The following is a 42,660-nucleotide window of genomic DNA, read 5'->3' on the forward strand; positions in this document are numbered from 1 at the left end:
GGCCTCCTCCACCAGCTTCTGGTGGCGGCGCTGGAGCGAGCAGTCCCGGGTGGAGACGACCACGACGTTGCCGTGGGAGTCGGCCAGGCACTGGGTCTCCACGTGCCGGGGTTCGTCCAGGTAACGCTCCACGAAGCACTCGCCGCGCCCGAACGCGGTGACGGCCTCGCGCACCGCCGACTCGTAGGCGTCGGCCACCTCCCCCAGGGTGTGGGCGACCTTCAGCCCGCGCCCGCCGCCGCCGAACGCGGCCTTGATCGCGATGGGCAGCCCGTGCTCCTCGGCGAACGCCACGACCTCCGCGGCCGAGTCCACCGGGTCCGGGGTGCCCGCCACCAGGGGGGCGCCGACCTTCTGGGCGATGTGGCGGGCCTGCACCTTGTCGCCCAGGGCGGTGATCGCGGCGGGGGGCGGCCCGATCCAGGTGAGCCCGGCGTCGATGACGGCCTGGGCGAAGTCGGCGTTCTCGGCGAGGAACCCGTAGCCGGGGTGGACGGCGTCGGCCCCGGACTCGGCGGCGATCCGTAGGAGCTTGCCGATGTCGAGGTAGGAGTCGGCCGGGGTGGATCCGCCCAGGGAGTGGGCCTCGTCGGCGAGTTTGACGTGCAGCGCGTCCAGGTCGGGTTCGGCGTAGACGGCGACGCTGGTCAGTCCGGCGTCGCGACAGGCGCGGGCGATGCGCACGGCGATCTCGCCGCGGTTGGCGATCAGAACTTTACGCACGGTGGAGATCCTTCTGCTGTGACGTGGGGCGGATGCGCCGACCGCCCCGAGTCCGGGTGGTGGTGTGGGGTCGGAACGCGAACGGACTCATCGGAGGCTCGTGCGCCAGGCGCCCGGGCCGGGGCGCAGCGGGGCGCGGACGCCCCGTGAGCGGTCGCGCCAGCCGGAGGGCCGTGTCGGCTCGGTCGGCGTCTCCGCCGCGGCGCGCGCGGCGGCGGCCCGGGCGGCGAGCACCGCGGTGAGGGCGGCGATCTCCTCGGCGGTGGGCTCGCCCCGGACGACGACCAGGTGCGGTGGCGTGTGACGGGCGCTCACAGCGGGATGTTCCCGTGCTTCTTGGGGGGCAGCTGCCTCCGCTTGTTCGCGAGCGCGCGCAGCGCCTTGGTGACCTGTACCCGGGTCTCCGACGGCAGGATGACCCCGTCGACGTAGCCGCGTTCGGCCGCCGAGTAGGGGTTGAGGAGCGTGTCCTCGTACTCGCCGATGAGCCGGGTCCGCTCGGTCTCGACGTCCTCGGCCGCCGCCAGGGTGCGCCGGTGCAGGATGTTCACCGCGCCCTGGGCGCCCATGACCGCGATCTGCGCGGTGGGCCAGGCCAGGTTGATGTCGGCGCCCAGGTGCTTGGATCCCATGACGTCGTAGGCGCCGCCGAACGCCTTGCGGGTGATCACGGTGAGCAGCGGGACGGTGGCCTCGGCGTAGGCGTACAGCAGCTTGGCGCCGTGGCGGATGATGCCGTCCCACTCCTGGTCGGTGCCGGGCAGGAACCCGGGCACGTCCACGAAGGTCAGCACCGGGATGTTGAAGGCGTCGCAGGTGCGCACGAACCGGGCGGCCTTGACGGACGCGTCGATGTCGAGGCAACCGGCCAGGCTCATGGGCTGGTTGGCGACGATGCCGACGGAATGTCCGTCCACGCGACCGAACCCCACCACCATGTTGGTGGCGAACAGGGAGTGGACCTCCAGGAAGTCCCCGTCGTCCACGACGGTCCCGATGACCGTCTTCATGTCGTAGGGCTGGTTGGCGGAGTCGGGGACGAAGGAGTCCAACGCCCGGTCGGCGTCGTTGACCTCCTCGCCGGGGTCCTCCTCGGGGGCCAGGACGGGGGCGTCCTCCAGGTTGTTGCCGGGCAGGTGCGCCAGCAGGGCCTTGACGTAGTCGAGGGCGTCCTGCTCGTCCGCACCCATGTAGTGGGCCACACCCGACCTGGTGTTGTGGGTGCGGGCGCCGCCCAGCTCCTCCATCGAGACGTCCTCGCCGGTGACGGTCTTGATGACGTCGGGGCCGGTGATGAACATCTGCGAGGTCTCGTCGACCATGACGATGAAGTCGGTGAGGGCGGGGGAGTAGACGTGCCCGCCGGCCGCGGCCCCCATGATGAGGGAGATCTGCGGGACGACCCCGGACAGATGGGTGTTGCGCTTGAAGATCTCGGCGTACAGGCCCAGGGAGACGACGCCCTCCTGGATGCGCGCGCCGCCGCCCTCGTTGATGCCGACGACGGGGCACCCGTTGGTGAGGGCGTGGTCGAGGACCTTGCAGATCTTCTCGCCGTAGACCTCACCGAGCGATCCACCGAAGACGGTGACGTCCTGGCTGAACACGGCGACGGGACGACCGTCGACGGTGCCGTGTCCGGTGACGACGCCGTCCCCGTAGGGCCGGTTGCCGCCCAGACCGAAGTTGGTGGACCGGTGCCGGGCCAGTGCGTCGAACTCGACGAACGACCCGGGGTCGAGCAGGGCGTCGATGCGCTCGCGCGCGGTCATCTTGCCCTTGGCGTGCTGTTTCTCGACGGCGCGCGCGGATCCCGCGTGGACCGCCTCGTAACGGCGTCGTTGCAGGTCGGCGAGCTTGCCCGCGGTGGTGTGGATGTCGATCTCGTCCGCGGACAGTGGTTCAGGGGCTTCGGTGGCCATAACTAGTGAGGTTAACTCCGAGGGACGGCGGGGCGCGTACGCGCCCTGGGGTTACCCGCCGGTAGGCGAGACTCGATGCACACGGCCTCCGAGCGGCCCCGGCACGGCGAATCGCACCCCCCGGGCCATCCGAAAACCGTGACCCGGTGTGAATTCCGCTCCTTTTCGGAACAATTGTTAACGCATCGGCAAAGGCTCGGAAATGAACCCCCGACGAGGCCTCCGAGCACCTGTTCTCTGTAGGGTCTGCCTTATGACAGCGGTAAGCGCAGAGCGCGCCAGCGCGCGCCAGGAAGTGCCCGAACAGCTCAGGAATGACGTCAAGCTGCTCGGCGAGATGCTCGGGACCGTTCTCGCGGAGAGCGGCGGCGAGGATCTGCTCGCCGATGTCGAGAAACTCCGCCACGCGGTGATCGGCGCCCGCGACGGTTCCGTCTCCGGTGAGGAGATCACCGCACTGGTGGCCGCGTGGCCGCTGGAACGCGCCAAGCAGGTCGCCCGAGCCTTCACCGTCTACTTCCACCTGGCCAACCTGGCCGAGGAACACCAGCGCATGCGCACCCTGCGCGAACGCGACGACGCCGACAACCCGCCCCGGGAGTCCCTGGCCGCGGCCGTGCGCGCCGTCCGCGAGGGCGCCGGTGACGCCGGGGGCCGGCACCTCGACGCACTGGTCGCGGGCATGGAGTTCCACCCCGTGCTCACCGCCCACCCCACCGAGGCCCGCCGCCGCGCCGTCTCCACCTCCATCCTGCGGATCAGCGCCCAGCTCGACGCCTGGCACGGCTCCCACGAGGGCAGCACCGAGGCGGCCGAGGCGCACCGCCGCCTGTTGGAGGAGATCGACCTGCTCTGGCGCACCTCCCAGCTGCGCTACACCCGGCTCGACCCGCTCGACGAGGTGCGCACCGCCCTGGCGGCCTTCGACGAGACCATCTTCTCCGTCATCCCGCACGTCTACCGGTCCCTGGACCGGGCCCTGGACCCCGAGGGCACCGGCGTCCGCCCGCCCCGCGCCGTCCCGTTCGTCCGCTACGGGACCTGGATCGGCGGCGACCGCGACGGCAACCCCTTCGTCACCCACGAGGTGACCCGCGAGGCGGTGCGCATCCAGTCCGAGCACGTGCTGCGCGGCCTGGAGACCGCCTGCGACCGGACCGCCCGCACCCTCACCGCCTACGGCAACCTCACCCCCGCCTCCCCGGCGCTGCTCGACGCACTCGCCTCCGCCCGCGCCGGACAGCCCTCGCTGCTGGCGGAGATCTCCGAGCGCTCGCCCAACGAGCCGCACCGCCGGTTCCTGCTGTACGCCACCGCCCGGCTGCGCGCCACCCGCGAACGCGACGCCGACCTGGCCTACCCGAACGCGGAGGCGTTCCTCGCCGACCTGCGCGTCGTCCAGGAGTCCCTGGCCGCCGCCGGGGCGAACCGGCAGGCCTACGGGGAGCTCCAGCACCTCATCTGGCAGGCCGAGACCTTCGGCTTCCACCTCGCCGAACTGGAGATCCGCCAGCACAGCGAGGTGCACGCCGCCGCCCTGGCCGAACTGCGCGAACACGGCCCCGACGGTGAGCTGTCCGACCGCACCCGGGAGGTGCTCGACACCATCCGGGTCATCTCCTGGGTCCAGGAGCGGTTCGGTGTGGAGGCCTGCCGGCGCTACATCGTCAGCTTCACCCGTTCCGCCGACGACATCGCGGCCGTGTACGCGCTCGCCGAGTACGCGCTGCCGGCCGACCGCCGCCCGGTCCTCGACGTCATCCCCCTGTTCGAGACCGGTGCCGACCTGGACGCCTCTCCCAAGGTGCTCGACGGCATGCTCGAACTGCCGCAGATGCAGGCACGACTGGAACAGAGCCGCCGCCGGGTCGAGGTGATGCTCGGCTACAGCGACTCCGCCAAGGACGTCGGCCCGGTCAGCGCCACCCTGCGGCTGTACGACGCCCAGGCCCGGCTGGCCGCCTGGGCCCGCCGCCACGACGTGCGCCTCACCCTGTTCCACGGCCGCGGCGGTTCGCTGGGTCGGGGCGGCGGACCGGCCAGCCGCGCCCTGCTCGCCCAGGCGCCCGGCTCGGTCGACGGCCGCTTCAAGGTCACCGAACAGGGCGAGGTCATCTTCGCCCGCTACGGTCAGGCCGACCTGGCCCGCCGCCACATCGAACAGGTCGGCCACGCCGTCCTCATGGCCTCCACCGATGACGTGCAGGAACGCGAGCGCTCCGCGGCCCTGAAGTACCGTGCGCACGCCGACACCATCGCCGCCGCCGCACAGGAGGCGTACCTGGAGCTCATCAACGGCGACGGGTTCGCCGCCTGGTTCTCCCGGGTCAGCCCCCTGGAGGAACTGGGAGAGCTGCGCCTGGGCTCGCGCCCCGCCCGCCGGGGCGCCGCGCGCGGCCTGGGCGACCTGCGCGCCATCCCGTGGGTGTTCGCCTGGACCCAGACCCGGGTCAACCTGCCCGGCTGGTACGGACTCGGCACCGGCCTGGCGGCCGTGACCGACGTGTCCCTGCTCCAGGCCGCCTACCGCGAGTGGCCCATGTTCGCGTCCCTGCTGGACAACGCGGAGATGAGCCTGGCCAAGACCGACCGCACCATCGCCGAGCGTTACCTGGCCCTGGGTGATCGACCGGAACTGAGCGAGCGGGTCCTGGCCGAGTACGACCTCACCCGGACCCTGGTCCTGCGGGTGACCGGGCACACCAGGCTGTTGGAGAGCCGCAAGGTGCTCTCGCGCGCCGTGGACCTGCGCAACCCGTACGTGGACGCGCTGTCCCACCTCCAGCTGCGCGCCTTGGAGGCGTTGCGCTCGGAGGACGCCGGCACCCTGTCGTCCGAGGACCAGCAGCACCTGGAGCGGCTCCTGCTGCTGTCGGTCAACGGCGTCGCCGCCGGTCTCCAGAACACCGGCTGACCGTCCCCGCACGCGACGGCGTCCACGAGGACCGTCACGGCATCGCCTTCGACGTGACCGCACCGGCGCACCGTCCCCGACATCCGGGTACGGTGCGCCGGTGTTCGCGCCCCCCGGGTCGGCGCTGCTGTAATGGGGGCATGACCAGCGCTCCCGAGTCCTTCCCGCGCCCGCCGCTCGACGCGGCGGCGCTCAACGCCGTCCTCGCCCGCCCCGACGGCATGTGGGAGCGGATCGAGGTGGTGCCCGAGGCCGGGTCCACCAACACCGAACTGGCGGCCCGGGCCCGTGACGGCGCACCGCACGGGAGCGTGCTGGTCGCCGAACACCAGAGCGCGGGCCGGGGCAGGCTCGGCCGCGGATTCAGCACACCGCCGCGCGCCGCGCTCACCGTCTCCCTGCTGCTGCGCCCCACGGTGCCGGTCGGCCGGCTGGGCTGGCTCTCGGCGCTCATGGGCGTGGCCGCCGTCGGCGCGGTGCGCGGCACCACCGGTGTCGAGGCCGCCCTCAAGTGGCCCAACGACCTCATGGTCCCGAAGGCCTCCACCACCCGGCCCGAACGGGCCGACGGCAAGCTCGCCGGCATCCTCGCCGAGATCGACTTCTCCTCCGGGGCCCCGGCCGTGGTGGTCGGGATCGGGATCAACGTCTCCCAGAGCCGGGAGGAACTGCCCGTGGCCACCGCCGTCTCCCTGCGGGGCGAGGGCGCGACCGACCTCGACCGGGGCGTGCTGCTGGCCTCCCTGCTCGGGGAGTTCGAGGAGCTGTACACGATGTGGGCGGCGGCCGAGGGCGACGCCGAGGCCGCCGGGCTGGCCGCCGTCTACCGCGACACCTGTGTCACCGTCGGTCATCGGGTGCGTGTCCACCTGCCCGACGGTCGGGTCCTGAAGGGGACGGCCACCGGTATCGACGCGGACGGGCGGTTGGTCGTCGACGGTCCCGAGGGGGAACGGGCCCTCAGCGCGGGCGATGTCGTGCACGTGCGCCCCGACCGCTGAGGAGCGAGGAGGAGGGGACAGGGGGTTCGGAGAACGTCTCCGGAACGTTGTCCACAAGCCGGCAACACGACCTTTCTGGACGGTACCGGCCTATGCCATGATCCGGATATGCCTATCGCGGACCGCTATCTCTCCGACGACGAGGAACTCGTCCACGTCGTGCGCCAACACTGGACCGTCCTCATCGAGGAGTTCACGGCGCTGCTGCTCATCGTCGCCGCCGTCGGCGCGGCGCTGTGGTTCATGCCGTGGGAGGAGACCTGGGCGCTCATCGCCGCCGGAGTGGTCGGCGTGCTCGCCCTGATCGCCGCGCTGGCCTTCTGCGTCATCCCCCTGCTGCGCTGGTCCACCACCGTCTACATCCTCACCAACCGACGGCTGATGACCCGCGACGGCCTCATCTCCCGCCAGGGGCGGGACATGCCGCTCACCCGGGTCAACGACGTCTCCTTCAGCATGTCGATCTGGGAACGCATCATGCGGTACGGAACGTTGTCCGTGCAGTCGGCATCCGAACAGGAGGCCATCGTCCTCAAGAAGGTGCCCCGGCCGGAGTGGTTCCAGGCCGAGATCTACAAGAGGGTCAACGACGCCCACCGACCGGAGACCCCCGCCGGTCCCCAAGGGTGACCGTCCCCCCGACGGGCGGTGACCAGGGGCGTAAGCTGGAGGTGGCCCCGCGCGTCGCGACCTCGCCGCGCAGGTCCATAGTGCTCGCTCCCCGCACTGGCGGGGACGGTTCCGTGAAAGAGAACGTATGTCGTCGCGTCCTGACCCGAAAGTGATCGAGACCGCTCTCCTGGGCGGTGAGACGGTCTACACCAGGGAGCAGGCGATCGAGCTCGCCGCGGCCGACCCCGAGTTGGCCGGGCGCATCTGGCGTGCCCTGGGCTTTCCCACCCAGAGCGACGACACCGTCATCTTCACCGAGAGCGACGTGGAGGCCCTGAGGCTGGCGACCGGCCTGTTGGACGACGGCGTTCTCGACGAGGAGGCCGTGGTCCGCTTCGCCCGCGCCATGGGACAGACCATGGCGCGACTGGCCGACTGGCAGACCAGCATCCTCAGCACCCTGCTCTTCCGCGAGGGCGAGGGCGCGGACGGGGCGGGCCCGTTGATGAACCAGGTCAAGGAGCTGCTGCCGGACGTCGAGCGGCTGCTGCTGCACATCTGGCGCCGCCAACTCGCCGCCTCCACCGCCCGCACCCTGGCGGTGATGTCCAACGGTGGCGACGGTGTGCCCAACTACTACCCGCTGATCGTCGGATTCGCCGATCTGGTCTCCTTCACCACGCTCAGCCGCGAACTCGACGAGGTCGAACTCGCCGAGGTGGTCGAGGGCTTCGAGGCCACCGCCGCCGACATCGTCGCCTCCGGTGGCGGTCGGGTCGTCAAGACGCTCGGCGACGAGGTGCTCTACGTCGCCGACGATCCGGTCAAGGCCGCCGACATCGCCCTGCGCCTGGCCTCGGGGGTCAAGACCCACGTGGAGGTGCCCGACGTGCGGGTCGGCCTGTCCGCCGGTCCGGTGCTCACCCTGCACGGCGACGTGTTCGGCACCACCGTCAACCGGTCCAGTCGACTCACCTCCTTCGCCCGGCCCGGCACCGTCCTCATCGACGAGGACCTGGCCCGCAGCCTGGAGGACACCGAGGGACTCCAGGTGGTCAAGGTACGGGCGCGGCACGCCCACGGGCTCGGCCTCATCCAGCCCTACACGCTGCGTCGCAACTTCGAGCCCGGCGGCCTCGCCTGACCGGCGACCCCCACCCGGCACTCGCCCGAGCGGGGTGTGAGCGAGGCCCGCTCGGGATAGGCTTTGAACCGCCGAGCCAGTGATCCGCGACGTCAGGCGGTGGAGCCTTCGATGAGCGACCCTTACTCCGTCGTGCGTCTGCGCACCTTCGGACTCCTCAGCCTGGAGGGGGTCGAGTCCGCGGTCGAGAACAACGTGTGGATCGTCGGTGACGAGGAGAGCGCGATCGTCATCGACGCGGCCCATGACCACCGCGCCATCGCCCGCGGGCTGGGCGACCGCGAACTCATGGCGATCGTGTGCACCCACGGACACGGCGACCACATCAACGCCGCCGTGGCACTGGCCGAACTCACCGACAGTCCGATCCTCCTGCACCCCGACGACGCCGACCTCTGGCATCGGGTCTACCCCGACCAGGAGCCGGACGCCCCCCTGCTGCACGGTGAGGTCCTCCAGGTGGGCGGCCTCGAACTGCGGATCCTGCACACCCCGGGGCACACCCCGGGCGGGGTGTGCCTCTACGCGCCCGCCATCAACGCGGTGTTCAGCGGTGACACGCTCTTCCCGGACGGTCCCGGTGCCACCGGTCAGCCGCTCTCGGACTTCCCGACCATCATCGCCTCGATCCGCGGCCACCTCACGGTCCTGCCGGAGGAGACGGTCGTGCACCCCGGTCACGGCGACTCGACCTCCATCGGCGAGGCCGCCGCGCACCTGGACGACTGGACGTCACGCGGATTCTGAGCCCGGCCCGGGAAACCCGTGGCGCGCCCGCGACGGAGGCCCCTACCGTGGTGCCCGTTCCATCCCCGAGAGAACGAGGCCCTCGATGACCATGCCGGGGAAGGGCACCCGCGGGATCGTCGTCGACGGGGTCGCCTACCGCCGGCGGCACCGCTCCCGTCGAACGGCGGGCGGACCGCTCACCTTCGCGGTCGAACGCGAGAGCGCGCCCGGCCGCCTCATCTCGGTCACCCTGGCGGACCGGGGGCCGACGGCGCCCTGCTGCCCGTCCTGCGAGATCGTGGACGCGGAGCCCATCACCCCCGCCCGGGTCGCCGAGGCGGTCCGGGCCGCACTCGCCGACGGCCGGGACCCCGAGGGGCCCGCCGGGGTGCACCGACCGGACATGCGCCCCTGGGCCGACGCGGGTACCCGACCGGCCGGGGTGCGGCGGTGAACCGCGATCAGGGTCGCTCACCGGCGGGCCGGACCCGCAGCTCGAACGGGGCCGCGCCCTTGATGACACCGTTGACCTGTACCTCCACCAGGTGCTCCCCGGGGTGATGCGCACGGGTGCTGATCGGCCGCACCCGGTGGCGCTTCTCCAGCGTCCGCCGCTCGCCCGCGCACAGCTCCACGGTCGTCCATTTGAACACCTTGGGGCGGCGGGTGCCGTCGGCCCGCACGTAGTGGACCCGGTAGTCCACGATGACCGTGTGCGGGCGGTCGTCGGCGTTGACCAGGTCCACCCGCACGGTCAGGGTCCCCCCGAGATCGAGCCCGGCGGGGGAGACCCCCATCGCCTCGGCCCGCACGTGTTCGCCACCGGTCGCGCCCAGCAACGCCAAGGCCCTCTGGTCGCCCTTCTTGACCAGGGTGCGCAGCGCGTGCCGGACGGTCCACGCGGTCTCCGGGGTGGGGCTCTCCCGCAGCCACCGCTCGGCCAGGTCCAGGACCCGGTCGGGATGATCGCGCGAGACGTCGTTGAGGTTGTTGGCGACCGAGGTGCGCACGTAGGCCGACGGGTCGTTGCGCAGGGACTCCAGGACCTCCAGCACGGGTCCGGGGTCGGTGACGAAGTCCGTCATCCGCCGCGCCCACGGCAGCCGGGGACGCATCCCCTCGCCTGCGAACCGGCGCACGTTCGGATCCGGGTCCAGGGCGCAGTCCCGCATGAGCGCCAGGGTCGCCTCCCGGTGGTGCACGAGGAAGGGGCGCACCGCGAACTCGGAGGTGTGCCGCCGGGTGATCTCCACCAGGGCGGGCAGTGACGCCTCGGGGTGGGCGACCCCGTACTCCTCCACGAAGCGGGCCACGGCCATCAGGTGGAACCCCTGGCCGTACATCCCGCCGCCCTCCACCAGTCCTTCGCCCAGCGAGGCCACGAGCACGGCGACCGCGTCGGGGTAGGACGCGGGCAACCGGGCGCGCAGGCTCTCGGCCATCACCATCACCCGGTCCTTGAGCTCCAGGGGGCCGACCCGGGCGTCCACCTCGGCGGCGTAGCCCTCCACGTCGAAGTCGGGGTACCGCTCCCGGATCGCCTTGCCCAACAGCCGCGCGGCCTCACCGTCGATGTGCCGTTTGAGGCTGTGGTCGTCCGTCATCGTTGCCCGCCCTCACCCGCCGTTCGAGGGAGCACAGTGTGCCGCTCCGCCCGGGAAAAGTCGAGATTCGCCATCAAGAGGATGAAAGGGCATCTCCTTCGCTTCAGGGTCGTCCGGGCGCATCGCTCCTCATCCGCCCCGTCCTCCGGTGAACGGTGGGCGCACGGCCTCCGCGTCGGCCCTCCGCATCCGTCCCGCGCGTCCGGCTTCCGTGTCCGTCCCGGGTTCGGCTTCCGCGTCCCCGGGCGCGGCCGGTCCGGGCGGGCCTCTCACCGACGCGCGCCCGTGCCGCCCGGTGCGGATCCGGGGGCACGGGCGCGGTGAGCCGGCCGAGGGGAGGGGATCGCACGCTCCCCCGGCCCGTGATCACTCCCGGGGGCGGCGGACGTTGGGGACGATCGGGGTGTCCTTCGGCCGGACGCCGATCTTGGACCCCAGCCACACCAACGGGTCGTACTTGCGGTCGGCGACGCGCTCCTTCATGGGGATGAGCGCGTTGTCGGTGATGCGGATGCCCTCCGGGCACACCTCCGTGCAGCATTTGGTGATGTTGCAGTAGCCCAGCCCGAACTCGTCCTGGGCGATCACACGCCGGTCGGCGGTGTCCTCCGGATGCATCTCCAGCTCGGCGACCCGCATCAGGAAGCGCGGACCCGAGAAGTGCTCCTTGTTCTCCTCGTGATCGCGGATCACATGGCACACGTTGTTGCACAGGAAGCATTCGATGCATTTGCGGAACTCCTGCGACCGCTCCACATCGACCTGCGCCATGCGGAAGTCGCCCGGCGACGTCGCCGGGTCCGGTGTGAACGACGGGATCTCCCGTGCCTTGTCGTAGTTGAACGACACGTCGCACACCAGGTCCCGGATCACCGGGAACGTGCGCAGCGGCGTCACCGTGACGACCTCGTCCTCGGCGAACACGCTCATCCGCGTCATGCACGACAAGCGGGGCACGCCGTTGATCTCCACCGAGCACGACCCGCACTTGCCCGCCTTGCAGTTCCACCGCACCGCCAGGTCCGGGGTCTGCGTGGCCTGGAGCCGGTGCAGCACGTCCAGCACCACCTCGCCCTCGTTGACCTCGACCCGGTACTCGGTCAGATCCCCCTCGTCCGCGCCGCGCCAGACCCGGAACACCCGCTCGCTCATGCCCGCTCCTCCTCGTCCGCGTCGGCCGCCGTCTCGGGCAGCTCCTCCTTGGTCAGGTACTTCGCCAACTCGTCGGGATCGAACAGCGCCAACAGTTCCGGGGGGATCTCGGGGACCGGCCGCCGGCCCACCGTCACACCGCCGGGACCGTCGACCCGCACCTCCAGGTTGAGCCGACGCCACCGCGCCGACATCTCGGGGAAGTCGTCGCGGGTGTGCCCGCCGCGCGACTCCTCGCGCTCCAGCGCCGCCGCCGCGATGGCCCGGGACACCACGAGCATGTTGGGCAGGGACATCGCCAGGTGCCAGCCCGGGTTGTACACCCGGTCCCCGGGCGCGCTCAGCCCGGTGGACCGCTCCTCCAGACGGGACAGCCGCTCCAGCGCCTCCGTGAGTTCCGGACCCCGCCGGATGATCCCGACCAGGTCGTTCATGGTGTCCTGGAGATCGGAGTGGAGCGTGTACGGGTTCTCGCCGGTGCCCTGCTTGAGGGAGGCCAACGCGTGCTCGGCGGCCTCGCTAGCCTTCGGCTCCACGGCCTCGTAGGGGATCCGGTGGCCGTTCGTGCCCGCCGTGTACTCCGCCGCGCCCAGTCCGGCCCGACGGCCGAACACCAACAGGTCCGACAGCGAGTTGCCGCCCAACCGGTTGGACCCGTGCATGCCGCCGGCCACCTCGCCGGCCGCGAACAGACCGGGCACGTCGGTGGCGGCGGTCTCGGCGTCCACCCGCACCCCGCCCATCACGTAGTGGCAGGTGGGGCCCACCTCCATGGCCTCGGCGGTGATGTCGACGTCCGCCAGCTCCTTGAACTGGTGGTGCATCGAGGGCAGTCGTCGGCGGATCTCCTCGGCGGGCAACCGCGTCGACACGTCCAGGAACACACCGCCGTGCGGTGACCCCCGACCGGCCTTGACCTCGCTGTTGATCGCCCGTGCCACCTCGTCGCGGGGGAGCAGTTCGGGGGGCCTGCGGTGGTGCGCCGGGTCGTCGTACCAGCCGTCGGCCTCCGCCTCGGTCTCCGCGTACTGGGCGCGGAACACGTCCGGCACGTAGTCGAACATGAACCGCTTCCCGTCGGCGTTGCGCAGCACTCCGCCGTCGCCGCGCACCGACTCGGTGACGAGGATGCCCCGCACCGACGGCGGCCAGACCATGCCGGTGGGGTGGAACTGCACGAACTCCATGTTGATGAGCGACGCCCCCGCCCGGAGCGCCAGCGCGTGGCCGTCGCCGGTGTACTCCCAGGAGTTGGAGGTGGTGCGGAACATCTTCCCGATACCGCCGGTGGCCAGTACGACCGCGGGCGCCTCGAACACCACGAAGCCGCCGTCCTCGCGGCGGTAGCCGAACGCCCCGGTCACCCTGCCCTCGTGCACGAGCAGCTCGGTGATCGCGGTCTCGGGGAACACCCGCAGCCTCGCGTCGGGATCGCCCAGTTCGGCGGCGTCGGCCTGCTGGAGCGCCACGATCCGCTGCTGAAGGGTCCGGATCATCTCCAGACCGGTCCGGTCGCCCACGTGCGCGAGCCGGGGGTACTCGTGCCCGCCGAAGTTGCGCTGGCTGATCCGGCCGTCGGGGGTCCGGTCGAACAGCGCGCCCCAGTACTCCAGCTCCAGGATGCGCTCGGGGGCCTCGCGCGCGTGCAGCTCGGCCATGCGGGGATCGTTGAGGAACTTTCCGCCGCGCACGGTGTCACGGAAGTGCACCCGCCACTCGTCGGCGGGGTTGGCGTTACCGAGCGCGGCCGCGGCGCCGCCCTCGGCCATCACCGTGTGCGCCTTGCCGAACAGCGACTTGGAGATGACGGCGGTGCGCATGCCCTGTTCGCGGGCGGCGATGGCGGCGCGCAGCCCGGCGCCGCCCGCACCGATCACCACCACGTCGTAGGTGTGCCGGGTGAAGTCGGGTGCTCTCGAAGGAGCCATCGTGTGCCTTTCCGGGTCGGCCTCGTGCCCAGAGGTCAGTTGAAGAAGCGCGGATCGGTGATGACACCGCTCGACACGAGCGCGATGTAGGCGTCGGTGGCGATGAGGGTCGCGATGCTGGCCCAGCCGAAGTGCATGTGCCGGTCGTTGAGCCGGGAGACGCCGGTCCACAGCCGATAGCGGACCGGGTGGCGGCCGAAGGCGCGCAGACGGCCGCCCATGATGTGCCGGCAGGAATGGCAGCTGAGCGTGTAGCCCCACAGCATGAGCACGTTGAGGAGCATGATGACGTTGCCCAGGCCGACGCCGAAGCCGCCGTTCGTGCCGTGGAGGAAGGGCACGAACATGTCCCACGTGTTGATCAGGGTGATGACGAAGGCGACGTAGAAGAAATAGCGGTGCCCGTTCTGGGGGAGCATCAGCGGCCGGGTCTCACCGGTGTACGACCGGTGCGGCTCCCGGACGGCGCAGGCGGTGGGCGCCTGCCAGATCGAGCGGTAGTAGGCCTTGCGGTAGTAGTAGCAGGTCAGCCGGAACAGCAGCAGGAACGGCAGGCTGAGCAGGGCGTAGGGGACCAGCGGCGGGAACTCCACCGGCAGCCGCCCGAACAGGGCGGCGTCGGGCGCGCACTGGGCGGCCAGACACGGTGAGTAGAACGGGGTCAGGTAGTGGTGCGCCTGGACCCAGTAATGGTCCTGTTGGAAGACGCGCAGGGTCGCGTAGACGACGAAGGTGGCCAGGCCCAATGTGGTGAACAGGGGGCCGAGCCACCAGCGGTCGGTGCGCAGGGTGCGCTCTGGGATGCGTATCCGGGCGCGTGCGGGGGGCGCGCCTTCGGGCGGGGTCACCGTCGTCTCCACCTCCTGTGGAGTGCCCGGACGGGGCGCGGGTGACCGCGTCCCATCGTGGCGTTCTCCTGAGTGCCGGCCGGCCGCCGTGGCCGGAAGGGAACCGCTCTGTCACGCCACGTTAGGTGGCTGTGATGACGGTCACATCTCAGGCTCCACGAAACCCCGGGGAAATGGATGTGAAATGCGCCACTCTTTTTCTATTTTTTGTGTGCTCGTGTGGTGAGAACAAAAAGAAAAGGAGGTTATGGGATGTTCGTGACTTCCGTTAAGGAAGTGTCGGAAGTGACGGGAGTCAATCCTCGTCCTTTTCGCGGCCACCCGCGTCCGGGTCGGAGATGAGCACTTCCAGGTCCGGACCCAGCTTCTCCGGTGACATCCCCAGCAGGTACTCGTTGAGGTGCCGCCGGAAGGCGTCCGCCGAGTGGGAGGGGTCCACGTCCTTGCGGCGCGCCAGCGCCACCGTGCGCAGCAGCCGGGGCCGGGCCAACGGTGTCCCCCGCAGGCCCGGACGGTTCTTGAGCACCATGCTCGGCACCACCGCCAGACCCAGGCCCGCCTCCACGAAGCGCAGCACGGCGTCCATCTCGCCGCCCTCCACCGCCAGCCGGGGCTCGAACCCCGCCGCCCGGCAGGCCCGCAGCGTCGCCTCGCGCACGTCGTACCCCCGCCGGAACATCACCAGCGGCCGGTCCCGCAGCTCGGTGATCCGGATCGACGCCCGCCCGTTGGGTGAGGGCCTCGACATCGGACTGGCCACCACCAGGTTCTCCCGCAGGATCGGAGTGGTCGAGAAGTCCGGGTCGCTGCTGTGCAGCGGCAGGATGATCAGGGCCAGGTCCAGCTCACCCCGCCCCAGGTCGCGGACGAGGTCGCGCGACCCGCTCTCCTCGACGTTCAGCTCGATCCCGGGGTGGCGCGCGTGGAAGTCGGCGAGCACGTCCGCCAGCAGCCCGGCGCACAGCGAGGGGGTGGCCCCCAACCGGACCCGTCCCCGGCGGATCCCCGCCAATTCGGCCACCTCGCGTCGGGCCGTCTCCAGGTCCGTCAGGATGCGCTGGGCCAGCGGTAACAGCGCCTCGCCGGCCGGTGTGAGTGTGATATTTCCCCGGGCACGACTGAATAACGGCGCGCCCAACTCCTTCTCAAGGCTCCGGATCTGTTTGCTCAAGCTCGGCTGGGCGACGCGTGAAAGCTCGGCTGCGCGGGTGAAATGGCGCGTACGGGCGACGGCGACGAAGTAGGCGAGCTGTTGAAACTGCATGAGTCATAGCCTACGGCTATGGAGACCAGAGTCCCGATGCCTTAGACGTCGGGCTTAACTCGAATTTAAAGTGACAGGCTGTGGCGAACAGTACCTTGACCAAGAAGCGGTCTACGGCCTACGGGTCCACGGTGGCACTCAAATCAGCGATGGCTGTCACCGGTGCGATCCTCGTGCTGTATTTGATCGCGCACATGTACGGCAACCTGAAGGTCTTCTCGGGCCAGGCCGCGTTCGACGGCTACGCGCACGGTCTCCGCGAACTCGGATACCCGATCCTTCCGGAACAGGGTTTCCTGTGGATCGCGCGCGTCGTCCTGCTGACGAGCGTCCTGATCCACATCTACGCGGTGGTGATCCTGTGGAGGCGTGCCGCGCGCGCCCGACAGAACCGCTACCAGGTGAAGAAGCGCGTCCAGCGCTCCTACGCCTCCTACACCATGCGGTACGGCGGCGTTCTCATCGCGCTCTTCGTCGTCTTCCACATCCTGCACCTGACCGTCAACGCCATCGCGCCCGGAGGCAAGTCCGACAGCCCCTACGAGCGGCTCGTGAACGGGTTCCAGCCCGAATTCTGGTACGTGACCCTGTTCTACGTCGCGGCCGTGATCGCCGTGGGCTTCCACCTGCGGCACGGCATCTGGAGTGCCATGGCCACGCTCGGCGTGAACAAGGCCTCCCGCCAGGGCAAGATCAACGCGGTGGCCGTGGCCCTCGCCCTGATCGTGACCATCGGCTTCCTGCTCCCGCCTCTGGCGGTCACCTTTGGACTGGTGAGTTAATTGTCTGACACCGACTACTTCGTCGTCGGAGAGCCGATCCGGGACGAGAAGGCCCCGGAGGGGCCGATCAACGAGCGCTGGGACAAGCGCCGTTTCTCGGCCAAGCTGGTCAACCCCGCGAACCGGCGCAAGCTCTCCGTGCTCATCGTCGGCACCGGCCTGGCCGGTGCCTCCGCGGCCGCGACCCTGGGCGAGGCCGGCTACAACGTCACCTCGTTCTGCTACCAGGACAGCCCGCGTCGCGCGCACTCCATCGCCGCGCAGGGCGGCATCAACGCCGCCAAGAACTACCGCAACGACGGCGACAGCATCTACCGGCTGTTCTACGACACCGTCAAGGGCGGCGACTTCCGCTCCCGCGAGTCGAACGTCTACCGTCTGGCCCAGACCAGCGTCGAGATCATCGACCAGTGCGTGGCCCAGGGCGTCCCGTTCGCCCGCGAGTACGGCGGCCTGCTCGACAACCGCTCCTTCGGCGGTGTGCAGGTCTCCCGCACCTTCTACGCTCGCGGCCAGACGGGCCAGCAGCTGCTCATCGGCGCCTACCAGGCGCTGGAGCGGCAGATCGCGGCCGGCACCGTCAAGATGAACACCCGCCACGAGATGCTCGAACTCATCGTGGTCGACGGCAAGGCCCGCGGCATCATCGCCCGCGACATGATCACCGGTGAGATCGAGACGCACTTCGCCGACGCCGTCGTGCTGGCCTCCGGTGGCTACGGCAACGTGTTCTTCCTGTCGACGAACGCGATGGGCTGCAACGTCACCGCCACCTGGCGGGCGCACCGCAAGGGCGCGCTCTTCGCGAACCCCTGCTACACGCAGATCCACCCCACCTGCATCCCGGTCAGCGGCGACTACCAGTCCAAGCTGACCCTGATGAGCGAGTCGCTCCGCAACGACGGTCGCATCTGGGTGCCCAAGCAGCACGGCGACACCCGCGATCCCCGCCAGATCCCCGAGGACAAGCGCGACTACTACCTGGAGCGCATCTACCCGTCCTTCGGTAACCTGGTGCCGCGTGACATCGCCTCCCGCGCCGCCAAGAACGTCTGTGACGAGGGCCGTGGCGTCGGTCCCGGCGGCCTGGGCGTGTACCTGGACTTCGCCGACGCGATCCAGCGCATGGGGCGGTCCACCGTCGAGGCCAAGTACGGCAACCTGTTCGACATGTACCAGCGCATCACCGGCGAGAACCCGTACGAGGTTCCGATGCGCATCTACCCGGCCGTCCACTACACCATGGGCGGTCTGTGGGTCGACTACGACCTCCAGAGCACCATCCCGGGCCTGTTCGTGACCGGTGAGGCCAACTTCTCCGACCACGGCGCCAACCGCCTGGGCGCCAGCGCGCTGATGCAGGGTCTGGCCGACGGTTACTTCGTCCTGCCCAACACCATCAACGACTACCTGGCGAACGGCCCGTTCGAGAAGATCGACGAGTCGCACCCCGAGGCCGTCGCGGCCAAGGAGCAGGTCACCTCCCGGATCGAGACGTTCCTGTCACTCCAGGGCTCCCGCACCGTCGACTCCTTCCACAAGGAGCTCGGCAACATCATGTGGGAGTACTGCGGCATGGAGCGCAGCGAAGAGGGCCTCACCAAGGCCATCGAGCTCATCCGCAACCTGCGCGAGGAGTTCTGGCGCGACGTCAAGGTGCTCGGCACCAACGACGAGCTGAACCAGGCCCTGGAGAAGGCCGGCCGCGTCGCCGACTTCCTGGAGCTGGGCGAACTCATGTGCATCGACGCCCTGCACCGCCGGGAGTCCTGCGGTGGCCACTTCCGCGCCGAGAGCCAGACCGAGGACGGTGAGGCGCTGCGTCACGACGACGAGTTCGCCTACGTCGCGGCCTGGGAGTTCGGTGGCGATGGCAACAAGCCCGTGCTCCGCAAGGAAGACCTGGAGTACGAGTACGTCGAGATGAAGCAGCGGAGCTACAAGTGAACATCACTCTGCGCGTATGGCGCCAGAAGGGCCGGGACGACCAGGGCCGGTTGGTCACCTACAAGCTCACGGACGTCTCCCCGGACATGTCCTTCCTGGAGATGCTCGACGTTCTCAACGAGAAGCTCACCCTGGAGAACGAGGACCCGGTCGCGTTCGACCACGACTGCCGTGAGGGCATCTGCGGTGCCTGTGGCGTCGTGATCGACGGCGAGGCACACGGTCCGGAGGTCACCACCACCTGCCAGCTGCACATGCGCAGCTTCAAGGACGGCGACACCATCACCGTGGAGCCGTGGCGGGCCAAGGCGTTCCCGGTCCTCAAGGACCTGGTCGTCGACCGGGGCTCCTTCGACCGGATCATTCAGGCGGGCGGCTACATCAGCGCTCCGACGGGTACCGCGCCGGACGCCCACGCCAACCCGATCCCGAAGCCGGACGCCGACCGCGCGTTCGACGCCGCGACCTGCATCGGCTGCGGCGCCTGCGTGGCGGCCTGCCCGAACGCCTCCGGCATGCTGTTCACCGCCGCCAAGGTCACCCACCTCGGCATGCTCCCGCAGGGGCAGCCGGAGCGGGCCTCGCGCGTGGTCAACATGATCAACCAGCACGACGAAGAGGACTTCGGCGGCTGCACCAACATCGGTGAGTGCGCGGCGGTCTGCCCCAAGGGCATCCCGCTGGACACCATCTCGCAGCTCAACCGCGACCTGCTGGGTTCTCTCGCCAAGGGCGTCGGCTGACCCCTGCCACGAGGTGCCGGGGCCGCGTCCCTTCGGGGGTGCGGCCCCTTTCCCGTGCCCGCCTCGGCGACCCGCGCAACCGCCCGGCGATCTCACCGCCGTCCACCCCCGCGCCGCGGACGGCCCCGGGCGGCGTCGGACACCGGGCGGACGGATCCACGCCGGGAGGTCATCGTCCGCGGACGGCGACGCACGGTCGTCAGACCGGGACGGGCGGGCGGACCAGGAGGTGGGTGACCGGGGTGTCCGGCTCGGCCACGGTAGCGGTCACCTCGAAGCCGAACCGCGCGTAGTAGCCGAGGTTGGCCGGATTCATCGTTTCCAGGAACACCGGCACGCGGCCGGTATCGGCCCGTTCCAGGCCCGCGCGCAGCAACAGCGTTCCGGCACCGCTGCCGGGTACCGCCGGATCGGCGCCCAACATCGACAGGTACCAGTGGGGTTCGTGGGGGACGTGCGCCTTGAGCGCGGAGAAGTAGTGCATCGCCCGGGCGAATCGGCGCGGTCCGAGGAGGCCCAACCAGTGCGGCAGGGCGCGCAGGGTGTCCTTCGCCCCCTCGGCGCTTCCGTCCGGGGCCGACCACAGCGCCACGCCCCGGATCACCGGCCCGCGTGCGGCGTCCTCATGGGCCTCGACGACGGCGGAGTACCCCAGAGGGACATACGAGAAGCCCGCCATGAGGGCGCTCGCCCGGGTCGTCCGCGCGATGCGCCCCATGTCGTCGGGGAACATCCACCGGAACAGCGGATCCTCGTGGAAGGCCCGGCCCAGGACGCGCGCCACCCCCGGCAGGTCGCCCATGGTCGCGGGCCGCACCGTGCGCGTGAGCGTGGTGGTCATGGTGGCGCCCCTCTCCGTCGGCACCCCATGTTAGGTCACGTGAAGATCACGAGCGGGGCCGCGCGCCCGGCCCCGGGCAGGCGTCAGGACGGGTCGCGTCGCAGGAACCAGCTGGTCCCCACCTCGGGTGCGGCGGCCTCGCCGGTCACCTGGAAGCCGAACCGCTCGTAGAAACCCACGTTCTTCTCGTTGAGGGTCTGGGTGAAGACCGGCTGCCCCTCGGAGTCGGCCCGGTCCAGGCCGTCGGTGAGCAGCGACCCGGCCAGCCCGGTGCCCGCCATCGCCGGGTCGACGCCCAACGCGGCCAGGTACAGGTGGGGTTCCTGTGGCGCGGCCATCTTCCACTCCGCGAAGATCCGAATGAAACCGGACACCCGGGACCGTCCGAGCAGTTGCCCCCAGTGCGGCCACATCCGCAGCGACACCAGCCGGCCCTCGGGGTTCGTCGTGTACGGGGCCCACAGGGCCGCGCCGCGGATCACCGGCGCGGTGTCGTCCTCGGCCACCTCGACGACACGGGTGTCACCGACGGGCACGTAGCCGAACCCGGCGGTCAGGGCCAGGAATCGTCTGGTCTTGGCCATCCGCTGCTCGTTGTCGGGGAACAGCCACTGGAAGAGCGGGTCCTCGTGCAGGGCGCGGCTCAACACGCGCGCCACCCCGGGCACGTCGTTCATGGTCGCGGACCGGGCGGTGGTGGTCACAGTCGAAGTCATCCGTTGACTCTCCAATAGGGGGCCTTTACCGGCCATGGTAGATCACGAATTCATCACGAGAGTTTCTGGGGCATGGCCGTTTCCGGCACCCTCTGGTCGAACACGTGCGCCCGCACCCAGGCGTGCATGGCGATCGCCGCGGCCGCTCCCGCGTTGATCGACCGGGTGGACCCGAACTGGGCGATCGACAGCACCGCCCGGCACACGGAGCGGACCTCCTCCGACAGCCCCGGACCCTCCTGACCGAACACCAGTACCGCTTCGCGCGGGAGGGGATGGGTCTCCAGCGGCACCGCGCCGGGCAGGTTGTCGATGCCGATCAGCGGCAGATCGCGCTCGGCCGCCCACGCCACCAGCGACACGGTGTCCGGGTGGTGGTGCACGTGCTGGTAGCGGTCGGTGACCATCGCCCCGCGCCGGTTCCACCGGCGCCGCCCCACGATGTGCACGGCCGCGCACCCGAAGGCGTTGGCGGTGCGCACCACCGAACCGATGTTGAAGTCGTGGGACCAGTTCTCCACCGCGACGTGGAAGGGGTGCCGGACGGTGTCGAGGTCGGCGACGATCGCCTCCCGTCGCCAGTAGCGGTAGCGGTCGACGACGTTGCGCCGGTCGCCGACCGCCAGCAGTTCGGGGTCGTAGTGGTCGCCCTGGGGCCAGGGCCCGGTCCAGGGGCCGACACCGACCTCGCGCGCCTCATCGTCCTCACCAAGGGTGCTGTCGGGGTTCTCGTTCATCGCTCCCAGCTTAGGTACCGCCTAGAGGCGGATCTCCCCCTGGACGTTCCCTCCCTGGAAGACGCGCGCGTTTCCGCTCACACCACCGGTGATCCGATTGCTCACCGACCCCTCGCTCCGCTGCGAGACCTGGCCCCGCAGTTCGCGCACGAGGGAGCCGATCTCCGGGTCCTCGGCCGCGGCCCGCTCCAGGTGTTCGGCGACCGCCTCGATCGCGGCGGGGTCGTCGCTGTCGACACGCGCCTCGTCCAAGGCCTCCTGGGCGGCGGCGTCACCGCGGAACCGTTTGAAGACGGCCCGCTGCAACCTCTTCAACCCTTCGACGACCGTTTCGCCGGCGTGCTCGGAGATCTTGGCGGCGGCACCGGTGACGAGCGCGGTGGCCAGTGCGATGGTGACGGGATCGGCCATGGGGGTGTCCCTCCGGGGGTGGGCGCGAACGTTCCCAGTGTCGCCGATCAGGAGGCGGTCTGTCGCCTCTTCGCCACGACGAGCGCGATCGCCCGCCACCCCAGCATCGTCGCGGCGAGGAACAGCGAGGTGACGATCACGAACGACAGGGGCGTCCCCTCGCCCACGATCCGCCGCGCCACCATGCCCCCGACCACGGTGATCGCCCACACCGACACGCCCGTCGGCCACAACGCGGCGGGGGAGCGCCAGGCCCGGGAGGACGCCCACCCGAGCAGGGCGCCGGCCAGGAACGGCCACGCGGTCGTCAGCACCGCCCCCACCGCGGTACCCGTACCGTGGTCGCTCTTGCCGACCACGACGAACACCAGAACGCACACCAGGTCGACGAGCAGGGCCGACAGAACCGCATACGAACGCATGGGCCCAGGTTACGGCGGCCCCCACCGGGCCCTTCGACGCCCCCGGAAACCTTTTCGGGGCGATCGGTATCGTAAGTGGCGGTCACGGAAGGTGACCTCCATCCCCCACTCGAAGACGAACGAGGATCAGCGTCCCCGTGAACCTCCCCCCTCCCCGCAGGGAGAACGATTCCACGCCCGCCGGGGTCACCCCTCTCACGGCGGGCGACCCCCGCGTCGTCGGCGCCCTGCGCGTCGTCGGCCGCCTCGGTACGGGCGGTATGGGCACGGTCTACGCGGCCCTGGACGACCACGACCGCCGGGTGGCGCTCAAGCGCGTCCACCCGATGTACGCCGCCGACGAGGACTTCCGGATCCGCTTCGCCCGCGAGGTGAAGCTGGTACGCCGCATCCGGGTGCCGGGGGTTCCGCGCTTCCTGGACGCCGACACCCGCGCCGACGTCCCCTGGCTGGCCACCGAGTACGTGCCGGGTCCCACCCTGGAGGCCCACGTCCGGGGGGCGGGACCCCTGACCGGGACCGCCCTGGCCGGCTTCGCCCGGGTCACCGCCGAGGCGCTCGCCGCGATCCACGCGGCCGGGGTGGTGCACCGCGACCTCAAACCCGGCAACGTCATCCTGTCGCCCGACGGACCCAAGGTCCTCGACTTCGGGATCGCCCGCGCGGCGGAGGAGACCGCGCTGACCCGCACCGGCGGCCTGGTGGGCACCCCGGGGTGGATCGCGCCCGAACAGTACCGAGGGCTGTCCGCCACCGACCGCTCCGACATGTTCGCCTGGGCCTGCCTGGTGGTGTTCGCCGCCACCGGCAGGGGTCCCTTCGGCGTCGGTACCGCCGACGTCATCGCCGGCCGCATCCTCTCGGCGCCGCCGTCCCTCGAAGGGGTCCCCGACGCGCTCCGACCGCTCCTGGCCCACGCGTTGGACAAGGACCCCGGCCGGCGTCCCGCGGCGGCCGAGGCGGCCGGCGCCCTGCCGGTCGCCGTGACCCCCTGGGGCGGCGCGTTCCTCCCGGAGGACACGGATCCGGAGGCCTGGCTGCGGGCGGCCCCGCCCCGCCGCCCCTGGAGGCGCCGCCACGGCCGCGTCCTCACCCTGGCCGCGGTCGCCACGGCCCTGGCCGTCGCCGTGGGCGCCGGCTCGACCCTTCTGCCCCTGGACGACACCCCGCCGCCGTCCGAGGTGCCGCCGTCCGACGGCGGGGACGTGCCGACGACGGACGCCGCCGCCCTGGCGGAGGTCCCCGAGGAGTATCGCGACCTCTACGAGAACGGCACCGTGGTCATCGAGCCCGCCTCGGACACCGAACCCGTCGTCGTGCGCTCCCTCGTGGCGTCCGAGGGCCGGGAGGCCGTGGAGCAGCTCCGCGTCACCTTCACCGGTTCGAGCCAGCACAGCGGCACCCTCCGGGTGGACGTCCGGGTGGAGTACCTCCCGGACTTCGGCTCCCTGCGGCTGCACAGCCAGGACTTCGCCTGGGTCCAGGCCATCGAGCCCGACCACGAGTACCTCGACCTCCGACGCTCCACCAGCCCGGGGGTCCTCGCTGAACTGGACCCGGAGGACCCCACGGAGGAGTTCCCCGTGACCTTCTTCGGTTCCCCTCCGGGTGTCGTGTACTACCTCCCCGAGGCCGCCCTCGACGAGGACCGTCGGGCCCCTCTGGACCAGCCCGGGGGGTTCTGTCACGGCTCTCCCGAACCGGGGATCCACGATCCCTACCCGGGTCACCCGGACCTCGGCCGCCACGACGCCACCCTCACCGACGGCGTGCCCGTGAACAGCTGCGCCTATGTCGTCCCCTGACCCTCGCCCCCCGTTTCGACGAGAGAAGACCCAGGTGAACCCGACCTCCCCCCGCCCCTTCGCCGCCGACCGGCTGCCGGCGGGCGTGTCCCCTCCCGCGGCCACGGATCCGGACCACATCGGCCCCTACCGCGTGGTCGGTCGTATCGGCGCGGGCGGAATGGGCGCCGTCTACGCCGGGATCGACCCGTCCGGGGCCTGCGCCGCGGTCAAGGTGGTCCACCCGCACTACGCGGCCGACCCCGACTTCCGGGCGAGGTTCGCCCGTGAGGTCTCCCTGGTCTCCCGGGTCCGGGCCACCTGCACCGCGGGTTTCCTCGGCGCCGACACCGACGCCGAGTCGCCGTGGATGGCCGCCGAGTACGTGCCGGGGGGCACCCTGCGCGCGCACGTCAAGAAGAACGGGCCCCTCACCGGCGGGATGGCGATCTCCCTGGCGGCGGGCCTGGCCGAGGCCCTCACGGCGATCCACGCGGCGGGCATCGTGCACCGCGACCTCAAGCCCGGAAACGTGATCCTGGCGCCCGACGGCCCCAGGGTGCTGGACTTCGGCATCGCCCGGGCGACCGACGCCACCGCGCTGACCCGCACCGGCGGCCTGTTCGGGACTCCCGGGTGGATGGCGCCCGAACAGTACGCCCGGGTGGAGGCCACCGACCGCTCCGATGTGTTCGCGTGGGGCTGCCTCGTGGCGTTCGCGGCCACCGGACGCGACCCCTTCGCGGGTGGGCCGGTGGAGGCGGTGATCCACCGGACCCGCACCGAGGAACCCGACCTCACCGGTGTGCCGGACGAGATCCTGTACACGGTGCGTCGTGCCCTGGCCAAGGACCCCGCGGTCCGCCCGACCGCGGCAGAGGCCCTCGCCGAGGTGACCGGGGCGTGGAGCGCCACCCGGGTCGGGGCTCCCCTGGAGACCGACCCCACCCGTGTGGTCCCCGCGATGCTCGCCACCGAGTGGCGGGGGATGACCTCGGCCGCCCCGCGCCGGATCCGACGCTCCCCGCGGGTGCCCCTCCTCGCCGCCGGCGCGGTCGCAACGGCGGCGGCCGTCATCGGTACGTGGTTCGTGGTCGGTCCGGACGCCGGGGTGGAGGATCCCGGTACGGCTCCGGAGGCCACCGCCTCCCCGGAGGCGACCGACCCCGGAGGGCCCGCCGTGGACGGCGACCCGCGGGACGCGGCGGCCGTGATCGGCGAGGCCGTGGCCTCGGCCGAGGACGCGTCGAGTTTCATCGTCCATCACCTGCGGCGGAGCGCCGAGACGGCCTCCGACTCCTCCGACCTGACCCTGTGGTACACCGAGGAGCCCGAACCCCTGATGAAGGAGGTCGTGTACGCCGGCCCGGCCGTCTTCACCGTCCTCCAGATCGGTGAGGGGCCCGATGACGTGCTGGCCCGCATCGACTCCAACCTGGCCGGCCTGGTCGAGGGCGACTACTACCGACCGGACCCGGAAGAGGACGTCCGCGATCCCCGCGCGGACTGGGCGGCCTCGCTGGAACCGCTCCGGGAACTGCTCGGCGACGCCGACGCCGTCACCTACCAGGGGAGGACGCCGACCCCCTACGAGGACTACCCCCAGGAGTTCCTGGACACCTATGACCTGGCCGGTCGGACCGGTCACCACTACACGGGCACCGTCCCCGTCACACTGAACGCCGGGGTCTTCGACGGGACCTTCGACCTGTGGGTGGACGAGACCGGGTACCCGCAGCACTTCCAGTCCTACACCCGCTTCGGTGAATGGGAGGAGGACGCCGAGTACGAGCGGATCGCGTTCATCGACTTCGACGGCCCGGTGGAGGTCCCGGTGCCCGACGAGTCCGAGATCGCCGCCTCGCGTGAGGAGGGCTCGCCCTGAACCGTGTTCGGCGGATCCCTCCGGTTCGCGACCGCCGGTCCGCTTCCCGCCTCCCGCACACGGACGGCCGGCACCGGACCGACCCGCGCCGGTCGTCGTGCGAGAGATCGCCCGGAGACCGCTGACACCGTCCGACGCGACCGCCGAACCGGTGAGGGCGTCCACCGAACACGACCCGGCGGTGATCCCGATGCCGCGCCCGCGGAGGGCGCGGCACCGGGCCGGTCACCCCTCGCCGCGCAGGGCGTCCTTGAGGAACTCCACCTGGAGCAGCATCAGGTTCTCCGCCACCGTCGGGTCCGACGGGGAGTGGGTCACCCCCGACAGCGGCAGCACCGTGTGACCGCGCCCCGCCGCCAGCAGCGCCGAGGACATCCGCTGGGTGTGCGCGAACACCACGTTGTCGTCGGACAGGCCGTGGATCAGCATCAGTGGCCGCTCCAGCTTGGCCGCGTCCTCCAGCAGCGAACTGCGCTCGTACACCCCCGGGTCGTCCTGCGGCAGGCCCAGGTACCGCTCGGTGTAGTGGGTGTCGTACAGCCGCCAGTCGACCACCGGCGCGCCCGCCACCGCCGCGTGGAACACGTCCGGGCGGCGCAGCACCGCCAGTGCCGACAGGTAGCCGCCGAACGACCACCCGTGGACGCCCACCCGTGAGGTGTCCAGGAAGCCGAAGCGCTCCGCCGCGTCCCGCAGCGCGGTCACCTGGTCCTCCAACACCCCCGTGGCCAGGTCCAGGTGGATCTCCTGCTCCCACTCCACACCGATGCCCGGGGTGCCCCGGCCGTCGGCGATGAGCACCGCGAACCCCTGCTCCGCGTACCACTGGGCGCTCAGGAACGCGCCCCGCGCGTTGAGCACCCGCTGGGCGTGCGGGCCGCCGTAGGGCGCCATGAGGACCGGCAGGGGGCGCAGGTCCTCCCGGTACCAGGACGGCAGCACCAGCGCGCACGGGATGCCCCGCTCGCCCGCCCGCCAGAACTCCACGCGCGGCTCGGGCAGCTCCGGTGTCTCGGCGAAGCTCTCGATGTCCGCGTGCGTGCGCCGGGTCTCGGTGCTCGCGTTGCGCAGCACCAGGGTGCGCACCCCGGGGAAGTCCATCGACCGGTGCTGTGCGACCAGGGTGTCGCCGCGCAGCCGACCCGACCGCAGCCCGCTGTGCGCACCCGCGTCGGCGGACTTGGAGCAGCCGTGCCCGGGCAGTTCGATCGGGGCGGTCAGCCCGGTGCCGAGGTCGGCCAGCCAGAGCGAGATGTCACCGGGATCCCCGGCGGGCGAACCGGAGTACAGGACGCGGTCGCCGTCCACGTCCACCACGCCGCGCACGTACACGTCGGCGGGGCCGATCGCGCGGTCGCCCACGAACACCCGACGCTCACCGGTGCCGCCCTCACGGCCGATCCACACGAGTTCGCCCTTGTCGGTGTGGGCGGGTACGCCCGGCATCAGCTCGACCCACACGTCGTCGGTCTCGGTCCGCGTCTCCATGGCGAGGCCGGTCACCGGGTCCGCGCCGAACAGGGTGAGGGTCCGCTGGTCACGGCTCTGGGCCGTGAAGATCACCGTCGGCGAGCCGTCCGGCCCACCGGTCCACCCGGCCGTCGCCAGGTACGGCAGCGCCTCCCGGTCCCACTCGACCCACACCGGGTCGGGGGCGCCCGCTCGCGCGAAGTCCCCCGAGGAGGCGACCGTCAGGACGGCCAGCCGCACCTCGGAGTTGTCGGTGCCGGCCGCCGGGTAGCGCAGCGTCGTGGGCTCCTGTTCCGGGGCGGCCGGGTCGTCCACGTACCAACGGGTCACCGGGGACTCGTCGACCCGGGCGGCCAGCAGCGCCGAGCCGTCGGGGGCCCACCAGAAACCGCGGTAGCGGCCCATCTCCTCGGCGGCGACGAAGTCCGCCAGACCCCAGGTGACGTTCTCCCCGTCGGGGGAGACGAGCACCCGGTCGCCGTGGTCGGGCTCGGCGTCGGCGATGTCGATGACCCGCAGCGCCCCACCGCTGACGTAGGCGACCCGGTCGCCGGCCGGGCTGATCCGCGGGTCGACCACCGGCGCGGTGGCGGGCAGTTCGCGCGGCTCGACGTGATCGCCCACCAGGTCGACGTAGAACAGTCGACCGGACAGGGTGAACACGGCCCGGGTGAACGCCCGGTCCACCGTGTAGGACACGATGCCGCCGCCGCTCTCGCGCAGCCGCTCCCGGCGCGCCCGCTCCTCGGGCGGCAGGTTCTCGTCGTCGGCGCCGAGCGCGCGCGGGTCGGCGACCACGCGTTCGGCGCCCCCCTCCACCTCGTGCACCCACAGGCACGTGGCGGTGTCGATGCCGTCGCGCCCTCTCAGGAAGGCGACACGCCGACCGTCCGGGGACACCTCGAAGGAGCGCGGGACGCCGATGGTGAAGCGTTGGGTACGGGCCTGTTGGCGAGGAAAGCTCATGTGCCGATTGTGGCCCACATCCCCGTTTCCCGCTCGGCCCCTGTGGACGGTCGCCCCGGCGGCACGCCCCGGTCGGCCGTTCGGGGGGGAGAAAGGGCATGTGGCCGGTATTGTTCACCACGTGGTGACCGACAGACGATTGATGATGGTGCACGCGCACCCCGACGACGAGAGCATCGTCACGGGGGCCACTCTGGCGAAGTACGCGGCCGAAGGGGCGGACGTCACCCTGGTGACCTGCACCCTCGGCGAGGAGGGCGAGGTCATCCCCGACGACCTCGCGTACCTGACCGCCGACCGCGACGACACCCTCGGCGATCACCGGATCGGCGAACTGGACAAGGCCTGCGTCGCCCTGGGCGTGCGCGACCACCGGTTCCTCGGCGGCGCCGGGCACTACCGCGACTCGGGCATGATGGGCGCCCCCTCCAACGACCACCCGAAGGCGTTCTGGGGGGCCGACACCGAAGAGGCCGCGCGGCTGCTCGCCGAGATCGTCCGCGAGGTGCGCCCGCACGTCGTGGTGACCTACGACGAGCACGGCGGGTACGGTCACCCCGACCACGTCCAGGCCCACCGGATCACCCGGCGCGCCTGCGTGAAGGCGGGGGAGCGGACGATGCCGGGGACCCCCTGGCAGGTGCGCAAGCTCTACGCGATCGCCCAGCCGGTCTCGGTCATCGAGGCGTCCATCGCCCGTCTGAACGAGGGGGCGGGCCCGTTCACCCCGCCGCGCGCGGTGTCCGACATCGCCCGGGGCACCCCGGACGAACTCGTCACCACCCGGATCGACGCCACCGACCAGTGGGCCGCCAAGACCCTGGCGATGCGCGCCCACGCCACCCAGATCACGGTGGACGGCGAACGCTTCGCCCTGTCCAACGACATCGCCCAGGAGATCGCCGCGGTCGAGCACTTCACCCTGCTCATCGGACCCACGCGGCGCCGTGCCGCCGGCACGTTCGAGACCGACCTCTTCGAGGGCCTGTGAGCACCGCGAAGGGTCCGGGCCGCTCCTCGTCCCGACCGGACCCGATGCCGGTGCCGGAGATCGACGCGCCCCACGACGACGGTGCCGGCCCGCTGTCCTCGGTGCTCACCGTCGTCACGGCGGTGGTCCTCGGGGCGGCGGGCCTCGTCACCGGTCTGCTGTCGGTGGTCACGGTCGGATGGCTGACCCGCTACTGGGAGGCGGGGATCCTCCCGCAGGTCCTGGGCGTGGCGGGCCTGCTGGTGCTCCTGGGAGCCGTGTACACCCTGTGCCGCCTGTGCGCCTGGGGCGCCCGCCGCTTCTCCTCCGCGGTCGCCTTCGCCCTCGGCTTCGTCGCCGCGCTCCTCCTGGTCGCCTCGTACATGCCCGGCGGCGATCGCCTGCTGACCGCCCACCTCCTCCACTCCGCCTTCCTCCTCGGCTCCATGGCGGTGCTGGGTGTGGCGGTGGCCCGTGGTCTCGACGGAAGGAACCCCTTCCTGACCGGTCTGCCCCGGGTCCCCGACAACAGGTGACCCCGGAACGCGAAGGGCCCCGCGGGGCCCTTCGCGTCGCTCTCGCCGGTTCAGCCGCTCCAGAACCGGAGCAGCAGCTCGCCGTAGAACACGATCCCCGAGAAGACCGGGTTCGGCAGGACCAGTGTGAGCAGCGAGTAGACCAGGTCCACCAGCCACTGGTTGAGGGCCGGGAACCACAGGATCGCGAACACCAGCACCGAACCGAACAGGGCGTTCACCCGGGCGGTGGACACCCACGGCCGGGCGCCCACCCACGGGGCGAGCACCTCGAAGCCGTCCAGTCCCGGGATCGGCAGCAGGTTGACCAGCGCCGAGGTCAGGTTGAGGAACGCCAGGAACGCCAGCGCGGAGATCGCCCAGTTCGTCGTGTCGTTGCCCACCGGGACCAGGATCGACACGGTGGTGGCCAGTGCGGCGAACAGCAGCAGGTTCGCCAGCGGGCCGGCGAGCGCGACCAGGACGCGCCGACCACGGGTGAGCCGGTCCCAGTCCACGAAGACGGGGGGCCCGTTCATGCCGAAGGCGCCGAAGCCCAGGTAGAGCACCGGAAGGACCGTCCCGGCGAAGGCGTGCCGATAGGCGAACGGGTTCAGCCGCAGGTAGGCGCCGCCGCGCTGTGAGCGGTCCCCGGCCAGGTGGGCGGCGAGCGCGTGCGCGAACTCGTGGACCGCTGTCGAGACGAGCCAGCCCAGCAGGATGAACAGCGGCGGGATCAGCGGGGTGACCGAGGCGCCCTCGGCGGCCCAGTCCAGTTCCACGGCCCGCCACGACGCCCATCCGGCGAACCCGGTGAGCCCCAGCAGCAGCACGAACAGCGGACTCGGCAGGAAGTCCAGCGGGCTCGGGGTCCGTTCGTCGTCCCCGGTCGGCTCCGAACCCGTGTCACCGACCTTCCCGACCCGTCCGCCCTCGCCGGCGGGCGCGTCGGGCACGACCGCCCCGGTGCCGGGACCGCGCCGCGCCGACTCGGGGCGGTTGAGGGCGTCCTCGGGCATCCGCTCCCACGGGTCGGCGGTGATCTCCTCCGGCGGGGAGCCGGAAGCGTCGGTCGTCTCCGCCTTCTGGGACGGGTCGGGCGTGGGCATGGTTCTCCTGCTGGTCGCGCGGGGTTCTCCGCGCTCCAGGTTAGGCCCTGTCGGGGGCCGCTCCGCAGCGGGTGCCGCTCAGCGGGGGGTCACACGACCGCTCGCGGCGCCACCGCGGACTTGTGCAGGCAGGCCAGCGCGAACGCCCGTCCCGCCCCGGTCAGTTCGCGGTGCCCGTCGCCGTCGTCCTCGGTGAGCAGACCCAGCGCGTCCAGCAGCCAGCTCACCGCCATCACCATCGCCCGCACCTGGTCGGAGGCGGCCTCGGCGGTACGCCGGTGGGCGGCGGCGTGCCGTCCCGCCGGCCCCTGCGGTTCGGGCGGCGCCCACCCGGAATCGGTGAGCAGCCGCTCGGCCGTGATCATGTCGGACTCTCCGCGCCGGGAGTGCGAACCGCTGCCCTGCGGGGTACGCGACAACAGCATGCCCAGCAGCGTCTCGGCGGCGGCCTGCTCCAGCCCGCCGGTGCGGCACAACGTCTCGGTGGCCGCCCGCCACATCTCCTCGGGGTCCTCCCGCAGCTGCCGTCCCCGCCTGGTCAGCACCAGCCGACGGCCGGCGCGGCGCACCGCCCGCATCCCCCGCATCATCTGGTGCAGGGCGATGAGCTGGGTGGCGTCGGTCTCGCTGCGCGGCGGCTCGGGGGAGGTGTGCCACCCGAAGTCCTCGCACATCGCCCTCACCACCACGGGTGAGATGTAGCCGATCTGGGTGAGCGCGATCCCGTCCTCCGCCAGGTCCAGCAGCCGCTGCAACGGCGCCATGGCGGCGTCGGCGGTGCGCGGCACGTCGGCGCCCGCGATGATCCTCCCCACCAACGGCAACAGGTGCCGGCGGTGCGGGTGGGCGGGTGAGGACAGCCAGGCCCGTACCCGCTCCTCGCGGATCCGGTCCAGGTGGCTCAGCCCGCGGTCGTCGGGGCGGGTGAGGAAGGACCGGGTGAACCGTTCCTGGGCGTGTCGCCAACCGTGTTTGCCCGGCCGCACATCTCCGAGGGAGATCGCCAGCTCCAACGCGGAGGCGGTCTCCTGCCGCGCCTGGATCTCGGCGTCGCCGACCACGGTGCCCCAGGTCAGTTCGGGCAGGTCCGGCGGCTCCACCCCGGACTCCCACATGAGGCGCTCGTACATCGCCAGCCCGGCGTTGTGGTCCTTCTCGTGGACCGACAGCAGGTGCGTGGTCGCCGGGGCCGAGCAAATCTGCGCGTACCGGTACAGCTGGAGCAGCGAGAACAGGTTGCCCAGCGCGCGCAGCGCGGTCGACCGGTCGCCCTGGGAGAAGCGGGCCGGCAGTTCGAACCAGCAGAACCGCTGGACGGCGTGCTGGTTGAGGCCCTCCAGGTCGTTGCCGGGCGCCAAGGTGTCCAGGGCCTGGCGGGCCATCTCCGCCGCCCGCCCGTCGCGTCGGGCCAGTTCGGCCAGCGCGGACGCTACTGCTTCACCCATGGACGGCGCCGACCTCCCCGATATCCCCGTGGCTCCTGGCGCCCGCGGATCCGTACGGGGGGTGCCGTCGGGGGCGCGGTACTTCGCGGTGCTGCGTGCTCCTCGGCGGCAGGGGGGCGGCCGTCGGGACTGAGCCTGTCCTACCCCGGTGGAGCGGAAGAATGCCTGCGTCCCGGACGTGATGTGCACGTCCGTACACTCGGCGCACACCGTGAACCCGCGGCGTGCGGCACGGTGCCCGCCGCACGGTCGTCAGAGGGGCCGTGGCGGGGTCCCGCCCCGACGCGGGGGAACGTCGGGGACGACACGGCTGGCGACGATGGACGACTCCGTCACCCGAGCCTCCCGCCCGTCGCGGCGACGCACGGCGAGAACGCCTTCGTCCCATGACTCCAGCACTCCGACGATATCGGTGAAGCCCCCCTCGGGGAGGTGGATTCGGATGGAGACCCGGCCGCCGACGTCCTCCCGGGTGATCCGATGGACCAGACGGCCCGCCATACGTCCTGCCATGTGCAACGCGCCCCCCGATTGTGCGCGGACTCCTCTTCGCCGCCATACTAGGAGTACGACATCTGTGCCAATCGTTGCAGAGGCCGGGAGCAGGGTCATCGGCGCCCGCACGCCGGACCCGGTTCACCTCTCTGTGAGGTCCCCGCCTCCCCCGTGGGAACGCGGGGGTGAGATCAAGGAGTACGACGTGACCTACGTCATCGCGCAGCCCTGTGTTGATGTGATGGACAAGGCGTGCATCGACGAGTGCCCCGTGGACTGCATCTACGAGGGCGAGCGCAGCCTGTATATCCACCCGGACGAGTGCGTTGACTGCGGTGCGTGCGAGCCCGTCTGCCCGGTGGAGGCCATCTACTACGAGGACGACCTCCCGGAGCAGTGGTCGGACTTCTACAAGGCCAACGTCGACTTCTTCGACGACCTGGGCTCTCCCGGCGGCGCCTCCAAGGTCGGCAAGATCGACCGAGACCACCCGCTCATCGCGAAGCTGCCGCCGCAGGCGGAGTAACGCCCCGACCCCTGGCGATCGCGCACCGGCGCGCCTCCGTGGCGCAGAGGGCGCTCCGACGTGCCGTCGCACACCGATCGCGCCGATTCCCCGACCCCGGGGGGTCGGCGCGATCGGTGTGCGGTCCCCTTCCCGACGACCCGATGGAGACACCATGACCCCGCGGCGGCCCGTGACGGATCGGCTCCCCACCTTCCCGTGGGATCGGCTGACCCCGTACAAGAAGATCGCCGCGGACCATCCCGGTGGCATCGTCGACCTGTCCGTCGGAACCCCCGTGGACCCGGTCCCCGCGACCCTGCGCGCCGCCCTGGCCGACGCGGCCGACAGTCCGGGTTACCCGCTGACCTGGGGAACCCCCGCCCTGCGCGCCTCGATCAGGGGCTGGCTGGAGCGCCGTCACGGGGTGAGCGTCCCGGAGGAGGGCGTCCTGCCCACCGTCGGTTCCAAGGAACTCGTGGCCTGGCTGCCCACCCTGCTCGGCCTGGGGCCCGGCGACACCGTGGTCCACCCCGAACTCGCCTACCCCACCTACGACATCGGTGCCCGCGTCGCCGGGGCCGTCCCGGTGGCCTCCGACGGCCTGACCGCCCTGGGCCCCGCCCCGGTGCGGCTGCTGTGGGTGAACTCGCCGAGCAATCCGACCGGCCGGGTCCTGGGCGTCCCGCACCTGCGCAAGGTCGTCGCCTGGGCCCGTGAGCGCGGTGCGATCGTCGCCTCCGACGAGTGCTACCTCGACCTGGGCTGGGAGGGCGCCGAACCGGTGTCGATCCTGCACCCGGACGTGTGCGACGGCTCCCATGAGGGGCTGCTCGCGGTGCACTCCCTGTCCAAGCGCTCCAACCTGGCCGGCTACCGGGCCGCGTTCGTCGCCGGCGACACCGCCCTCGTCCAGGAGTTGCTCGCGGTGCGCAAACACGCGGGCATGATCGTGCCCGCCCCGGTCCAGGCCGCCATGGGCGCCGCCCTGGACGACGACGCGCACGCCGCCGAGCAGAAGGAGCGCTACCGCGCCCGCCGGGACCGCCTGCGCGCCGCCTTCACCGACGCCGGATGGCGGATCGAGCACTCCGAGGCCGGCCTGTACCTGTGGGTCTCCCACCCCGACCACGACGCCTGGGGCGCGGTGGAGCACCTGGCCGCACGCGGCGTCCTCGTCGCCCCGGGGGAGTTCTACGGGCCGACCGGCGGCGGCAACGTGCGGGTGGCCTTCACCGCCACCGACGAACGGATCGAGGCGGCGGTCGCCCGCCTGGCCGCCTGAGCGCACCGCCCGCGCCGTGCCGCCGGCCCCGGCGGCACGGTCCCGAGCTCAGCCCAGGACGAGCAGACCCCCGGTGTCGGAGTCGGAGGTGGTCCACTCCGCGCCGTCCTCGGTGCCGTCCGAGGCCCGCCACGTCCGGCCCTCGTAGGAGACCGAGGTCAGTCCGTACTCCTCGGAGTGGGCGACCGCCCACAGGGCCATCGCCCACCCCAGGTCGCCGGTGCGCGGGTCCTCCACGGTGGTCGACTCCGACGGGTCGACCCCGAACACCCGCGTCATCTCCTGCTCGGCGCCGTCCGTGTCGGGCTCACCCGCGGTGAGCGAGGCCAGGGTCTCCCGGTCGTACCAGCAGGTCAGCCCGGGACCCCGGGTCCCGGTGAAGACCTCGTTCATCCGCTGTGACAGGTTCTCGTGCTGGTCGTAGGCGTAACCGTCGGCACTGCGCTGGACCGCCTGGGCGGCCTCGAACACGGGCTTGTCCCGCCACCCCTCGACCTCCACCAGCGCCTCGTAGAAGGCGCGGCTCGCGTAGACGGGGTCGAGGATCTCCTCGGGTTCGCCCCACTCCTGCGACGGGCGCTGCTGGAACAGCCCCAGGGAGTCCCGGTCGCCGTACTCCAGGTTGTGGAACGCCGTCTCCTGCCACACCGTGGCGTAGGCCACGGTCACGGCCTCCGGCGGCAGGTCCAGGCTGAAGGCCACACCGCCGACGGTCGTCGCGCTCACCGCCTGTGCGAGCTCCATGGAGTACTTCCCGTCGGACAGGTCCAGACGGCACTTCGTCTCGGGCTCGGGTTCGGTCTTCAGCGGCTCCACCGTGGTCAGCACGTAGTAGCCCCCGGCGACGAGGACACCGCACACGAGGAACAACGCGAAGAGGATCTTGACGAAGGCTGAGAATCTACGACGCTTTGGCAACGGACGACCATCGGTTAGGGGACGGTGGGAGGCGCCATACCGGAGAGGCAGGGCCGTGCGGAGCTTCGGGCGCATTGTAGTCAACGTCGTGCCGGACGCGGACGGTCACCGACGCACCGGAAGGATCCGGGGTGGCCGGGTCCGGGAGATCGGCGCGGAACCGTTAACGTGAAGGACATGACCAGCTCCTACTCCAGCCCGCTGCCCGACCGGATCGACGAACTCTGGGAGCGGCGCTCCGAACTCACCCCGGGTCACACCGAGGCGCGCGAGATCATCACCGGCGCCATCGACCGCATCGACGAGGGCAAGGCCCGGGTGGCCTTCGTCGACCCCGCCACCGACGAGGTCGTGGTCGACGAGCGCGCCAAGCGCTCCATCCTGCTCGGCTTCAAGGTCCTGGACATGAAGAAGTCACAGGTCGGCGACTTCTACCACCATGACCGCATGCCGCTGAAGAGCCGTTTCGAGGGCGTCCGCGTCGTCCCGGGAGCCATCGCCCGCTGGGGCTCCTTCCTGGCCCCCGGCGTCGTGCTCATGCCGTCCTTCACCAACATCGGCGCCTACGTCGACTCCGGCACCATGGTCGACACCTGGGCCACCGTCGGCTCCTGCGCGCAGATCGGCAAGAACGTCCACCTGTCCGGTGGCGTGGGCGTCGGAGGCGTGCTGGAACCGCCGCAGGCCTCCCCGGTGATCATCGAGGACGACGCGTTCCTCGGCTCCCGCAGCATGGTCGTCGAGGGCGCCCGGGTGCGCACCGGCGCCAAGCTCGGCGCGGGCACCATCCTCACGTCCTCCACGCGGGTGTTCGACGCGGAGACCGGCGAGGAGCTCGCGCGCGGCGAGGCCCCGGCGTGGTCGGTGTGCGTCACCGCCAACCGCGTCAAGAGCTTCCCCGGCGGCGACTTCGGCATGCCCGTGCTGCTCGTCCTCAAGCGGCTCGCCGAGGGCCAGGAGCACGACAAGCTCGCCCTCAACGACCTGCTCCGCGAGCACGGCGTCAACGCCTGATCCGCGGCCCGTCCGCTCCGGGGCGCCCTCCCGCGCGGGAGGGCGCCCCGTCGCGTTCCGGTCAGGGCGTTTCCGGCGGATGCCGTCGTTCGGTTCGGCGCTCGCGCCGAGTGACACCAGCGGCCTCCGGGCGATCTCTCGCAGGACGACGAGCGCGGATCGGCCCGGGGTCGACCGTCCGAGCGGGGGCGGCCCGAGGAGAGGCGGCCCGGCGACCGCGGGGCGGAACGATCCGTCCGACACGCCCTAGGGTGGTGTGCGATGGTGCGCGCCCCGGTCGGTGCCGCGCGCATCTGCACACCACGCCCGACCCACGGAAGACGGGGACGCCCTCATGCTCGACCTGACCTCGGACGTCGCGGACCTCACCGCCGCCCTCGTGGACATCCGCTCGGAGAGCGGCACCGAGAAGGTCCTCGCCGACGGGATCGAACACGCGCTGTCGGCCCTGCCCCACCTCACCGTCACCCGTGACGGTGACGCGATCGTCGCCCGCACCCACCTGGGCCGCGCCCGTCGCGTCGTCATCGCCGGGCACATCGACACCGTGCCCATCGTCGACAACGTCCCCTCGTACGTGAACGGCGATCGCCTCTACGGTTGCGGCACCTCCGACATGAAGGCCGGCGTCGCCGTCCAGCTCAAGCTGGCCGCCCTGGTCCACGCCCCCGTGCACGACGTCACCTACGTCTTCTACGACAACGAGGAGGTCGACGCCGAGCGCAACGGCCTGCTGCGCCTGGCCCGCAACCGTCCCGAGTGGCTCACCGGGGATTTCGCCATCCTCATGGAGCCCACCGACGGCGTCATCGAGGGCGGCTGCCAGGGCACCATGCGCGTCGAGGTGGTCGCCAGGGGCGAGCGCGCCCACAGCGCCCGCTCGTGGATGGGCGTCAACGCCATCCACGGCGCCGGGGCGATCCTGGACGTCCTGCGCTCCTACACCCCGCGTGAACCGGTGGTGGAGGGGCTGCGCTTCCACGAGGGCCTGAACGCCGTGTTCATCGAGGGCGGCGTGGCCGGCAACGTCATCCCCGACGAGTGCGTCGTCAAGGTCAACTACCGGTTCGCCCCCGACCTGTCGGTCGCCGACGCGGAGGCCCACCTGCGTGAGGTCTTCGAGGGGTTCGAGGTGCGCCCGGTCGACGCCGCGGCCCCCGCCCGCCCGGGCCTGGACGACCCCTCGGCCGCCGCGTTCGTCGAGGCCGTGGGGGAGGGGAGGGCCCGGGCCAAGCTGGGGTGGACCGACGTGTCGCGCTTCTCCGAGCTGGGCGTCCCCGCCGTCAACTACGGCCCCGGCGACCCGACGCTCGCCCACACCCGCGACGAGCACGCCGAGATCCCCCGCATCCGCGAGGCGGAGGAGCGCATGATCGCCTGGCTCACCGGGGCCCGCTGACCTGCGGTGGTCGGACCGGATCCGGAAATGGTCGTTCACGGCCACCGCCGGTCCACGTCGGATTCAGGTGTGAGACGGCTCCACACGGATAACGTTCTCTCATGACGGAAGAAGCACATGGGAAAGAGCAGGTGAGGAACGCCGGTCCGCTCACCTACCGGGGCGAGTCGATCCCGGGGACCACCACCGACCAGCGCCTGTTGGACCGGCGCGGCCCCACCGACTGGGTCCACACCGATCCGTGGCGGGTGCTGCGCATCCAATCGGAGTTCGTCGAGGGCTTCGGCCTCCTCTCCGAGCTGCCCTCGGCGGTGAGCGTGTTCGGGTCGGCGCGCATCAAACCCGGCACCCGTTACTACGAGCTGGGCGTCGAGGTGGGCGCCAAACTGGCGGAGGCCGGTTACGCCACCATCACCGGGGGCGGCCCCGGGATGATGGAGGCCGTCAACAAGGGCGCCAAGGAGGCGGGCGGACTGTCCGTCGGGCTGGGCATCGAGCTGCCCTTCGAGCAGAGCCTCAACCCCTACATCGACATGGGGATGACGTTCCGCTACTTCTTCGTGCGCAAGACCATGTTCGTCAAGTACTCGCAGGCGTTCGTGGTGCTGCCGGGCGGGTTCGGCACCCTGGACGAGCTGTTCGAGGCGGCCACGCTCGTGCAGACCAACAAGGTGACCCGGTTCCCGGTCGTGTTGGTCGGCTCGGAGTTCTGGGCCGGAATGGAGCGGTGGGTCCGCGAGAGCCTGCTGGAGAACGAGCTGATCAAGCCGCACGACATGGACCTGGTGCGGGTGGTCGACGACCCGGCCGAGGTCGTGGAGACCATCAAGAAGGCGCACATCGACATCGCCAGGAAGCAGAACGAGAGGGAGCGCGCCGAGTCGGCCGGTCCCGAGCAGTGACCTCGTGCCCGGTCGCCCGCGCTCTCGCCGGGCGGCCGGGTATGGCACGATCGGACCCGTGCCTTATCTCATTCTGGTCCTGGTCGCCGCAGCCGCCCTGGCCGTGCTCGTCGGCGTCGTCTACGTCGTGCTCGGCAAGGGCGGCCGGCTCGCCCGGTTCGAGGCCGACTACCCCCCGCTGGATCTGCCCGAGGAACGCCCGGTGAAGGCGACCGAACTGGGCCGTCTGCTGCTGCCCCTGGCCATGTGGGGCTATCACGTGCGCGCCGTGGACGAGTTGCTGCTGCGGCTCACCGCCACCCTGCGCGAACGCGAGGCGCGTATCGAGGACCTGGAGTGGCGCTTGTCGCGCCTGGACCCGTCCTACGTCCCCGAGGGGACCGGGCCCACCCCCGGTTCGCACCTGCCCGGTGACGCCTACGCGCCCGAGGCGGAGTGGAACGACACCCGGGACGAGGGTGACGGCGAGGGCGGTGCCGACGGGACGGGCGACGAGGTCGGCGTCGCGGCCCGACCGCCCGCCTCGGGAGGATCCGCCCAGGGCGACACCCGGCCGACGGACCTCCCCTCCGAGGGCGCCTCCGCGTCCTGACCCCGGGCTCCGCCCCGGCGCGTCATCGGTATGTCGTGCATCACACCGCCGGCGTCCTTCTGGTGAGGATCCGCCGCGTTCGTGTGCTCTATCCTCGGTCGCTGTACTCGCGTACCCCCGCTCCACCCCTGGGGCGGGCGCATTCGTTGTGAGGATGTCGAGGATGGACGCAGCAGCCGAACTGGAGTCGGGAGCCGAGGACCGGGGCGGCGCGGCCGTCCCGGCGACCTCCGCCGTCCCCGTGCAGCAGCTGTCCCTGTGGCCGCCGCCCCGCTCCGTCCAGGGCAGTGCCCGCCGTCGCCGTCAGCTCACCGGACTGCTCGTCGGTACGGCGGCCGTCCTGCTCATCGCGGGCGGCACCGCCGCCGCGTGGGTGCTGATCGGCGACGACACGAAGGAGGCGCCGGACACCACCGTTCCGGCCGAGGCCTTCGTCGGATCGTGGGCGGGCGAGATGACCCAGGTCGACACCGATGGCGGCCACGTCGCCGACTGGCACGCCGAGGTCCGGATCGAAGAGGGCGCCGAACAGGGCAGCACCGCCTGGACGACCTTCACCTGCTCGGGGACGCTCCGGCTGACCGCGGCCGACAACGACCGCCGGGTCTACACCTACACCGAGACCGCCGATCCCGAGGAACGCTGTGTCGACGAGGCCGAACTGATCGTGTGGCCCGACGGCGACACCGGTCTGAAGGCGGAATGGTCCTCCGTCACCCGGGAGGGCACCCGGATGACCTCCACCGGGCTGTTCGTCGACACCGGCAGGACGTGACGCCGCAGGTGGGCATCGTCGCCGGGCCGCGGAGCGTTATCGGGAAGAGAGGAGCGTCCGGGGTTCGAGCGCCCGGAGAGGGGGAGGAGAACGTTCGGTCTCCCGTGCTCTCCACGGAGTTTCGGCCGGTACCGATATAACCTTACTGACGGACGATTCCTCGTCGACTGGTGTGCGAGGCGACCTCGGGCGCCGTGGTACGTCGCACACACGGGGGCGAACCTCCGAGATAATGGTCTAAGCGTGATTCACGCCCCTTAAGTCACACGGGCGCGAGTCGCACGGAACCGGCCCACGGTTTCGAGGCCGAGACTGCCCCAACGGATCGGCGTCGGTGCTGTGGCCCGGCCACCCGCGAGGAACACGAGAAAGGGGAATGGCATGGCGGCAATGAAGCCGAGGACCAGTGACGGCCCGTTGGAGGTCACCAAGGAGGGTCGCGGCATCATCATGCGGGTTCCGCTCGAAGGCGGGGGACGCCTGGTCGTCGAGTTGACCCCGGCCGAGGCCACCGAGCTTCGGGAAGCGCTCCAGGGCGTCGTCGGCTGACACCGGCACCACCGTCCCCCACCCCGGGCCGGATGAGCCCCGACACCCCCGAGGTGGTCACACCTCCCAACGAGTGAACGATTGTGAGCGATCTGTGCCCTTCGCCACGGAGATCAACCCCATCACCGGGACCCTCGACGAGACCACCGCGGACCTCCTGGTCCTCCCCGTGCGGACGGGGGACGACGGGCCGGCGGTGGTCGAGGGGGTCGCGGCGAGCGGCCTGAACCGGGCCCTCCCGGCCCCGCTCACCGATCTGTTCACGCATTACTCGCTCACCGGCAAGGCCGGTGAGGCGGTCTGGTTCCCGGTGTCCCGGGAACAGGGTCTGGTCAGGCTGGCCCTTCTGGGGGTCGGTTCGGGTTCTCCCGACGACCTCCGGAAGGCCGGCGCCGCCCTGTCCCGGGCCGCCCGGGGCCGCGAGCGCGTCGCGTTCGCCTGGCCCGCGGACATCGCCGGCGACGACGCCGCCACGGCCTTCGCCGAGGGCGTCCTCCTGGCCTCCTACACCTTCACGATGAAGACCACCGAGCCGGCCGCCGACCAGCGGCCCGCCCCCGTGGTCGACGTCGTCGGCGCGGCCCCGGCCGACGCCCTCACCCGGGGTGCGGTCCTGGCCGAGGCCACCGCTCTGGCCCGGGACCTCATCAACACCCCCTCGCTCACCAAGGACCCGTCCTGGATGGCCGAGCGCGCCCGCGAGGTCGCCGCCCGGTCCGGGCTCGCCGTCAAGGTCTGGGACGAGAAGGACCTGGAGAACGAGGGCTTCGGCGCCATCCTGGCCGTCGGCCAGGGCTCCTCCCGGCCCCCGCGCCTGGTGCAGGTCTCCTACACCCCCGAGAACCCGACCTCGCACATCGTGCTGGTGGGCAAGGGCATCACCTTCGACACCGGCGGCCTCTCGCTCAAGCCCACCGACAACATGGCGCTCATGAAGACCGACATGAGCGGTTCGGCGATCGTCCTGGGCGTGCTGTCCGCGCTGGCCGCCGTGTCCGCCCCGGTCCGGGTCACCGGCCTGCTCGCCCTGGCCGAGAACGCCTTCTCCGGCGACGCCACCCGGATCGGCGACGTCCTCACCACCTACTCCGGTACGACCGTCGAGGTGCTCAACACCGACGCCGAGGGCCGCCTCGTCCTGGCCGACGCCCTCGGATACGCCGTCGCCGAACTCGACGCCGACGTCCTGGTGGACGTCGCCACGCTCACCGGCGCCGCCAAGGTCGCCCTGGGCACCGGCATCGGTGCGCTGTACAGCACCGACGACGCCCTCGCCGAGGACCTCCTGGCGGCCGGCACCGCGGCCGGCGAACCGCTGTGGCGGATGCCCCTCACCGAGGAGTACGTCGAGACCACGGGGTCCCGCGTCGCCGACCTGGCCAACATCGGCACCCGTAAGGAGTTCGGGCCGGCCGGGGCCACCGACGCCGCCCTGTTCCTGCGCGCCTTCACCGGCGATCTGCCCTGGGCCCACCTGGACATCGCCGGACCGGGCCGCTCCACGAAGGAGAGCGGCATCCTCACCAAGGGCGGGACCGCCTTCGCCACCCGGACGCTGCTGCGCTGGCTCGCCGACGCCTGACCCCGACCCCGCGCACGACGAAGGGCCCACCGCCGAACCGGCGGTGGGCCCTTCGTCGTG

Annotated in this window: 40 protein-coding genes (1 of these 40 cut by a window edge); 22 read left to right on the forward strand and 18 right to left on the reverse strand. The window is 71.4% G+C overall.

Features of this window, described 5'->3' with window-relative positions; translation table 11 throughout:
* The 3 genes from RM479_RS12030 to RM479_RS12040 form a co-directional block, all read right to left on the reverse strand.
* Positions 1–723: the start of an acetyl/propionyl/methylcrotonyl-CoA carboxylase subunit alpha gene (locus RM479_RS12030; protein WP_311511791.1), read on the reverse strand. The gene continues 1,041 nt to the left of window position 1, outside the view; only the first 723 of its 1,764 coding nucleotides appear in the window; the start codon lies at positions 721–723; the stop codon falls past the left edge of the window.
* Positions 724–810: 87 nt separating this feature from the next.
* Positions 811–1,038, reverse strand: a complete 228-nt coding sequence (locus RM479_RS12035) for an acyl-CoA carboxylase subunit epsilon (RefSeq protein WP_311511792.1) — start codon at positions 1,036–1,038, stop codon at positions 811–813.
* Positions 1,035–2,645, reverse strand: a complete 1,611-nt coding sequence (locus tag RM479_RS12040) for an acyl-CoA carboxylase subunit beta (protein WP_311511793.1) — start codon at positions 2,643–2,645, stop codon at positions 1,035–1,037. Before RM479_RS12040 ends, RM479_RS12035 begins: the two co-directional genes overlap by 4 nt.
* Positions 2,646–2,982: 337 nt before the next feature.
* Here RM479_RS12040 and RM479_RS12045 point away from each other — a divergent pair, with 337 nt between their 5' ends.
* The 6 genes from RM479_RS12045 to RM479_RS12070 all read left to right on the forward strand — a co-directional run bounded on the left by RM479_RS12045 (position 2,983) and on the right by RM479_RS12070 (position 9,499).
* Positions 2,983–5,559, forward strand: coding sequence for a phosphoenolpyruvate carboxylase (locus tag RM479_RS12045; RefSeq protein ID WP_311511842.1), 2,577 nt, complete (start codon positions 2,983–2,985; stop codon positions 5,557–5,559).
* A 140-nt stretch (positions 5,560–5,699) separates the two neighbouring features.
* Positions 5,700–6,560 (forward strand): biotin--[acetyl-CoA-carboxylase] ligase, encoded by an 861-nt coding sequence (locus RM479_RS12050; RefSeq protein WP_311511794.1) that lies wholly within the window; start codon positions 5,700–5,702, stop codon positions 6,558–6,560.
* Positions 6,561–6,668: 108 nt separating this feature from the next.
* Entirely contained in the window at positions 6,669–7,190 is a 522-nt protein-coding gene (locus RM479_RS12055) for a PH domain-containing protein (RefSeq protein ID WP_311511795.1), read from the forward strand.
* 127 nt (positions 7,191–7,317) lie between these two features.
* Complete coding sequence (locus RM479_RS12060) at positions 7,318–8,316, forward strand: adenylate/guanylate cyclase domain-containing protein (RefSeq protein ID WP_311511796.1); 999 nt, start codon at positions 7,318–7,320, stop codon at positions 8,314–8,316.
* 111 nt (positions 8,317–8,427) lie between these two features.
* Positions 8,428–9,063: an MBL fold metallo-hydrolase gene (locus RM479_RS12065; protein WP_311511797.1), complete on the forward strand. Its 636-nt coding sequence runs from the start codon at positions 8,428–8,430 to the stop codon at positions 9,061–9,063.
* 85 nt (positions 9,064–9,148) lie between these two features.
* On the forward strand, positions 9,149–9,499 hold the full coding sequence (locus RM479_RS12070) for a hypothetical protein (RefSeq protein WP_311511798.1): 351 nt from the start codon (positions 9,149–9,151) through the stop codon (positions 9,497–9,499).
* A gap of 7 nt (positions 9,500–9,506) precedes the next feature.
* Here RM479_RS12070 and RM479_RS12075 read toward each other — a convergent pair whose 3' ends face one another.
* From RM479_RS12075 to RM479_RS12095, 5 genes are all read right to left on the reverse strand, one after another.
* Positions 9,507–10,649, reverse strand: a complete 1,143-nt coding sequence (locus tag RM479_RS12075; protein ID WP_311511799.1) for a DNA alkylation repair protein — start codon at positions 10,647–10,649, stop codon at positions 9,507–9,509.
* 366 nt (positions 10,650–11,015) lie between these two features.
* Positions 11,016–11,801, reverse strand: a complete 786-nt coding sequence (locus tag RM479_RS12080) for a succinate dehydrogenase/fumarate reductase iron-sulfur subunit (protein ID WP_311511800.1) — start codon at positions 11,799–11,801, stop codon at positions 11,016–11,018.
* Entirely contained in the window at positions 11,798–13,729 is a 1,932-nt protein-coding gene (locus tag RM479_RS12085) for a fumarate reductase/succinate dehydrogenase flavoprotein subunit (RefSeq protein ID WP_311511801.1), read from the reverse strand. Before RM479_RS12085 ends, RM479_RS12080 begins: the two co-directional genes overlap by 4 nt.
* Before the next feature lie 35 nt (positions 13,730–13,764).
* Positions 13,765–14,589 carry a hypothetical protein gene (locus RM479_RS12090; protein ID WP_311511802.1) on the reverse strand — a complete coding sequence of 275 codons (825 nt, stop codon included), beginning with the start codon at positions 14,587–14,589 and terminating at the stop codon, positions 13,765–13,767.
* 283 nt (positions 14,590–14,872) lie between these two features.
* A complete protein-coding gene (locus RM479_RS12095) occupies positions 14,873–15,841 on the reverse strand; it encodes a LysR family transcriptional regulator (protein WP_311511803.1) in 969 nt (322 codons plus the stop codon).
* Between the two features lie 131 nt (positions 15,842–15,972).
* Here RM479_RS12095 and RM479_RS12100 point away from each other — a divergent pair, with 131 nt between their 5' ends.
* The 3 genes from RM479_RS12100 to RM479_RS12110 are packed head-to-tail and all read left to right on the forward strand — an operon-like array spanning position 15,973 to position 19,313.
* Positions 15,973–16,623 (forward strand): succinate dehydrogenase cytochrome b subunit, encoded by a 651-nt coding sequence (locus tag RM479_RS12100; protein ID WP_311511843.1) that lies wholly within the window; start codon positions 15,973–15,975, stop codon positions 16,621–16,623.
* A complete protein-coding gene (locus RM479_RS12105) occupies positions 16,624–18,570 on the forward strand; it encodes a fumarate reductase/succinate dehydrogenase flavoprotein subunit (protein ID WP_311511804.1) in 1,947 nt (648 codons plus the stop codon). It begins immediately after the preceding gene.
* On the forward strand, positions 18,567–19,313 hold the full coding sequence (locus tag RM479_RS12110; RefSeq protein WP_274808759.1) for a succinate dehydrogenase/fumarate reductase iron-sulfur subunit: 747 nt from the start codon (positions 18,567–18,569) through the stop codon (positions 19,311–19,313). The genes RM479_RS12105 and RM479_RS12110 overlap by 4 nt, the downstream gene beginning before the upstream one ends.
* 199 nt (positions 19,314–19,512) lie before the next feature.
* Here RM479_RS12110 and RM479_RS12115 read toward each other — a convergent pair whose 3' ends face one another.
* From RM479_RS12115 to RM479_RS12135, 5 genes are all read right to left on the reverse strand, one after another.
* Entirely contained in the window at positions 19,513–20,154 is a 642-nt protein-coding gene (locus tag RM479_RS12115) for a GNAT family N-acetyltransferase (RefSeq protein WP_311511805.1), read from the reverse strand.
* Positions 20,155–20,237: 83 nt separating this feature from the next.
* Positions 20,238–20,870 carry a GNAT family N-acetyltransferase gene (locus RM479_RS12120; RefSeq protein WP_311511806.1) on the reverse strand — a complete coding sequence of 211 codons (633 nt, stop codon included), beginning with the start codon at positions 20,868–20,870 and terminating at the stop codon, positions 20,238–20,240.
* Between the two features lie 53 nt (positions 20,871–20,923).
* The gene (locus RM479_RS12125) at positions 20,924–21,607 is read right to left on the reverse strand and encodes a TrmH family RNA methyltransferase (RefSeq protein WP_311511807.1); all 684 of its coding nucleotides are present in this window, start codon (positions 21,605–21,607) and stop codon (positions 20,924–20,926) included.
* Positions 21,608–21,628: 21 nt separating this feature from the next.
* Positions 21,629–22,018, reverse strand: coding sequence for a hypothetical protein (locus RM479_RS12130; protein WP_311511808.1), 390 nt, complete (start codon positions 22,016–22,018; stop codon positions 21,629–21,631).
* 47 nt (positions 22,019–22,065) lie between these two features.
* Complete coding sequence (locus RM479_RS12135; RefSeq protein ID WP_311511809.1) at positions 22,066–22,440, reverse strand: DUF3054 domain-containing protein; 375 nt, start codon at positions 22,438–22,440, stop codon at positions 22,066–22,068.
* A 137-nt stretch (positions 22,441–22,577) separates the two neighbouring features.
* Here RM479_RS12135 and RM479_RS12140 point away from each other — a divergent pair, with 137 nt between their 5' ends.
* Together RM479_RS12140 and RM479_RS12145 are read left to right on the forward strand one after the other, a co-directional pair.
* On the forward strand, positions 22,578–24,245 hold the full coding sequence (locus RM479_RS12140) for a serine/threonine-protein kinase (RefSeq protein ID WP_311511810.1): 1,668 nt from the start codon (positions 22,578–22,580) through the stop codon (positions 24,243–24,245).
* A gap of 34 nt (positions 24,246–24,279) precedes the next feature.
* A complete protein-coding gene (locus RM479_RS12145; protein ID WP_311511811.1) occupies positions 24,280–26,109 on the forward strand; it encodes a serine/threonine-protein kinase in 1,830 nt (609 codons plus the stop codon).
* 225 nt (positions 26,110–26,334) lie between these two features.
* Here RM479_RS12145 and RM479_RS12150 read toward each other — a convergent pair whose 3' ends face one another.
* Positions 26,335–28,545 (reverse strand): S9 family peptidase, encoded by a 2,211-nt coding sequence (locus tag RM479_RS12150; RefSeq protein WP_311511812.1) that lies wholly within the window; start codon positions 28,543–28,545, stop codon positions 26,335–26,337.
* Positions 28,546–28,669: 124 nt separating this feature from the next.
* Between RM479_RS12150 and mshB the strand changes: the two genes are divergently transcribed.
* Both mshB and RM479_RS12160 read left to right on the forward strand, forming a co-directional pair.
* Entirely contained in the window at positions 28,670–29,536 is an 867-nt protein-coding gene (gene mshB / locus RM479_RS12155) for an N-acetyl-1-D-myo-inositol-2-amino-2-deoxy-alpha-D-glucopyranoside deacetylase (protein WP_311511844.1), read from the forward strand.
* Positions 29,533–30,051, forward strand: a complete 519-nt coding sequence (locus RM479_RS12160) for a hypothetical protein (RefSeq protein WP_311511813.1) — start codon at positions 29,533–29,535, stop codon at positions 30,049–30,051. Before mshB ends, RM479_RS12160 begins: the two co-directional genes overlap by 4 nt.
* A 50-nt stretch (positions 30,052–30,101) precedes the next feature.
* Here the strand turns inward: RM479_RS12160 and RM479_RS12165 are convergent, their stop codons facing one another.
* The 3 genes from RM479_RS12165 to RM479_RS12175 form a co-directional block, all read right to left on the reverse strand.
* Positions 30,102–31,139, reverse strand: coding sequence for a site-2 protease family protein (locus tag RM479_RS12165; RefSeq protein ID WP_311511814.1), 1,038 nt, complete (start codon positions 31,137–31,139; stop codon positions 30,102–30,104).
* A gap of 89 nt (positions 31,140–31,228) precedes the next feature.
* Entirely contained in the window at positions 31,229–32,584 is a 1,356-nt protein-coding gene (locus tag RM479_RS12170; RefSeq protein WP_311511815.1) for a hypothetical protein, read from the reverse strand.
* A gap of 252 nt (positions 32,585–32,836) precedes the next feature.
* Positions 32,837–33,097 carry a putative acetyltransferase gene (locus RM479_RS12175; protein ID WP_311511816.1) on the reverse strand — a complete coding sequence of 87 codons (261 nt, stop codon included), beginning with the start codon at positions 33,095–33,097 and terminating at the stop codon, positions 32,837–32,839.
* Between the two features lie 187 nt (positions 33,098–33,284).
* Between RM479_RS12175 and fdxA the strand changes: the two genes are divergently transcribed.
* Both fdxA and dapC read left to right on the forward strand, forming a co-directional pair.
* Complete coding sequence (gene fdxA, locus RM479_RS12180) at positions 33,285–33,605, forward strand: ferredoxin (RefSeq protein ID WP_274808745.1); 321 nt, start codon at positions 33,285–33,287, stop codon at positions 33,603–33,605.
* A gap of 154 nt (positions 33,606–33,759) precedes the next feature.
* Entirely contained in the window at positions 33,760–34,869 is a 1,110-nt protein-coding gene (gene dapC / locus RM479_RS12185; RefSeq protein WP_311511817.1) for a succinyldiaminopimelate transaminase, read from the forward strand.
* Between the two features lie 48 nt (positions 34,870–34,917).
* Here dapC and RM479_RS12190 read toward each other — a convergent pair whose 3' ends face one another.
* Complete coding sequence (locus RM479_RS12190; RefSeq protein WP_311511818.1) at positions 34,918–35,787, reverse strand: hypothetical protein; 870 nt, start codon at positions 35,785–35,787, stop codon at positions 34,918–34,920.
* A 177-nt stretch (positions 35,788–35,964) separates the two neighbouring features.
* On the opposite strand from RM479_RS12190, the gene RM479_RS12195 reads away from it, so the two are divergent.
* The 7 genes from RM479_RS12195 to RM479_RS12225 all read left to right on the forward strand — a co-directional run bounded on the left by RM479_RS12195 (position 35,965) and on the right by RM479_RS12225 (position 42,600).
* Positions 35,965–36,801: a 2,3,4,5-tetrahydropyridine-2,6-dicarboxylate N-succinyltransferase gene (locus tag RM479_RS12195; protein ID WP_274808742.1), complete on the forward strand. Its 837-nt coding sequence runs from the start codon at positions 35,965–35,967 to the stop codon at positions 36,799–36,801.
* Between the two features lie 334 nt (positions 36,802–37,135).
* Entirely contained in the window at positions 37,136–38,200 is a 1,065-nt protein-coding gene (gene dapE, locus RM479_RS12200) for a succinyl-diaminopimelate desuccinylase (RefSeq protein WP_311511819.1), read from the forward strand.
* 101 nt (positions 38,201–38,301) lie between these two features.
* A complete protein-coding gene (locus RM479_RS12205) occupies positions 38,302–39,102 on the forward strand; it encodes an LOG family protein (protein WP_311511820.1) in 801 nt (266 codons plus the stop codon).
* A 58-nt stretch (positions 39,103–39,160) separates the two neighbouring features.
* The gene (locus RM479_RS12210) at positions 39,161–39,694 is read left to right on the forward strand and encodes a hypothetical protein (RefSeq protein WP_311511821.1); all 534 of its coding nucleotides are present in this window, start codon (positions 39,161–39,163) and stop codon (positions 39,692–39,694) included.
* Between the two features lie 163 nt (positions 39,695–39,857).
* A complete protein-coding gene (locus RM479_RS12215; protein ID WP_311511822.1) occupies positions 39,858–40,469 on the forward strand; it encodes a hypothetical protein in 612 nt (203 codons plus the stop codon).
* 381 nt (positions 40,470–40,850) lie between these two features.
* A complete protein-coding gene (locus RM479_RS12220) occupies positions 40,851–41,018 on the forward strand; it encodes a DUF3117 domain-containing protein (RefSeq protein WP_274808738.1) in 168 nt (55 codons plus the stop codon).
* A 94-nt stretch (positions 41,019–41,112) separates the two neighbouring features.
* Entirely contained in the window at positions 41,113–42,600 is a 1,488-nt protein-coding gene (locus tag RM479_RS12225) for a leucyl aminopeptidase (RefSeq protein WP_311511823.1), read from the forward strand.
* The last annotated feature ends 60 nt before the right edge of the window (positions 42,601–42,660 follow it).

This window comes from Nocardiopsis lambiniae (assembly GCF_031845465.1).
In the GTDB taxonomy this organism is placed as follows: domain Bacteria; phylum Actinomycetota; class Actinomycetes; order Streptosporangiales; family Streptosporangiaceae; genus Nocardiopsis; species Nocardiopsis lambiniae.

Excerpts from the sequence above, each read along its gene's own strand:
- RM479_RS12150 (WP_311511812.1), bottom strand. The coding sequence starts at position 28,545 with ATGAGCTTTCCTCGCCAACAGGCCCGTACCCAACGCTTCACCATCGGC.
- RM479_RS12060 (WP_311511796.1), top strand. The coding sequence starts at position 7,318 with ATGTCGTCGCGTCCTGACCCGAAAGTGATCGAGACCGCTCTCCTGGGC.
- RM479_RS12065 (WP_311511797.1), top strand. The coding sequence starts at position 8,428 with ATGAGCGACCCTTACTCCGTCGTGCGTCTGCGCACCTTCGGACTCCTC.
- RM479_RS12075 (WP_311511799.1), bottom strand. The coding sequence starts at position 10,649 with ATGACGGACGACCACAGCCTCAAACGGCACATCGACGGTGAGGCCGCG.
- RM479_RS12070 (WP_311511798.1), top strand. The coding sequence starts at position 9,149 with ATGACCATGCCGGGGAAGGGCACCCGCGGGATCGTCGTCGACGGGGTC.
- RM479_RS12040 (WP_311511793.1), bottom strand. The coding sequence starts at position 2,645 with ATGGCCACCGAAGCCCCTGAACCACTGTCCGCGGACGAGATCGACATC.
- RM479_RS12095 (WP_311511803.1), bottom strand. The coding sequence starts at position 15,841 with ATGCAGTTTCAACAGCTCGCCTACTTCGTCGCCGTCGCCCGTACGCGC.
- RM479_RS12215 (WP_311511822.1), top strand. The coding sequence starts at position 39,858 with ATGGACGCAGCAGCCGAACTGGAGTCGGGAGCCGAGGACCGGGGCGGC.
- RM479_RS12170 (WP_311511815.1), bottom strand. The coding sequence starts at position 32,584 with ATGGGTGAAGCAGTAGCGTCCGCGCTGGCCGAACTGGCCCGACGCGAC.
- RM479_RS12055 (WP_311511795.1), top strand. The coding sequence starts at position 6,669 with ATGCCTATCGCGGACCGCTATCTCTCCGACGACGAGGAACTCGTCCAC.
- RM479_RS12205 (WP_311511820.1), top strand. The coding sequence starts at position 38,302 with ATGACGGAAGAAGCACATGGGAAAGAGCAGGTGAGGAACGCCGGTCCG.
- dapE (WP_311511819.1), top strand. The coding sequence starts at position 37,136 with ATGCTCGACCTGACCTCGGACGTCGCGGACCTCACCGCCGCCCTCGTG.
- RM479_RS12175 (WP_311511816.1), bottom strand. The coding sequence starts at position 33,097 with ATGGCAGGACGTATGGCGGGCCGTCTGGTCCATCGGATCACCCGGGAG.
- RM479_RS12120 (WP_311511806.1), bottom strand. The coding sequence starts at position 20,870 with ATGACTTCGACTGTGACCACCACCGCCCGGTCCGCGACCATGAACGAC.
- RM479_RS12125 (WP_311511807.1), bottom strand. The coding sequence starts at position 21,607 with ATGAACGAGAACCCCGACAGCACCCTTGGTGAGGACGATGAGGCGCGC.
- RM479_RS12085 (WP_311511801.1), bottom strand. The coding sequence starts at position 13,729 with ATGGCTCCTTCGAGAGCACCCGACTTCACCCGGCACACCTACGACGTG.
- RM479_RS12165 (WP_311511814.1), bottom strand. The coding sequence starts at position 31,139 with ATGCCCACGCCCGACCCGTCCCAGAAGGCGGAGACGACCGACGCTTCC.
- RM479_RS12045 (WP_311511842.1), top strand. The coding sequence starts at position 2,983 with ATGCTCGGGACCGTTCTCGCGGAGAGCGGCGGCGAGGATCTGCTCGCC.
- dapC (WP_311511817.1), top strand. The coding sequence starts at position 33,760 with ATGACCCCGCGGCGGCCCGTGACGGATCGGCTCCCCACCTTCCCGTGG.
- RM479_RS12220 (WP_274808738.1), top strand. The coding sequence starts at position 40,851 with ATGGCGGCAATGAAGCCGAGGACCAGTGACGGCCCGTTGGAGGTCACC.
- RM479_RS12080 (WP_311511800.1), bottom strand. The coding sequence starts at position 11,801 with ATGAGCGAGCGGGTGTTCCGGGTCTGGCGCGGCGCGGACGAGGGGGAT.
- RM479_RS12050 (WP_311511794.1), top strand. The coding sequence starts at position 5,700 with ATGACCAGCGCTCCCGAGTCCTTCCCGCGCCCGCCGCTCGACGCGGCG.
- RM479_RS12135 (WP_311511809.1), bottom strand. The coding sequence starts at position 22,440 with ATGCGTTCGTATGCGGTTCTGTCGGCCCTGCTCGTCGACCTGGTGTGC.
- RM479_RS12115 (WP_311511805.1), bottom strand. The coding sequence starts at position 20,154 with ATGACCACCACGCTCACGCGCACGGTGCGGCCCGCGACCATGGGCGAC.
- RM479_RS12195 (WP_274808742.1), top strand. The coding sequence starts at position 35,965 with ATGACCAGCTCCTACTCCAGCCCGCTGCCCGACCGGATCGACGAACTC.
- RM479_RS12130 (WP_311511808.1), bottom strand. The coding sequence starts at position 22,018 with ATGGCCGATCCCGTCACCATCGCACTGGCCACCGCGCTCGTCACCGGT.